Annotated in this window: 49 protein-coding genes (1 of these 49 running past the window's edge); 26 read left to right on the top strand and 23 right to left on the bottom strand. The window is 57.4% G+C overall.

The features are described from left to right. A protein-coding gene (locus ABIE61_RS14435) for a glutaredoxin family protein (protein ID WP_354410693.1) crosses the window boundary here: on the top strand, window positions 1–15 show its final stretch. 357 nt of this gene lie to the left of the window's left edge; the window shows 15 of its 372 coding nt (coding positions 358–372); its start codon lies off the left edge, out of view; it ends in the stop codon at window positions 13–15. 102 nt (window positions 16–117) lie between these two features. Next, complete coding sequence (gene cysG / locus ABIE61_RS14430) at window positions 118–1,521, top strand: siroheme synthase CysG (RefSeq protein ID WP_354410690.1); 1,404 nt, start codon at window positions 118–120, stop codon at window positions 1,519–1,521. A 21-nt stretch (window positions 1,522–1,542) separates the two neighbouring features. Here cysG and nhaD read toward each other — a convergent pair whose 3' ends face one another. After that, window positions 1,543–2,787, bottom strand: a complete 1,245-nt coding sequence (gene nhaD / locus ABIE61_RS14425) for a sodium:proton antiporter NhaD (protein WP_091827578.1) — start codon at window positions 2,785–2,787, stop codon at window positions 1,543–1,545. Window positions 2,788–2,896: 109 nt separating this feature from the next. Between nhaD and ABIE61_RS14420 the strand changes: the two genes are divergently transcribed. Then, window positions 2,897–3,166, top strand: a complete 270-nt coding sequence (locus tag ABIE61_RS14420; protein ID WP_354410687.1) for a GIY-YIG nuclease family protein — start codon at window positions 2,897–2,899, stop codon at window positions 3,164–3,166. Here the strand turns inward: ABIE61_RS14420 and purT are convergent, their stop codons facing one another. The 3 genes from purT to ABIE61_RS14405 all read right to left on the bottom strand — a co-directional run bounded on the left by purT (window position 3,167) and on the right by ABIE61_RS14405 (window position 7,191). After that, a complete protein-coding gene (purT, locus tag ABIE61_RS14415) occupies window positions 3,167–4,348 on the bottom strand; it encodes a formate-dependent phosphoribosylglycinamide formyltransferase (protein ID WP_206841063.1) in 1,182 nt (393 codons plus the stop codon). 203 nt (window positions 4,349–4,551) lie between these two features. Further along, window positions 4,552–6,300: a DEAD/DEAH box helicase gene (locus ABIE61_RS14410; protein ID WP_206841065.1), complete on the bottom strand. Its 1,749-nt coding sequence runs from the start codon at window positions 6,298–6,300 to the stop codon at window positions 4,552–4,554. Window positions 6,301–6,420: 120 nt separating this feature from the next. Continuing rightward, window positions 6,421–7,191 (bottom strand): hypothetical protein, encoded by a 771-nt coding sequence (locus ABIE61_RS14405; RefSeq protein ID WP_091827581.1) that lies wholly within the window; start codon window positions 7,189–7,191, stop codon window positions 6,421–6,423. A 138-nt stretch (window positions 7,192–7,329) separates the two neighbouring features. On the opposite strand from ABIE61_RS14405, the gene smrA reads away from it, so the two are divergent. From smrA to ABIE61_RS14390, 3 genes are all read left to right on the top strand, one after another. Further along, window positions 7,330–7,914, top strand: coding sequence for a DNA endonuclease SmrA (gene smrA, locus ABIE61_RS14400; protein ID WP_206841069.1), 585 nt, complete (start codon window positions 7,330–7,332; stop codon window positions 7,912–7,914). A 78-nt stretch (window positions 7,915–7,992) separates the two neighbouring features. Beyond that, window positions 7,993–8,706 (top strand): hypothetical protein, encoded by a 714-nt coding sequence (locus tag ABIE61_RS14395; RefSeq protein ID WP_091827583.1) that lies wholly within the window; start codon window positions 7,993–7,995, stop codon window positions 8,704–8,706. Further along, on the top strand, window positions 8,703–10,796 hold the full coding sequence (locus tag ABIE61_RS14390; protein WP_354410683.1) for a tRNA(Met) cytidine acetyltransferase TmcA: 2,094 nt from the start codon (window positions 8,703–8,705) through the stop codon (window positions 10,794–10,796). Before ABIE61_RS14395 ends, ABIE61_RS14390 begins: the two co-directional genes overlap by 4 nt. Here ABIE61_RS14390 and ABIE61_RS14385 read toward each other — a convergent pair. After that, window positions 10,766–12,184 (bottom strand): methyltransferase, encoded by a 1,419-nt coding sequence (locus ABIE61_RS14385; protein ID WP_354410680.1) that lies wholly within the window; start codon window positions 12,182–12,184, stop codon window positions 10,766–10,768. The genes ABIE61_RS14390 and ABIE61_RS14385 overlap by 31 nt on opposite strands. A gap of 102 nt (window positions 12,185–12,286) precedes the next feature. Here ABIE61_RS14385 and ABIE61_RS14380 point away from each other — a divergent pair, with 102 nt between their 5' ends. Continuing rightward, the gene (locus ABIE61_RS14380) at window positions 12,287–12,823 is read left to right on the top strand and encodes a hypothetical protein (RefSeq protein ID WP_354410678.1); all 537 of its coding nucleotides are present in this window, start codon (window positions 12,287–12,289) and stop codon (window positions 12,821–12,823) included. A 73-nt stretch (window positions 12,824–12,896) separates the two neighbouring features. On the opposite strand, the gene ABIE61_RS14375 is transcribed toward ABIE61_RS14380, so the two are convergent. The 4 genes from ABIE61_RS14375 to ABIE61_RS14360 all read right to left on the bottom strand — a co-directional run bounded on the left by ABIE61_RS14375 (window position 12,897) and on the right by ABIE61_RS14360 (window position 16,582). Next, window positions 12,897–14,297, bottom strand: coding sequence for a sigma 54-interacting transcriptional regulator (locus tag ABIE61_RS14375; protein WP_091827587.1), 1,401 nt, complete (start codon window positions 14,295–14,297; stop codon window positions 12,897–12,899). A gap of 3 nt (window positions 14,298–14,300) precedes the next feature. After that, window positions 14,301–14,801, bottom strand: a complete 501-nt coding sequence (locus ABIE61_RS14370) for a hypothetical protein (protein ID WP_354410675.1) — start codon at window positions 14,799–14,801, stop codon at window positions 14,301–14,303. A gap of 3 nt (window positions 14,802–14,804) precedes the next feature. Beyond that, window positions 14,805–16,211, bottom strand: coding sequence for a HAMP domain-containing sensor histidine kinase (locus ABIE61_RS14365; protein ID WP_354410673.1), 1,407 nt, complete (start codon window positions 16,209–16,211; stop codon window positions 14,805–14,807). Window positions 16,212–16,375: 164 nt separating this feature from the next. Further along, window positions 16,376–16,582 (bottom strand): dodecin, encoded by a 207-nt coding sequence (locus ABIE61_RS14360; protein ID WP_354410670.1) that lies wholly within the window; start codon window positions 16,580–16,582, stop codon window positions 16,376–16,378. 146 nt (window positions 16,583–16,728) lie between these two features. On the opposite strand from ABIE61_RS14360, the gene ABIE61_RS14355 reads away from it, so the two are divergent. After that, on the top strand, window positions 16,729–17,724 hold the full coding sequence (locus tag ABIE61_RS14355) for a hypothetical protein (protein ID WP_354410667.1): 996 nt from the start codon (window positions 16,729–16,731) through the stop codon (window positions 17,722–17,724). On the opposite strand, the gene ABIE61_RS14350 is transcribed toward ABIE61_RS14355, so the two are convergent. Both ABIE61_RS14350 and olsF read right to left on the bottom strand, forming a co-directional pair. Continuing rightward, window positions 17,725–18,201, bottom strand: a complete 477-nt coding sequence (locus tag ABIE61_RS14350; protein WP_091827592.1) for a J domain-containing protein — start codon at window positions 18,199–18,201, stop codon at window positions 17,725–17,727. 59 nt (window positions 18,202–18,260) lie between these two features. Then, window positions 18,261–19,991: a bifunctional ornithine lipid synthase OlsF gene (gene olsF, locus ABIE61_RS14345; protein WP_206841081.1), complete on the bottom strand. Its 1,731-nt coding sequence runs from the start codon at window positions 19,989–19,991 to the stop codon at window positions 18,261–18,263. A gap of 91 nt (window positions 19,992–20,082) precedes the next feature. On the opposite strand from olsF, the gene dinB reads away from it, so the two are divergent. Then, on the top strand, window positions 20,083–21,162 hold the full coding sequence (gene dinB / locus ABIE61_RS14340) for a DNA polymerase IV (protein WP_354410663.1): 1,080 nt from the start codon (window positions 20,083–20,085) through the stop codon (window positions 21,160–21,162). On the opposite strand, the gene ABIE61_RS14335 is transcribed toward dinB, so the two are convergent. Both ABIE61_RS14335 and ABIE61_RS14330 read right to left on the bottom strand, forming a co-directional pair. After that, window positions 21,163–21,504: a HopJ type III effector protein gene (locus ABIE61_RS14335; protein ID WP_206841084.1), complete on the bottom strand. Its 342-nt coding sequence runs from the start codon at window positions 21,502–21,504 to the stop codon at window positions 21,163–21,165. A gap of 36 nt (window positions 21,505–21,540) precedes the next feature. Next, complete coding sequence (locus tag ABIE61_RS14330; protein WP_354410660.1) at window positions 21,541–22,497, bottom strand: ketopantoate reductase family protein; 957 nt, start codon at window positions 22,495–22,497, stop codon at window positions 21,541–21,543. Window positions 22,498–22,603: 106 nt separating this feature from the next. Here ABIE61_RS14330 and ABIE61_RS14325 point away from each other — a divergent pair, with 106 nt between their 5' ends. Further along, complete coding sequence (locus ABIE61_RS14325) at window positions 22,604–22,921, top strand: DUF6482 family protein (protein ID WP_354410657.1); 318 nt, start codon at window positions 22,604–22,606, stop codon at window positions 22,919–22,921. Window positions 22,922–23,155: 234 nt separating this feature from the next. Here the strand turns inward: ABIE61_RS14325 and metG are convergent, their stop codons facing one another. Next, on the bottom strand, window positions 23,156–25,198 hold the full coding sequence (metG, locus tag ABIE61_RS14320) for a methionine--tRNA ligase (protein ID WP_354410654.1): 2,043 nt from the start codon (window positions 25,196–25,198) through the stop codon (window positions 23,156–23,158). Between the two features lie 132 nt (window positions 25,199–25,330). Between metG and trmA the strand changes: the two genes are divergently transcribed. From trmA to ABIE61_RS14305, 3 genes are all read left to right on the top strand, one after another. Further along, window positions 25,331–26,416 (top strand): tRNA (uridine(54)-C5)-methyltransferase TrmA, encoded by a 1,086-nt coding sequence (trmA, locus tag ABIE61_RS14315; RefSeq protein ID WP_354410651.1) that lies wholly within the window; start codon window positions 25,331–25,333, stop codon window positions 26,414–26,416. Window positions 26,417–26,441: 25 nt separating this feature from the next. After that, window positions 26,442–26,885 carry a DMT family transporter gene (locus tag ABIE61_RS14310; protein ID WP_354410648.1) on the top strand — a complete coding sequence of 148 codons (444 nt, stop codon included), beginning with the start codon at window positions 26,442–26,444 and terminating at the stop codon, window positions 26,883–26,885. A gap of 122 nt (window positions 26,886–27,007) precedes the next feature. Beyond that, window positions 27,008–28,249 carry an OmpP1/FadL family transporter gene (locus tag ABIE61_RS14305; RefSeq protein WP_354410646.1) on the top strand — a complete coding sequence of 414 codons (1,242 nt, stop codon included), beginning with the start codon at window positions 27,008–27,010 and terminating at the stop codon, window positions 28,247–28,249. Here the strand turns inward: ABIE61_RS14305 and ABIE61_RS14300 are convergent. The 3 genes from ABIE61_RS14300 to rlmE all read right to left on the bottom strand — a co-directional run bounded on the left by ABIE61_RS14300 (window position 28,237) and on the right by rlmE (window position 31,872). Then, on the bottom strand, window positions 28,237–29,751 hold the full coding sequence (locus ABIE61_RS14300; RefSeq protein ID WP_354410645.1) for an ABC transporter substrate-binding protein: 1,515 nt from the start codon (window positions 29,749–29,751) through the stop codon (window positions 28,237–28,239). The two genes, ABIE61_RS14305 and ABIE61_RS14300, sit on opposite strands and share 13 nt — an antisense overlap. Beyond that, the gene (locus ABIE61_RS14295; protein ID WP_354410642.1) at window positions 29,735–31,156 is read right to left on the bottom strand and encodes a GGDEF domain-containing protein; all 1,422 of its coding nucleotides are present in this window, start codon (window positions 31,154–31,156) and stop codon (window positions 29,735–29,737) included. Before ABIE61_RS14295 ends, ABIE61_RS14300 begins: the two co-directional genes overlap by 17 nt. 95 nt (window positions 31,157–31,251) lie before the next feature. Further along, window positions 31,252–31,872, bottom strand: coding sequence for a 23S rRNA (uridine(2552)-2'-O)-methyltransferase RlmE (gene rlmE / locus ABIE61_RS14290; protein ID WP_354410640.1), 621 nt, complete (start codon window positions 31,870–31,872; stop codon window positions 31,252–31,254). Window positions 31,873–32,029: 157 nt separating this feature from the next. Here rlmE and ABIE61_RS14285 point away from each other — a divergent pair, with 157 nt between their 5' ends. Together ABIE61_RS14285 and ABIE61_RS14280 are read left to right on the top strand one after the other, a co-directional pair. After that, on the top strand, window positions 32,030–33,658 hold the full coding sequence (locus ABIE61_RS14285; protein ID WP_354410637.1) for an NAD(P)/FAD-dependent oxidoreductase: 1,629 nt from the start codon (window positions 32,030–32,032) through the stop codon (window positions 33,656–33,658). After that, the gene (locus ABIE61_RS14280) at window positions 33,655–34,377 is read left to right on the top strand and encodes a TrmH family RNA methyltransferase (protein WP_354410635.1); all 723 of its coding nucleotides are present in this window, start codon (window positions 33,655–33,657) and stop codon (window positions 34,375–34,377) included. Before ABIE61_RS14285 ends, ABIE61_RS14280 begins: the two co-directional genes overlap by 4 nt. Window positions 34,378–34,408: 31 nt before the next feature. Here the strand turns inward: ABIE61_RS14280 and msrB are convergent, their stop codons facing one another. Next, window positions 34,409–35,554 (bottom strand): peptide-methionine (R)-S-oxide reductase MsrB, encoded by a 1,146-nt coding sequence (gene msrB / locus ABIE61_RS14275; protein ID WP_354410633.1) that lies wholly within the window; start codon window positions 35,552–35,554, stop codon window positions 34,409–34,411. A gap of 228 nt (window positions 35,555–35,782) precedes the next feature. On the opposite strand from msrB, the gene ABIE61_RS14270 reads away from it, so the two are divergent. Both ABIE61_RS14270 and ABIE61_RS14265 read left to right on the top strand, forming a co-directional pair. Continuing rightward, window positions 35,783–36,958 carry an efflux RND transporter periplasmic adaptor subunit gene (locus ABIE61_RS14270; protein WP_354410631.1) on the top strand — a complete coding sequence of 392 codons (1,176 nt, stop codon included), beginning with the start codon at window positions 35,783–35,785 and terminating at the stop codon, window positions 36,956–36,958. Beyond that, window positions 36,955–40,116 carry an efflux RND transporter permease subunit gene (locus ABIE61_RS14265; protein ID WP_354410628.1) on the top strand — a complete coding sequence of 1,054 codons (3,162 nt, stop codon included), beginning with the start codon at window positions 36,955–36,957 and terminating at the stop codon, window positions 40,114–40,116. Before ABIE61_RS14270 ends, ABIE61_RS14265 begins: the two co-directional genes overlap by 4 nt. Before the next feature lie 90 nt (window positions 40,117–40,206). Here the strand turns inward: ABIE61_RS14265 and ABIE61_RS14260 are convergent, their stop codons facing one another. Further along, on the bottom strand, window positions 40,207–40,815 hold the full coding sequence (locus tag ABIE61_RS14260) for a TetR family transcriptional regulator (RefSeq protein WP_354410626.1): 609 nt from the start codon (window positions 40,813–40,815) through the stop codon (window positions 40,207–40,209). Window positions 40,816–41,033: 218 nt separating this feature from the next. Here ABIE61_RS14260 and ABIE61_RS14255 point away from each other — a divergent pair, with 218 nt between their 5' ends. The 7 genes from ABIE61_RS14255 (at window position 41,034) to ABIE61_RS14225 (ending at window position 50,481) form a co-directional block, all read left to right on the top strand. Next, entirely contained in the window at window positions 41,034–43,196 is a 2,163-nt protein-coding gene (locus ABIE61_RS14255) for a PepSY domain-containing protein (protein WP_354410623.1), read from the top strand. 86 nt (window positions 43,197–43,282) lie between these two features. After that, complete coding sequence (locus ABIE61_RS14250; protein ID WP_354410621.1) at window positions 43,283–43,993, top strand: lytic transglycosylase domain-containing protein; 711 nt, start codon at window positions 43,283–43,285, stop codon at window positions 43,991–43,993. Between the two features lie 125 nt (window positions 43,994–44,118). Then, window positions 44,119–44,538 carry a secondary thiamine-phosphate synthase enzyme YjbQ gene (locus tag ABIE61_RS14245; RefSeq protein ID WP_354410618.1) on the top strand — a complete coding sequence of 140 codons (420 nt, stop codon included), beginning with the start codon at window positions 44,119–44,121 and terminating at the stop codon, window positions 44,536–44,538. A 2-nt stretch (window positions 44,539–44,540) separates the two neighbouring features. Further along, window positions 44,541–45,896, top strand: coding sequence for an exonuclease SbcCD subunit D C-terminal domain-containing protein (locus ABIE61_RS14240; protein WP_354410615.1), 1,356 nt, complete (start codon window positions 44,541–44,543; stop codon window positions 45,894–45,896). Between the two features lie 24 nt (window positions 45,897–45,920). Further along, a complete protein-coding gene (locus tag ABIE61_RS14235; protein WP_354410612.1) occupies window positions 45,921–48,989 on the top strand; it encodes an AAA family ATPase in 3,069 nt (1,022 codons plus the stop codon). Between the two features lie 60 nt (window positions 48,990–49,049). Then, on the top strand, window positions 49,050–50,153 hold the full coding sequence (locus ABIE61_RS14230; protein WP_354410609.1) for a DUF294 nucleotidyltransferase-like domain-containing protein: 1,104 nt from the start codon (window positions 49,050–49,052) through the stop codon (window positions 50,151–50,153). Between the two features lie 97 nt (window positions 50,154–50,250). Then, window positions 50,251–50,481 (top strand): (2Fe-2S)-binding protein, encoded by a 231-nt coding sequence (locus tag ABIE61_RS14225; protein ID WP_206841123.1) that lies wholly within the window; start codon window positions 50,251–50,253, stop codon window positions 50,479–50,481. Here ABIE61_RS14225 and ABIE61_RS14220 read toward each other — a convergent pair. The 4 genes from ABIE61_RS14220 to ABIE61_RS14205 are packed head-to-tail and all read right to left on the bottom strand — an operon-like array spanning window position 50,464 to window position 55,837. Next, entirely contained in the window at window positions 50,464–53,226 is a 2,763-nt protein-coding gene (locus ABIE61_RS14220; RefSeq protein WP_354410606.1) for an ATP-binding protein, read from the bottom strand. The genes ABIE61_RS14225 and ABIE61_RS14220 overlap by 18 nt on opposite strands. After that, on the bottom strand, window positions 53,216–53,410 hold the full coding sequence (locus tag ABIE61_RS14215) for a hypothetical protein (protein WP_354410603.1): 195 nt from the start codon (window positions 53,408–53,410) through the stop codon (window positions 53,216–53,218). Before ABIE61_RS14215 ends, ABIE61_RS14220 begins: the two co-directional genes overlap by 11 nt. Then, window positions 53,407–55,458, bottom strand: coding sequence for a 3'-5' exonuclease (locus ABIE61_RS14210; protein WP_354410601.1), 2,052 nt, complete (start codon window positions 55,456–55,458; stop codon window positions 53,407–53,409). The genes ABIE61_RS14215 and ABIE61_RS14210 overlap by 4 nt, the downstream gene beginning before the upstream one ends. A 1-nt stretch (window position 55,459) precedes the next feature. Further along, complete coding sequence (locus ABIE61_RS14205) at window positions 55,460–55,837, bottom strand: response regulator transcription factor (RefSeq protein ID WP_354410599.1); 378 nt, start codon at window positions 55,835–55,837, stop codon at window positions 55,460–55,462. Between the two features lie 140 nt (window positions 55,838–55,977). Between ABIE61_RS14205 and ABIE61_RS14200 the strand changes: the two genes are divergently transcribed. Together ABIE61_RS14200 and ABIE61_RS14195 are read left to right on the top strand one after the other, a co-directional pair. Continuing rightward, window positions 55,978–56,721: a spermidine synthase gene (locus ABIE61_RS14200; protein WP_354410597.1), complete on the top strand. Its 744-nt coding sequence runs from the start codon at window positions 55,978–55,980 to the stop codon at window positions 56,719–56,721. A 25-nt stretch (window positions 56,722–56,746) separates the two neighbouring features. Next, window positions 56,747–57,166, top strand: coding sequence for a GNAT family N-acetyltransferase (locus ABIE61_RS14195; RefSeq protein ID WP_354410594.1), 420 nt, complete (start codon window positions 56,747–56,749; stop codon window positions 57,164–57,166). The last annotated feature ends 505 nt before the right edge of the window (window positions 57,167–57,671 follow it).

The following is a 57,671-nucleotide window of genomic DNA, read 5'->3' as shown; positions in this document are numbered from 1 at the left end:
CCGCTGGAGCCCTGAATTCTCAGGGCTTTTCAATAAAGTTATAAAAAACTTATTTTTTATTCCATCGATTCTGGCTATAGTTGTGGGCAGAGATTGGCCTGATTGAGGAGCCCCGCGATGGATTACCTGCCGCTGTTTTTTGACCTGCGCGAGCGTGACGTGCTGCTGATTGGCGGTGGTGATGTGGCCTTGCGCAAGGCGCGCCTTCTGGTACGCGCCGGAGCCCGCATTACGTTGGTGTCGCACCGTGTCCTGCCAGAGCTGGAATCGTTGCTGGAGCTCAATCGGGGGCTGGTGATTATCGGCGAATACCATCCTGAGCTGCTGGACGGCAAGGTGCTGGTGCTGGCAGCTACCGATGATGATCAGCTTAATGAACGTGTGCATTACGATGCTGTAGCTCAGAACGTGCCGGTCAACGTTGTCGACAGTCCTGCGCTCTGCACCTTCGTGTTTCCGGCCATCGTTGACCGTTCACCCATCGTGATCGGCATCAGCTCCGGTGGTCAATCGCCCGTGCTGGCACGGCTGCTGCGCGCCAAGCTCGAAACCTGGATACCTACCGGCTACAGCCGTCTGGGTCAGCTGGTAGGGCGTTTTCGTGACAAGGTGAAGGCACGCTTTGGCAGTGTAAATGAACGCCGAGTCTTTTGGGAATCGGTGCTGCAGGGACAGGTGGCAGAGCGGGTATTTGCCGGTCAGGATAGCGCTGCCGAAGCATTGCTTGAACAGCAGATCGAGCAGGGGAATGCTCAGCACCAGGTAGGAGAAGTGTATCTGGTGGGGGCCGGCCCCGGCGATCCTGAGTTGCTGACTTTCAAGGCGTTGCGGCTGATGCAGCAGGCGGATGTGGTGCTGTATGACCGTTTGGTCTCGCCTGACGTGCTGGACTTGTGTCGCCGTGATGCCGATCTGGTATTTGTCGGCAAGCAGCGGGACAACCATGCAGTACCTCAGGAAGGAATTAACCAGCTGCTGATTGACCATGCCCGTGCCGGTAAGCGGGTGGTGCGTCTGAAAGGCGGTGATCCGTTCATTTTCGGTCGCGGTGGTGAAGAGCTGGAGCGGTTGAAACAGGAGGGCATTCCCTTTCAGGTAGTGCCCGGCATTACCGCCGCCAGCGCTTGTTCAACCTATGCCGGTATTCCGCTGACCCATCGTGACTATGCTCAGTCGGTCAAGTTCGTCACCGGCCAGCTGAAAAATCGCACCTCTGAGCTGGATTTTGCCGAACTGGTGCATCCCAATCAAACCATCGTGTTCTATATGGGGCTGCATACGCTTGATAAGCTGTGCGATGGCCTGGTCCGCCATGGCAAGTCTGTTGATACACCGGTTGCGATTGTGTCCAGAGGCACAGCGCAGGACCAGCGTGTTCTTACCGGAACGCTGAACACCATTGTGTCACAGCAGGCTGCGGCGCAGCTGCCGGCACCCTCGTTGGTGATAGTTGGCGAAGTGGTGGCATTACAGCCGCAGCTGTCCTGGTTTGGTGCGGCGGAAGCCGAGAACCGCATTTGAGCGGTTCTCGCCGGACTGACATCAGCTGTGCAGCATCTGACCGACCAGATAGCTGCCAGCAAATCCCACACTGTATGCGATCAGAATCAACCCCGAATAACGCATGAAGCTGATAAAGGTGATCGCTTCCACCTTGCTCATGGCCACGATTCCAGCTGCCGAGCCGATTACCAGCAATGAGCCGCCCACGCCCACCGCGTAGGTCAGCGTCAGCCAGCTGGCAGTACTCATGGCGATTTCAGACTTAAGCAATGCGGCGGTCAGCGGCACGTTGTCCACCAGTGAGGACAGTAGTCCCATGACGTAGTTGGCCGCTGTAGTCGGCATCACCTCGTACACCCGCACCAGCGAATCCAGCACACCGATCTCTTTCATCATGCCGACCAACAGCAGAATGCCGAGGAAGAACAGCAGGGTATCGAATTCGATGACACGGATGTAGTCGAGCAGACTCTCACGCTCGTCTTCCTCATAGCAGAGGCGACCCACCAGAAACATGATCGACAGGCCGAACAGGAAGGTCAGCAGCGGTGGTACCCCCGCGATCACGTTGAGGATAATGGTAGAAAAAATGGTGAGCAGAAAGATCATGGCGATCATCTTGCCCACCCGGTCATCACGGCGTGGAGAGGGAATGATTTCGACTTCGCCCTTAAGCTTGAGTGACAGCAACGTGGCCAGCAGCAGTACGCTGGTCAGTGCCGGCAAGCTGAGCCAGAGCAGGTCGTCAATTTCCACCTTGTGCTGCATGAAGATCATCAGTGTGGTGACATCGCCGGTGATCAGGGCAACACCGCCCGAGTTGACCGCAAATACCACCAGTACAGCGAAGCGAACTGTTTTCTTTACCTCCATTCGCAGCGACAGTACCAGTGCAATCGAGATCAATGTGGCGGTGATATTGTCCGACAGGGACGAGAAGAAGAAGGCAAAACCGGCTACCAGAAACATCAGCTTGCGTTCGCTGAGTCGGCGCGGCAACACCTTGTAGATCAGGGTTTCGATCAAGCCTTGATGGTTGAGAAAGGCCACAAAGGTCATGGCGGCCATCAGGAACAGCCAGAGGCTGGCGATTTCAAGAATATTTTCATTCAGCTGCTCCTGCACCATGGCCGCATCGGCACCGTGTTGAGGAAACAGAAACAGTAGTATCCAGGCAAGTGTGCCGAGGAAAAGTGTGGTTTTCGCCTTGTTGATGTGCACCACATCTTCGAGCACGATCAGCAGGAAGGCGATACCTGCCATCGTGATTAATAGTGTTTGCATCGGTCTGACCGAGCCCCCAGAATTGTTAGAAAGCGGAATTCTACGCCTCTGTCCGTTTCGGCAACAGGGGCAATAAGCCGCAGCAGGCGAATTTGGTTCGGAAGTACAGGTGCAAGAGAATCAGGAAAAGGATGGCTGGTGGGTCTATATGCTGCGGTGTGCCGATGGCAGCCTATATACGGGCGTGACCACAGACCCGCAACGGCGGCTGGCACAACATAATGGCGAGCGTGCTGGTGGTGCCCGCTATACCCGTTGTCGGCGCCCGGTGGTACTGGTCTGGCAGGAATCGGGGCACGACCGCAGCAGTGCCCACAGACGGGAGGCGGCACTCAAGCGCCTGCCCCGTAATCGAAAGCTGGCGCTGGTGAATACCTGATCAGAACTCTACACGCACGCTCTGGGCGCAGTTGCGAGCTTTCTCGCGGGCTTCTTCAACGTTTTCACCGCGGGCCAGTGCAACCCCCATGCGGCGGCGGCCATGAATCTCTGGCTTGCCGAAGAGGCGCAGGTCGGTATCCGGTGCAGCCAATGCCGCCTGCAGATGGCCGAAACTGGTCTGAGTGGATTCTCCCTGTGGCAGGATGACGGCTGAAGCCGATGGGCCATGCTGGCGGATCACCGGAATCGGCAAGCCAAGTATGGCGCGGGCATGCAGCGCAAACTCGGACAGGTCCTGCGAAATCAGTGTCACCATGCCGGTATCATGCGGACGCGGCGAAACTTCACTGAACAACACCTCGTCACCGCGGATGAACAGCTCCACCCCGAACAGACCATGTCCACCCAGTGCTCCGGTTACTTGCTCGGCAACCGTCTGTGCGGCTTTCAGTGCAGAATCTGTCATTGCCTGTGGCTGCCAGGATTCGCGATAGTCACCATCCACCTGAATATGGCCAATCGGCTCGCAGAAACTGGTGCCGCCGATATGACGTACCGTCAGCAGAGTGATTTCATAATCGAACTCGACAAAGCCTTCCACAATGACACGACCACCGCCGGCGCGACCGCCTTCCTGGGCGTAGTGCCAGGCGGCCTCGATCTGATCCGTTTCACGCAGGGTGCTCTGGCCCTTGCCGGATGAACTCATGATCGGTTTGACCACGCAGGGCAGACCGATTTCCGTTACCGCCTGGCGGAACTCTTCCAGTGTGCCGGCAAATCGATAGGGAGAAGTGGCAAGGCCAAGTTCTTCTGCAGCAAGGCGGCGAATGCCTTCGCGGTTCATGGTGAGCTGAGTAGCGCGGGCGGTCGGGATGACAGTGAACCCTTCCTGCTCCAGTTCGGCCAGAGTGTCGGTGGCGATGGCCTCGATTTCGGGCACGATCAGGTGAGGCTTTTCCTGCTCGATGACAGCACGGAGAGCAGCGCCGTCCAGCATGGAGATGACATGCGAGCGGTGAGCGACCTGCATCGCGGGCGCGTTGGCATAACGGTCTACCACAATCACTTCAACCCCGAGGCGCTGCAGTTCGATCACGACTTCCTTGCCCAGTTCACCACCACCGCACATCAATACGCGGGTGGCCGTGGCGGAAAGAGGGGTCCCCAGAGTGGTCATGACATACTCCTGAATGAAAAAGTTTCACGCATTATAGAGCCGGGCAGACTTGTTAGGCCACCGGATTGACTATACTGGGAGGAAAGTTGGTTGCTGTGTCTCGTTATCACCATGCCCGCTGGGTATGGCCATCAGCCGGAATCTTTTCCGGCCCTGTGAGGCTGCCTCCGTTGCGGAGGCAGCCTTTCTTTTTCTACAGGCTATCAGTTGGCGCGAGCGGCGCGGCGTGATGGCTTGTTGCTGTTACTGGTGCTGCTGTTACTGCTGCGTGAGCGGCGCGGAGCAGATGCATCGGTCCAGGGGCGCAAGTCCAGTTTCTGGCCACACACGCGTGCACGCTTGAGCTTCTGAATTTGCTCACTGCTCAGGTTGGCCGGCAGGTCGATGCAGCTGAACTCATCAGCGATGTTGATACGACCGATCAGGCGGCTTTCCAGGTTGGCTTCATTGGCAACGGCACCCACAATATTGCCCGGCTTGACGCCGTGCAGGTGACCAACGCCGATCCAGTAGCGCTCCATGCCTTCGGCAACAGGATCGTTACGACCCGGTTTGCCTCGGCCACGTTCAGGGCGTTCGCCACGCTCAGGGCGCTCACGTACTGGCCGGTTGGGATCGGGTTCGTTTTCGTTCATCCACAACGGCTTGTCACTATGCATCAGCGCCAGTGTTGCGGCCAGCATCTGCTCGTGAGTCAGTTCGGAATTCTGCTGCAGGGAATCGATCACCGGCTGGTACTGGCTGAGGTCGGCCGATTCGGCGGCGGCCAGAATCTTCTTCTGCAGACGTTCGGCGCGCAGCGCATTGATCTCCTTGGCGCTCGGCATCTGCAACGTTTCCAGCGGCTGGCGCGTAGTACGCTCCAGCTGCTTGAGCAGACGCTGCTCGCGCGGTGCAACGAACAGAATGGCATCGCCGTTGCGCCCGGCACGACCGGTACGGCCGATACGGTGGATATAGGACTCGTTATCGTACGGAATGTCGTAGTTGATAACGTGGCTGATGCGCTCAACGTCCAGGCCACGGGCAACCACGTCAGTAGCTATCACTACATCCAGCTCGCCTTTTTTCAGCTTGCTGACGATGCGTTCACGCTGAACCTGAGCGATATCGCCGTGCAGTGCAGCCGCCGGGAAACCTGCACGGGTCAGTTCATCCGCCAGGCTTTCGGTTGAGGTTTTGGTGCGTACGAACACCAGAGCGGCTTCATGCTCATGCATTTCAAGTACGCGGGTCAGGGCCTGAGTCTTGCTCATGCCGCGAACCGTCCACACGCGCTGGCGAATGGTGCTGGCCGTTGCCGTCTGTGACTGGATTTTGATTACGGCCGGGTTGTTCAGGTAGTTTTCCGCGATGTTGCGGATCGCTTGCGGCATGGTGGCCGAGAACAACGCGATTTGACGCTGTGCCGGTGTGTGCTGCAGTACCCACTCCACATCGTCGATGAAGCCCATGCGGAGCATTTCGTCAGCTTCGTCGAGAACCAGTGCCTGCAGCTTGTCCAGCTGCAGCGTGCCGCGACGGATATGGTCCATCACGCGCCCCGGGGTGCCGATGATGATCTGGGCGCCACGGCGCAGGCCACGGATCTGGGTGTCGTAACCCTGTCCACCGTAGATCGACAGGGTACGCAGCCCAGGCAGATGGTGGGCGTATTTCTCACAGGCAGTCGCAACCTGCAGAGCCAGCTCACGGGTCGGTGCCAGAATCAGAACCTGAGGGTGAGTGGCGGCTGCGTCAATACGCTGCAGCAGCGGCAATGCAAATGCGGCGGTCTTGCCGGTACCGGTCTGAGCCATGCCAAGCAGGTCCCGTCCCTCCAGCAGCGGCGGGATACTCCTGGCCTGAATCGGCGAAGGGGTTTCGTAGCCAACGTCAGTCAGAGCGTTGAGAATAGGAGCGGACAGTCCCAAATCGCCAAAGCTGGCGGGGCTGGTTTCAGTGTTGGACATGCTGTGAGTATTACCTGGGTCATAGAAGAGGAGGAAAGCCGCGGGAGTGTGTTGCTCAGGTGCCGCCTTCCTGAAATAAGGTCATAATTGTACGCACTTCGGCGGCAGGAGTCCACCGCCTCAGCGTGTGGACTCACTGAAATGGTTATAGATGCTGATCAGTTCGTCTTCGCTGAAACGCACGATCACCAGCTGTTGGCCGGGGTGAATCACATCAGGGTTCTGTCCCAGCAGTCCCTGCTGGTGGTTGTAGACCCAGGTCTGCTCAACCTTGTCGTGCAGCAACCGCCCCAGCCATGAACTGCTGCGGTCTTCCTGCAGCGTGTCCGCATCTTCAGGAATGGCAACACTCAGGACGCGAGAACGGTCATTGACGCGAATGCCGCGGGCAAAGGTTTCGATCAGTCCCTGGCGCATGATTCCCCACAGGCCATGTCGGTCGGCGGGCTGAACAGCGTGGATATAGAACACCTCGTTGGCCGAACGGTCAGGGTCTTGCAGCAGCTCCTGCAGTCTCAGACGGTCAAGTGCCAGTTCAGGTGCAGGCTGGCTGGTGCTGCCTGCAGAACGCGCAGGCATATCCACGGCGAAGCTGCTGGCGTTGCCGTCCTGCTCCAACGTCTCTTGTTCGGCCTTGAGCGCCTCTCTGTGCGGAAGGCTAAGCAGCTGTTCGCCGGTAACAAAATGGCGTGCCTTGTCCATCTCGATCACGTCCGAGGATGCCTGGCGGGTCAGGCTATCAATATGAGCCTGTGCTTCCGAGCGGGTTTGTTCCGACACTTCAGGCGGCTGGTCAGGGCGTGGTGCGGGTGTGGAGGTGTCTGGCTGTAGAAACAGGTACACAGCCGTACTTAATATCACAATGATCAAGGCGATCATGAAGCGCTGCATCGGTCATACTCCTGCTGAGGCTTTATCTAACCATAGATGAGAAGCGGATTCGGTAAAAGCGTTCAATTTTGTTGCGGCTGCTGTCACAATTGGCAGCTGCAGGGCTGAAGTGCCCGGCTGTTGAGAGGAGGGTTCGTCATGCGATCTGATAACCACGATGAATTCATGCAGCAGATGCTGGCTGAGGGTGTCAGTCGACACCATTATGCCGATACCACGCGTGACCATGCTGCCGTTCGCCCCTTGCGTGTTGACCCGAACAAAAGCATTCGACGTCAGCTGGCTGAAGGTGCCCCCGAGGGGCTGACTTTGGCGCCGCTGGAATGGTTGCATCCGGCTGATCCGATCAGCTGGAAGCGTGATGGGGTACAGGAGGGTGTGTTTCGAAATCTGCGCCTTGGCCGTTACAGCACGGATGCCTGTTTGAATCTTCAGCACTGCACACTTGCCCAGGCGCGTGATGAAGTGGCGGGTTTTGTACGCCAGAGTGCTGAGCTGAATATTCGGTGTGTATTGATTCAACAGGGGCGTGCGCGGCGCTCGGATGAGCATGCCAATCAGTTAAAAACCTACCTTAATCAGTGGCTGCCTGAACTGGAGCAGGTCATGGCATTTCACTCGGCTCCGTCGCATCATGGCGGTACCGGCGCGGTGTATTTGATGCTGCGAAAAAGCGAGCAGGCACGGCAGGAAAACCGGGAAAAGCACCAGAAGCGACGTTGATCGGGTGCAGTCGATTGCATCGAGAGTCAAAAGTCGCTTTACTGAGTGACAAATCGAGATGATCAAGGAACTCGGAACATGGACTCGATGTTCGTTCAGCAGCTTAGACGCAGCCGCCATCTTGTGGTGCTGTTGCTGCTGCTCAACATGCTGACACTGGCGCTGCTGGCCGGTGGTGAATACGGGGCAGGAGTGGTTGCACTGCAAATTGTGCTGCTGATTGGTACCGCTGCACTGCTGTTTATGCTGCGCAATCGCAGTATGACGGCTGCGGTAACGTACGCTCAGGAGCCGGTGCTGGCACTTGATCCCAACACCGGTATCGCCACCGAAAACTGGTTCCGGCACATGCTGGCGCTGGAGTGTCGGCGTGCAGTGAGAGAGTTTGCCCCTCTGACCGTGATGCGCATCAGCCTGGGCGAGCACACAAAGCGTAAGCACCTGCTGGAGGTGATTCGGGTGTTGAGCGAAGAGCTGTCTCGACCGGGCGACCTGATCGGCTGGGAAACCAACTCAGACCTGGGGGCCGTGCTGCCCTGTACCAATGAGCATGCCGAGCAACTGACCGAGCGTTGCTACCGCTACATTCGGGAAAATTCGTCCAACCCTGACCTGCCGGTTTGGCTGGTAGCTCAGACCTATCAGCCAAGAGGCGATCTTAATCTCAGCAAGGTCAGCCAACATCTGGAACAGAAAATGCAGGAAGCCAGGCAGGATGCACCGGGGGTGTTCTATGCTGCCGAAGCGGCTACAGACCCCGCAACTCCCAGCATGACCTATACTGACGGATGAACTCACAGCCGCTGCTGGAGCGGCTGCAGCGTCAGCTGAAACAGTCGCGTCAACGATTGCTGGTCTGGGTGCAGGGTGAACAGGCATGGTGTCACCGCCAGCTTGAAACTGCATTGTCGGCCCTGTGCTCTGGTCAGGGTGTGCTGCTGGGACAGCCACTGACTGCGGCTGCTCATGCCATTCCCTCCCTAAAAGCCGCTGAGCTGCACCGTGTTCTGGGTACAACGCTCGACTTTGCCGTTGTTGATGCGTACGCCGGTTTCAATCCCAATGCCTTTGGCCAGCTGTGTGGCACTGTCCGAGGGGGCGGCGTGCTGTTGCTGCTTACACCCGCTGCCGATCAATGGCGCGGCTATGATGACCCTGAATATGCATCTCTGTGTGTGGAACCCCATACCCCTGCTGACATGAAAGGTCACTTTCTGCAGTACCTGTGCAGTATTCTTGAGGGCAGTGATCAGTTGCTGTGCTGGAGTGAAGCCGGAGCCACTTGGCCTCGGTTGCCTCAGACGGCAGATCCTGAGCCTGCAGAGCAGCCCTGTCTGAGTCTGGATCAGGCTGAAGCTGTAAAACGTGTGCTGGCGGTGGCTGAGCAGCGTCGTGCTGCACTGGTACTGATAGCCGACCGGGGTCGGGGCAAGAGTGCGGCTCTGGGAATAGCAGCTGCTCGTCTGTTGCAGCAGGGAAAGCGAGTAATACTGACAGCCCCTTCTCGTGCCGCGACAGGTGCCGTGTTTGAACGGGTGCAGGCGCTTGCGCCTGATTGTATGTCGCAGCTGCTGTTTGCCAGCCCTGACGATTTGTTGCATCAGCCAGTGCAGGCTGACTTGCTGCTGGTTGATGAAGCCGCCGCCATTCCAACCCCCGTATTGGTTGAACTGCTGAATTGTTGTCCGCGGATCGTATTCTCCACCACTCTGCATGGCTATGAGGGCAATGGCCAGGGTTTTGCTCTGCGTTTTCGGCATCACCTTGAGCTGCACCGGCCCAATACAGCAGAGTATCGACTTGAAACACCGATTCGCTGGGCCGGGCCTGACCCTCTGGAGCAGCTGAGTAATCGAATGCTGTTGCTGGATGTGGATACACAGCCCCTTCCATCTCCGGATCAATCACTGCTGCTGGAAACCATTGATCAGGCGCAATTGAGTCAAGACCCGGCACTGCTGCGTGATTTGTTCGCTCTGCTGCTGCTGGCTCACTACCGAACGACGCCGGGAGATCTGCGGATTCTGCTCGACAGCCCCAACCTTCAGATCCATGTCCTGATGCAGCAGGGACAGCCGCTGGCCTGTGTGCTGGTGGCAGAAGAGGGGGAGCTGCCGGATGCGCTGGCACAGACGGTGTGGGAGGGGCGGCGCCGGCCACGAGGCCATCTGTTGCCGCAAACCCTGATCGCGCAGGAGGGCTGGGGTGAGGTGGCCTCCTGGCGAGCCTGGCGTATTATGCGCATTGCTGTGCACCCTTTGTTGCAACAGCAGGGACTGGGGGCTCAGCTGCTGAATGAACTGGAATGTATGGCGGTCGCGGCCGGGGTTGACTATCTGGGTGCAAGTTTCGCGGCTTCAGAATCTTTGTTGGCCTTTTGGCATCACTGTGGCTATCGGCCGGTACGTCTGGGCGAGCAACGTGATCCGGTTGCCGGTACCCATGCACTGCTGGTGGTCCGGCCTGTCAGCGATCAGGTGAGGCAGTGGCTGCCCAGGGCGCAACACTGGTATGGTCAGAGTGTCCTGCGGCGGCTGCCGGGAGCGCTGCAGGATCTTGAACCTGAGCGCCTGACGTTGCTGTTGGACGGCCTCTGGCAACCGGATGCTGCCGACCTGGACACGCTGAAGCGCCTTAGGGGGTTTGCTCAGGATCAGAGAACGCTGGAGAGCAGCCTGCTGCCACTGAGCTGGCTGCTGGAGCAGACGTTGCCTCTATGGGGTCAGGCAGGCATTGGCTGTGATGATCAGCGTTTGTTGTGCGAACGTATTTTGCGCCAGCAGCCGGCAACGGCCGTTGCCGAACCCGCGGGCAAGCGCGCCCAGCTGCAGCGGTTGCGCAATCTGTGTGATCAACTGCTGGCGTTGTTGCCCTCGGCCTGACTCGGGCGCTCAAGCACCACCATTAGACCGGTCAGCTGCCGCTGATGTTCCAGCCGCAGCGGAAAGGTTGCGCAGTACTTCACGTGAAGCCCGGCAACAGCTGCAGCCGCTTCAATATGAGACTGGCTGTGGCGGAAGCGCCCCGATGATTGGAGACTGACCGCCTGATCATCTTCGGCCGCTTCAACGGTAAAGGCAAAGTGGCCACCCGCTCGCAGGGCTCTGGCGGCTGCCTGACAAACGGGGTGCAGGTCGCCGGTGTAGATCAGTACATCGGTGGCGGTAATCAGATCAACCGGGCCTGATTGTGCCAGCGCACTCTGTAGATCGTGGCATTCGAGCTGGTCATAGCACTTTTTGGCGGCAGCCAACTCAAGCATGCTGTGCGACAGGTCACAGCCATATAGCCGATGAATCGGCAGTACCGCTTTCAGGGCCTGTCCACACAGACCTGTGCCACACCCCAAGTCCAGCATCTCAAGATCTGCATTGTCGGGCTCAATCAGTTGTGTCAGCAGCTCGGCCAGCAGTTGGGGGGCGCGATATTCAAGCCGTTTTTGCAAACGATTTTCAAACTCTTCGGCGTGGGTATCGTACAGCGCCTGCACATAACCCTTTGGTGCTTCGGCAGAACAGTACCCGCCCGCTGCATTCAACATATGCTGTGCATGAGCGTTATCAGGTTGCTGCTTAACCACTTCTTCGTATAACTGAACAGCCACCTCAGGGTCGCTTTCTTCGGCAATGTAATCCGCCAGCTCCAACAGCCGTGTCGGTGAGCAATCCTGCTGGCGCAACTGCGCCAACAGCCTGTCACTTTGTTGGCACAGGCAAAGGTTCAAGGCCCATTCAGATTCGGCTTCTATACTGAAGTCAGGTGATACCAACAGGGTTTGCAGCAGATTCAGAGCTTCAGGGCTTTTATGCTGGTGGCGCAGCGCTACTGCAAGGGTCAGCCGGGCATCGGTGTAGTGCATAAGTTGAGGCTGAACTGTGAAAAGCTGCTCAATTGTCTGCCAGCGTCCAAGCTGTTCCAGCAGGGCGAGTCGGTTGAGCTGGAATGCCGATTCATCGGGCAGCAGGGTGATGGCGTGCTCTATTGCCCTGTACGCGTCTTCAGATCGGCCCCTTGCCTGCAATGCGAGTGAGAGATTGCTGAGAGCCTGAGCCTTAAAGCGCGCCTGTACGGGTAACTCGCTTGCACGTTGCAGTTCCCGGCAGGCGGCAATGGCATTGCCGGACTTGAGCTGAATCAGTCCCAGCAGGTGGCGAGCGTTGAAGTCGTCGGGCTTGTGAGCAAGGTGCTGCTGGCAGATGGAACGGGCAGCGGCAAAAGCTTGCTGGTTCATTAATGCCAAGGCTTCATTGAGGCTGGGGAGAGAGGACATTAGAAACTCGTCTACAGGGAATAAAAGGCACAGCGATACTATAAAAATGGGCAATAAAATCCAACACCGGTCCGGAAGGACTTCTGAAGACCAGAGGTAGCCATGAAAAAACTGACCTTGATACTGTCAGCCTGCCTGATATCTATGCCGACTATGGCAGACAAGCCTTCCTGGGCAGGACCTGATGGGAAACCTCAGAAGGAGTGGCCCGAGCGGGTACATCAACCTCAGCAACGTGATGAACGTCGCTCTGATGACCGAGTTGACGGTTTTTTACCCCTGTCCGAGCGTGAGCGGCGCTTGCTGCGCGACCAGGTGCTGGAAGAGCGCTATGGTGTTCGTTCTGAACCGGGCAGGATGAAGTCCTTGCCACCGGGTTTGCAGAAAAAACTTGCCCGCGGGGGCGAGCTGCCGCCGGGGTGGCGTGACAAGGTGCGTCAGGGTGAAGTGCTGGACTCGGATCTCTATCGCAGAGGCGAGCGTCTGCCGCGGCATTATCTTGAGCGGCTCGGATACGATTCTGAAGCGGCCGAGTTGATTCTGTTGGGCGACAGCGTGGTGCGCGTTGTTAAGGGCCGCGGTACGGTACTGGATGTTATTGACTTGACCGACAAGGCGCTGGAGATGCTGGGCCGATAAACGGCGCATTCAAACACAAAAAACCGCGCCTACCAAAAGCAAGCGCGGTTTTTTTGTGCCGAGTTCGGCAGGGTCAGCCGACTTTGCGCTGCTCGGTAGCCTGTTTCAGGGCTTCCTGTTGAGCGGCCAAAGCAGCCTTGGCATCAGCCTTGAACTGAGCCGCTTCCAGCTGGTGCTTGTTCAGCAGCTTGTAGAAGTCGGTCCGGTTGCGTTGGGCAATACGGGCAGCATGGGTGACATTGCCCTCCGTAATCTGCAGCACCTTGATCAGATAGCGTCGCTCAAAGTCAGCGCGCGCTTCATTGAACGAAGGAATGACACGCTCCTGATTGGTCAGTGCCTTGGATATCAACCCTTCGGGAATGATGGGGGAAGGGCTCAGGGCAACCACCTGCTCCATCACGTTTTCCAACTGACGGACGTTGCCTGGCCAAGCCGCTTGGGCAAGCAGATGAAGCGCACCGGGAGAGATGCCACGAACCTTGCGGTTGTGTTTATGAGCTGCCTGGGTAAGGAAATGACGAGCCAGCAGCGGGATGTCTTCGGGCCGCTCGCGCAGTGGCGGCAGTTCCAGGTTGACCACATTGAGACGGTAATAGAGATCCTCACGGAACTCTTGGCTCAGCATCGCGGCTTCGAGATCGCGGTGAGTCGCTGAGATGATACGTACGTCTACCGGCGTGCTCTGGGTCGAGCCAACCGGGCGGATGGTTCGATCCTGCAGTACGCGCAACAGTTTTACCTGCAGTGCTACCGGCATATCACCGATCTCATCCAGAAACAGGGTGCCGCCCTGTGCCGCACGGAACAAGCCTTCGTGTTGGTTAACCGCACCGGTGAACGCACCTTTGGTGTGGCCAAACAGTTCGGACTCCAGCAGTTGCTCGGGCAGAGCGCCACAATTGATGGCAATGAACGGTTGGTCCGCACGAGCGCTGGCCTGATGGATCGCACGGGCAACCAGCTCCTTGCCGCTCCCACTGGGGCCGGTTATCAGTACGCTTACATCAGAAGCCGCTACACGCTGAGCTTGATCCAGCAGCTGCTCCATACGTGCGCTGTGGCTGATGATACCCGCGCGCCAGCTTTGGTCACGGTGACGCTGAGACGTGTTAAGTGCCGCACGAACGGTATCAAGCAAATGGTCCTTGTCGATGGGTTTTGACAGGAAGCCGAATACGCCTTTCTGAGTTGCTTCCACAGCCTCAGGGATGGATCCGTGGGCGGTGATAATGATCACGGGCAAGTCTGGCTGCTCCTGCTGGATGCAGGAGAAGAGCATCAGGCCATCCATGCCATCCATCCGCAGATCGGTAAGAACCAGGTCAAAGCTGTGCTGGCGAATCATCTCCAGGGCTTCTTCGCCGCTTTCGGCACAGCTGATGTCGTAGCCCGACGCCTGCAGGCGCATTTCAAGCAGGCGCAGCAGGGCGGTATCGTCATCGACCAGCAGGATACGGGGGGTTGACGTCATCTGTCAGTGCTCCTCACGCTGTCGCGTTATTTGTCGTTCCAAATCCGTCAGGGCATCGACCTGACGCTTGAGTTTCTGATTGTCCAGCTCCAGTTGTTCAAGCTGTTGCAGGGTATTCAGCTGCTGTTGCAGTTGGCGCAAACGCAGCTGCAGAAACTGATCGGCACCGCAGTCAACCTCGACAGGTTGCAGCTGTAGTGCTGTGAGCATTTCCAGAGCCCGGGCTACATGCTGTGGAGACTGTCCGGGTGTGCTCAGTAACAGAGGGTAGAGAGTTTTTGGCTGTCTTGCTTCTGCGTCGATCAGTAGCTGTTGTTTGTCGTTAAGTGTAGACGAAGTATAACGATGTTCATATTTTAACCAACCAAGCAGCTGATCGTTATCAATATGGCATTTCTGCGCCATGTTTGAACTCGACTCGACGCCCGAGTCGGATGGCAGTGTTGGCAGGCAACCTGTCAGCAACAAAAGTGGAAGCAGCGCAGCTAAGGCTCGCGATAACATGGTTCAGGCATCCTCAGGCGGCAGCGTCAGGGTGAAGGCTACCCGTGCATTTTCATTTTCACTCAACACCAGCTTCGCTCCCAGCGCCCGGCTGGCCTGCTGTGCAATGCTCAGCCCAATACCTGAGCCTTTCAAGGGCCCGCGGCGACGATTTTTGCCCTGATAGAAGGGCTCGAACAGCATTGGAACATCCTCGTTCGGTATCAGAGGGCCGCTATTGGCAACTTTTAGTTCGAGTGCGTTGCCATTGCGACAGGCTGAAATCGATAAAGTGCCCTGTTGGTCTGAATAATGCACGGCATTTGAGATCAGATTGGACAGAACTCGCTGTAACATCTGGGCATCGGTGTGGCAGCTCTCGAACTCGAAACGGGTACTGACCTGCAGCTGCTTTTGCTCGATTTGCAGCTTGAAAGGCCTCATTATACGCTGCACCAGCGGTGGTATCACCACATTCTCCAGCTGGACCTGTCCCGGTTGCTGCAGGCGGTTATAGTCGAGCAGTTGCTCGATGAGTTCCTGTAGCGTCAGGCTGTTCTGTTGCAGCAGTTGGATGATTTCGTGCTGGTCGGCAGTAAGCGGCCCGGCCAGCTCTTCTGCCAACAGATCTGCGCCTTCTCGCAGCGTTGTCAGGGGAGTCTTGAGCTCATGTGACACATGCTGCAGGAATCGTACCTTGTCCTGCTCCAGTGATTCGAGATGTTGCGCCAGCCAGTTCAGCTGGGTGTTTACCTGTGCCAGTTCTTCAGGACCGCTGAGATCAGCCTGCGGTGTGCGTTCACCCTCGCCGATGTTGCGAATATGGCGAATCAGCTGTTGTACCGGGCGGTTGATTCGCCCGCTGAAAAACAGAATCAGGGCCGTGGACGTGGCAATAAGCAGTACGGCAAACCAGCCGGTACGAAGCTGCTCCTGTTGTACGCGCTGCTCCAGCAATTCAAGCCTGTCATTGAAGCCGGCATCACTCGCCCTGATCAGCTGCTGAGTTTCATGCATCAGCTGCTCCAGGCGGCCACTGGCAAAACGGGGTGGTTGTTCGAGTGTGGACAGCCCTCGCAGCTCAGTCAGCAACTGGTGCAGATCGGATCGTGGCAGGGTGGGAGCCGCAGAACTGTCAGCCAGATCCAGCAAGGCGGCATAATCATTCAGATTCTGTTCCAGCCGCTGGCGTACCTCGGCACGGTTGACGATATCGTACTGCCGTGCAGCGCGAATGATATCTTCGGTCAGAGTGCGTAGCTGTTCATTACGCTGGCTGCTTTCCAGCATTTCTCTCGCCAGCAGGCGTGCCTGCGCTGACTGTGTAACCAGCGCATTGCCTGACTGGTATACCAGCACCGCCAATGGTACCGCTGCCAGAAAGAAGGCGAGCAGAACCAGCTGCTTGAGAGAATGGGTATGCCAGGGCAAAGTGGTCATCCTTCCAGGATAGGCTTGTTGCAGATAGGCAACGTTAGAGATTAACGGAGTGCATTATAAAGCAGACAGATATGAACCTTGGGTGAACGAAGGCAGACTCACTCGGACACGGTAGGCGTGGGCAGCCTCCGAGTGAGCCGTGTATGGAAGGTCATTTATTCGAGCCTGAATCCTACCCGAATGACAACCTGGTAGTGGGCTATTTTGCCGTCTGCGATATGCCCGCGCACCTCTTTTACCTCATACCAGTTGAGGTGACCTATGGTCTCGGCTGCTTTGGCAACCGCATTGCGAATGGCATCATCGTGACTTTCGGCGGAGGAGCCTGCAATTTCGATAATCTTGTAGACATGATCCGACATGACGAATCTCCTTGCTGAGGTAGAGTGATGTCAGTGTAGGTCAAAATCCATAGCGGGCCAGATTATGGGATAGATCATATCGCCCCTGGCTAGAAGGTATTATTCTTAAGTTGATGATTTCGTTGTTGAGAACAAGGATGCACGCCGTGAGCGATATACTCAGACGACCCATGTTATTGCTGTTTAGCCTGCTGCTGACCGGCTGTGCAGGTGTGGCCAATCAGTCTGCCGAGCCTCGTACTTTCTTGCGAGGGATGCTGGTTCAGAATGCTGAAGGGTACTGGTTTGAGCCTTGTGGCCTGACAATGCGTCACCCGATTGCCTTGATGGGTGAACCACTGGAACGCGAGTATGCGCGTCAGAGCTTGGGTGATGGCTGGCCCGTATATATCGAGGCATTTGGTCGTGTATCGATTAAGGGTGTAGAGCTGACCCAGCCGTTGCTGGTCGGCGGGTCGCTTAAAGCCTGTGATGTTGATTTGCCTGATATCAAGCTGTGGGCTGTTGCCATGCGTGGCAATACCGTTTTCGAGTTGCGTGAACGGCAGATTCGAGTGCATTACCGTGACAGTTTGCGCCAGCTGGGATTCAAGCGCCCTGAAGGTGAGCGACTCGGGGCCGTGCGGCGCTGGCAGCAGACGATGGCCACTGGTGGTGGTCGCAGCAGCCATCAGCTGCTGATGGAGGTCGAAAAACGCGATTGCGAAGGGCCTCGTGGAGGGTGGTATGCCTTGACCCTTTCAGCCGAGGTGGATGGTCTTTTTTACAATGGCTGTGCGCGTTTGGGTGATTTGCAGCAGTGGCGACTGTTTACCCGCTACCGAACTGCAGACACACTCCTGACGCGCCGGTTGAGCCTGCAACTGGATCCAGACGGTAAGGCGCAGCTGCTTGAGGATTATCTGAATGAGCAGCCGGTGATCGAGTACAGCGGCCGCTGGCAGCAGGCCGACTCTGGAAGGCTGCAGCTGTGGCTGGATTCAGAGGAGGCTGCAGGCAGTGATTCGAAGCTGGTATTTCAGCTCGATCTGGAAGGGCGGCTGAAGCTCACTCACTTCCATCCTGCCTATGGTAGCGAGCTGGAACTGCTGCCCTCAGGAAAGCCCATGATGGAGCATCATGAGCTTGACTGGTGGCACTAGTCATTCCAACAGGCGGTCGCGGGCCTCGTTGATGCGCGCAGCCAGATAGGCACTGCCGTCCCGGTCCGGGTGCAGTTTCTGGATCAGGCGACGGTGGGCCTGAATGACATCATCGCGGTTGGCGTCCGGCTTGAGCCCAAGAATCTCAAGTGCCTCGTCACGGCTCATCTGTTTGTTGGGGCGGTTCGACCGCTGCTGTTTTTTCTGCTGGCGCTTGCGATTCAGAGTACCTGCCAGTGAGGGCAGGAAGCGTAGCAGCAGTGGCAGCAGTTTTTGCAGAAATGGCAGCACCAGTGCAATCAGGGCGCCGAGCCAGTGCATGCGTCCGGTGATCGCCATCGCCAGCAAGCCGATGGTGACGAAAATCAGAATCAGTTTGAGGGTGGCGCTGCCTCGCTTGTCGTCAGGCTGTCGCTGCCACCAGTACCAGCTACCCAGTATGATCAGGGCAAAAAGTACCAGCCCCAGTGGATGCATCCAGTTCTCCCGAAAAGGGTGTGGACTGATACTTTAACAAAACCCTGTCAAAATTACGCTCAGCGGTTGGTGGCGTCAGTTGTGCCGATATAGCGTTCGCGTTTGCGCAGCTTGACCTGTTCGGTATCCACCAGTACCAGCCCATCGATACAGTAGTTGAAGTCGGGGTCGATGCCGAAGTCGAGAAAACTGACCCCGCCGGGCTCACAGAGTTCCGAATACTGCTTATAGAGCGTCGGCACGGTTACGCCAAGGAATTCCAGCTGCTGGCGCAGACGACTGAAATCTTCACGATAGTCGTTGCCACAGAAAATGTCCGCGATGGCATTTTCGGTATCCTTGTCGATCAGGTAGGGGCTGCGTGAGCGTGCCAGCCAGGCATGATCAGGGAAGTAGTGACGGTAGAACCAGACCAGCAGGTCACGCGCCCGTTTCGGATAGCTGTGGCTCAGGCTGACTGGGCCGAACAGGTAGCGAACGTTCGGGTGACGACGCAGGTAGGCACCGATGCCGTACCAGAGATAGTCCAGTGAGCGCTTGCCCCAGTACCGTGGCTGAACGAAGCTGCGTCCCAGCTCGATACCGGCGGCAAAAATCGGTTCCATCTGTTCGCTGTAGTGGAACAGTGATTCGCTGTATAGCGGGTATCCGGACTCGTTGTGGCGCTGATGGCCTTCGCCGATACGGTAGGCACCGGCAATCTCCAGATCGTCTTCGTCCCAAAGGATCAGGTGACGATAATGCTGGTCATAATGGTCAAGATCGCGCTTTTCGCCGGTCCCTTCACCCACGGTGCGAAAGGCAATTTCTCGCAGACGCCCGATCTCCTGCATGACAACCGAATCGGGATGGTAGTCGAACAGGTAGATCTTCTTGCCATCCGCGGTTTCGCCCAGCAGCTCAGCCTGTTTCAGTTCCAGTTTGAGCGCCTGTCGGTTCTGCGGGTGGGCGATGGTCTTTTCGGTCAGGAACAGTGGCGGCTTGTTGCGGGCGATGCGATACAGGTGTTTTTTCAGCAGTTTGGCCTTGTCCCGGTTTGATACCGGCAGTGCATCCAGCTGACTGAAGGCGATCGGCTCGCCCACCCGCACAGGCAGTGTCACCGAGTGCTTGTTGAACATTTCACGCGCCAGCAACAGGGTCGACATGGAACGGTTGATGTATGACAGGCTGTAGAACAACGTCGAATTCTTGCCGCCCAGATAGACAGGCAGAATAGGGGCATTGGCACGACGAGCAAAGTGCAGGAAGCCACTGTTCCAGCGCCCATCCTTGATACCGGTCAGACCCGCACGGGATACTTCGCCGGCAGGAAAGACGATAATGGCCTCATCATTTTGCAGCGCTTCCACAATACGGTTGATGTTGTCTTTGCGGGTGTTGCCACCCAGATTATCGACTGGCAGGAACAGGTTGTGCAGTGCATCGAAGTGCATCAGTACATCGTTGGCGATGATGCGCACATCACGGCGGACCTCTCCTACCAATTTCAGCAGCGCCAGACCGTCGAGTGCCCCCAGTGGATGGTTGGCTACAATCACGACGCGGCCTGAAGAAGGGATGTTCATTCGCTCCTTGTGGCTGATGGCGTAACTGAAATTAAAGTAGTCCAGAACCTGATCCACAAACTCGAAGCCACGCACGCCGCGATGGGTTTCGAGGAAGTGGTTGATCTCCTGTTCACGCACCAGGCGGCGCAGGCAGAACAGGGTGGAGCGGCGTACGGGAGCCGGTTTTTCTGCAAAAGCGGGGTACTTGTTGACCAGTACCTGTTCGACATCGATCTGCATGTTGGGTCACCTCAGTTCACTGCCTGTACACTATGGCGGTGATCTGACACTGAAGTGACAGTCAGATGAATGCTGGATGACAGGTGGGCGAATGTCAGGCAATACACGCAAAATAATACATCTGGATTGCGACTGTTTTTTTGCCGCAGTTGAGATGCTGGATCATCCAGAGTGGTGTGAGGTTCCTCTTGCAGTAGGAGGGGCGGCCGAGAGGCGTGGAGTAATTGCAACCTGCAACTACCCCGCACGGCGCTTTGGTGTGCATTCCGCCATGTCGACTGCCCGGGCGCTGCAGCTTTGCCCCCAATTGCAACTGGTGTCCGGCAACATGGCGCGTTACCGCGAGGTAGCGGAGCGAATCTTTGATATCTATCGTCGTTACAGCGATACGATCGAGCCGGTTTCCATCGACGAAGCCTATCTGGATGTGACGGGCAGCCCTCTGTTCGATGGCAGTGCGACGCGGATTGCGCAGGCCATTCGTCAGCAGGTGAGGGAAGAGACTGGTATTACCGTATCGGCCGGTGTGGCGCAGAACAAGTTTCTGGCCAAGGTGGCCAGTGACTGGAACAAGCCGGATGGTCTCTGTGTGGTCGATCCGATGCGACAGGCCGAATTTGTGGCGCAGCTGCCGGTGAAGAAAATTCCGGGTGTGGGGCCGCGGACGCAGGAGAAGCTATTGGGACTAGGGGTCGAGACTTGTGACCAGTTGCAACAGCTGTCACAGCAGCAACTGACCGAGCTGTTTGGACGCTTTGGTGAACGCTTGTGGCAGCTGGCAAGAGGGCAGGACAACCGGGAGGTACGCCTGAGCCGCGAGCGCAAGTCAGTCAGTACTGAGCATACCTTCAGCCGTGATCTGCCTGATCTGGCAGCCTGTCAGGCCCAGCTGGATGAGTTGTTGGCCGATCTTGAGCGGCGCTATGAAAAGCATCGTGAGCAGCGGCGCATTATCGGCGCGGTTGTCAAACTCAAGTTTAAGGACTTCAGCCAGACTACGGCCGAAACCCGCAGCAGTCGCCCCGACAAGGCGCTGTTCATGGCCCTGATTGAAGAGGCCTGGCAGCGGGGCCAGAAGCCGGTACGGCTGGTTGGGGTGGGGTATCGGCTTGATACGGCTGAAGGCGACGCGGAAGCGGTACAGCTTCCGCTGTTTGACTCTGATGCCTGATCAGCTTTTGCGGCGCAGTGGTTCGCCTTCAAACTGAATGCCGGCCCAGCCGGATTGCATGAAATTGCGAATATTGCCGTGATCAGTGCCGTCAGGGGTGGTAAGGACATCGCGGTAGAAGCGGCCAAAACAGGCCAGTGTTTGAGCTTCATCCAGCTCCATCAGTTTGCCAAAACCGAAGATCTTGCAGGAGCCCTCGTTCTGGCCCGCTTCGTTGAAGATTTCGCCGTTGTTGAAGGCGCAGGGCGCGTAGTCGAAATGCTCGCTGATTACCGCCATGGTGTCTTCAAAATCGATGCTGTCATCGGTGCCCAAACGGGCGGCAAAGGCTTCAGGTGTCATCGGCGTATCCTCAGGTTGACGATTCAAAAGGCGGCATTATGCGGGCTGTGGTCGCCATTGCAAGGGGCGGATTTCAAGGCGCAGCAAACGCTCGGTCATCTCGGTCCATGGGGCGTCTTCGCCCAGCGCCTTGCAGCGGCGGATCACGGCGCCGCTGATCTCGTCCAGCTCCAGCGGCCGTCCCTTTTCGCGATCGACCAGCATGGAGGTCTTGATCGCGTCAAAGTTGCTGATCAACTCAAACATCTCGTCTACGTCGGCAGCGGTCAGTTCAACCTCATCGGCCCGTGCCGCAATGGCGACCTCCTGCATCATCCGGTAGACCGTTTTGCCCAAAACCGGGTCGGCGGTCAGGCTGCGTGTATCCAAGCCAGTCAGGGCGCTGAGCGGATTGACACCGTTGTTGATCAGCAGCTTCTTCCACAATTCGTAACGGATATTGGCCGTGACGCGGGTGGGGATGCCGGCGGCGTTCAGGGTTTCGGCCAGAATATTCAGTCGCGTGTCATCGTCGGTGGTGGCAGGCCAGCAGCCCATTACCACCTGAGCCGGTCCCCTTGCCTCAATATGCCCTGGCGCGATGATATGCCCGCCGATCCGTACCGCCAGCCCGCCAAGGGTGCGTTCAGCACCGATCCGGTCCGCGATCAAAGGCTCATTGTCGACCCCGTTCTGCAGTGACAGCACCGGCGTGTCGGCTTTGCTCAGCCAGGCATGGCTTTGCTCAAGCCAGTCGGCGGTTGCACCGGCCTTCAGTGCCAGCATGATCAGGTCATAGTCGGCACAGGTGCGCTCGGCCAGCAGCTGCTCCATTGAAACAGCATCAACGGGTGCGTGAAATTTCAAGGCTTCATGCTCAACCGTTAGTCCTTGTTGCTGCATCGCCTCAAGGTGCGCACCACGGGCAACAAAGGTCACCTCATGTTTAGCCTCAAGCAGCCTGGCGCCGTAATAACAGCCGATCCCGCCGGCCCCGATAATCAGACACTTCATCCTGTACCTCCATCAAGCAGGAGGGATGTTTTACCTTAAATACGAACACAGTTAAACCGTCTGTAACGGGCCTGCGTAAATGCAGTAATGCAACAGGAGGGTATCAATGAAGATTTCGCTCGAAGAAGTTAAAAAGCAGATCGGCCAGATCGAACAACTGGTCGTGCGCGCATTTGAAAGCAGCATGTACCTGGTTCAGGTCAAACTGAAGAAGGGTGAAGAGCTGCTAAACGTGTGCGATGACAAGGGCACGATAATGCGCTTCAATAGCCAGCTCGATGCCAAGTTTCAGTTCAAGGGGCTGGGGATTACCGACACCGTGCTGGTGCATGAAAGCCCGTACAACGAAATGATCGGTATGCCGGGTGGGAAGATGGATCCGCTGCAGGTGAAACTGGCGAATCCGGATGATGACTATTCATGAGATTGTTACTTTTCTTTGCGTGCCCAAAGAAAAGTAACCAAAAGAAAGGGCACCCCTAAGAGTAGGCCTTCGGCTACTCTGCGCGTCTCGCGTCAACAGGGATGTTTGGAAAACTCGCCACTGCGTGGCTCAGACAATCCAAACATTTTTCCCTGTTGCCGCTGCGATGCTCGACTGCTCACAAGGGGCAATAGAAGCGCCGCGCTGTAGCAAGTCAATTATGCAAGGCCGTTTTTATTTTATTCTCATGCCGGGCTGAGCCCCTTCGTGCGGCTCCAGAATCCACAGATCCTCACCACCCGGTCCTGCAGCCAGTACCATGCCTTCCGACATGCCGAATTTCATCTTGCGCGGGGCCAGGTTGGCGACCATGACGGTCAGCTTGCCTTCCAGGTCTTCCGGCTTGTAGGCGGACTTGATGCCGGCGAAGACGTTGCGGGTTTCGCCGCCCAGGTCCAGCGTCAGGCGCAGCAGCTTGTCGGCACCTTCCACGTGCTCCGCCTTGGCGATTTTGGCGACGCGCAGGTCGATCTTGGCGAAATCCGGGAATTCGATGGTGTCGGCGATCGGTTCCTTGCTCAGCTCGTTTGAAGCAGCCGGTTTGGCGGTCTGTACCTGCGGCTGGGCTTCCAGGCTCTGCTTGGAGTCTTCGATCAGCTGCTCGATCACTTTCTCGTCCACGCGCTGCATCAGCGGCTTGAACTTGTTGATTTTATGGCTCAGCAGCGGCTGCTCTATCGCATCCCAGGCCAGGGTGTCGATGTTGAGGAACGCACAGGCTTCTTTGGCCACTTCCGGCAGTACCGGGGCCAGATAGCTGATGATCACGCGGAACAGGTTGATGCCCAGAGTGCAGCTGGCCTGTACTTCGGCTTCGCGGCCTTCCTGTTTGGCCAGTACCCAGGGTTCGGCGTTGTCGATGTACTGGTTGGCCTTGTCGGCGATGTGCATGATTTCGCGCATGGCACGCGAATATTCGCGCTTCTCGTAGGCCTCGGCGATGCTGTGACCGGCGGCGACCGCTTCATGGTAGAGCGACGCGTAGGTCAGCTCGGAGTCGAGCATGCCGTCGAATTTTTTCTGAATGAAACCGGCACAGCGGCTGGCAATGTTGACCACCTTGTTGACCAGGTCGGCATTAACGCGGAAGCGGAAGTCTTCCAGGCTCAGGTCGATATCGTCGATGCCGGAGCCCAGCTTGGCGGCGAAGTAGTAGCGCAGGTATTCCGGGCGCAGGTGCTTCAGGTAGGTCTCGGCCATGATGAAGGTGCCGCGGGACTTGGACATCTTCTGGCCGTTGACGGTCAGGAAGCCGTGGCAGAACACGCCTGTAGGCGTGCGGAAGCCCGCGCCTTTCAGCTCGGCCGGCCAGAACAGGGTGTGGAAATAGGCGATGTCCTTGCCGATGAAGTGGTACAGCTCGGCATCGGAATCCTGCTTCCAGTATTCGTCGAAGTCGACCTCGTTCTTGTCACACCAGTTCTTGAAGCTGGCCATGTAGCCGATCGGTGCGTCCATCCAGACATAGAAGTACTTGCCCGGTGCGTCGGGGATCTCGAAGCCCCAGTAGGGTGCATCGCGAGAGATATCCCACTCCTGCAGGCCGGACTCGAACCACTCGTTGAGCTTGTGGGTCATCTGGCTCTGAACGTGCTCGTTGACCCAGGTGCGCAGAAATTCTTCAAAGTCACCCAGTTTGAAGAAAAAGTGCTCGGATTCCTTCTCGATCGGGGTCGCACCGGAAACGGCCGAGTAGGCGTTCTTCAGCTCGGTCGGCTGATAAGTAGCGCCACAGGCTTCGCAGGAGTCGCCGTACTGGTCCTTGGCACCGCATTTCGGGCAGTCGCCCTTGATAAAGCGGTCCGGCAGGAACATGTTCTTCACCGGGTCGTAGGCCTGGGTGATGGTGCGGCGGGTGATATGACCGGCATCGCGCAGGCGCTCGTAGATCAGCGCGGAGAAGTGGCGGTTCTCTTCCGAGTGGGTAGAGTAGTAGTTGTCGAAGTTGACCATGAAGCCGGCGAAGTCGCGCTGGTGCTCGGCACTGACCTGGTCGATCAGTTCCTGCGGGCTCTTGCCCAGCTGGTCGGCCTTGAGCATGATCGGCGTACCGTGGGCGTCATCGGCACAGACGTAGGTACACTGATGGCCACGCTGCTTCTGGAAACGAACCCAGATATCAGTCTGGATATACTCCACCAGATGGCCCAGATGGATGGGACCGTTGGCGTAGGGCAGGGCACTGGTGACGAGAATCTTGCGCTTGCTGTCGGACATCGTTGGCTCTGAGTCGGTTGAAGACAAATGAAGCCCTGCATTCTACGCTGGATTGATCTCTGAATGAAGGCTGGGGGTGGCTGTGCTAAAATCCGCCGCCCGTCCCGAGCAACAGAACACAGAGGTTAGCCGATGGCCCTTCCCCGCGTGGAGCCTGATCAGTACGACGCCTTGCTGGCGACCAAGAAAGCCCGTATCGAAGCACAATTTGCCGAATTCGATCTGCCCGCGATCGAGGTGTTTACCTCTGAACCCGAGCATTACCGCCTGCGCGCCGAGTTCCGCACCTGGCATGAGGGCGATGACCTCTATTACGTCATGTTCGACGGTGACAAGCGCACGCCGGTACGGTTGGACAGCTGTCCGATGGTAGCCGAACGCATCCATGACGTGATGTTCGAGCTGATCGAGGTAATTCGCCTCGACCCGGTACTGCGCTTCAAAATGTTTCAGGTCGACTTTCTCAGCACCCTGTCCGGTGAGTTGCTGGTCAGCCTTATCTACCATCGCAAACTGGATGACGAGTGGGTCGAGCGGGTCAAGCCGCTGTGTGAACAGTTCAACATCGGCATTATCGGACGTTCACGCAAGCAGAAGATCGTGCTGGATAACGACTTCGTGGTCGAAACCCTGAACATCAACGGCCGCGCCTACCGTTATCAGCAGACCGAAAACGGCTTTACCCAGCCCAACGGCCATGTCTGCGAAAAGATGATCGAGTGGGCGATTGATGCCAGTGCCCACGCTGGCGGTGATCTGGTGGAATTCTATTGCGGTAACGGAAACTTTACCCTGCCACTGGCGCAGAATTTCCGCCGCGTGGTGGCCACCGAGATCTCCAAGGTATCGGTGCGTTCCGCCGAGTGGAACATTCAGGAAAACGGTATCGATAATATTGACGTACTGCGCATGCCCTCGGAAGATCTGTCACTGATCCTCAAGGGCGAGAAAACCAGTCGTAAGGTGCAGGGGCTGGCGCTGGACGAGTGTGACTTTACCACCGTACTGGTGGACCCGCCGCGTGCCGGTCTGGATGAGCATACGGTGGAGCAGATCTGCGAATATCCGCATATCCTGTATATCTCCTGCAACCCCGAGACGCTGCACGAAAATCTGCAACAGATCAGCAAAACCCACAAACTGGAGCGGTTTGCGATCTTCGACCAGTTTCCCTACACCGACCATCTGGAGTGCGGTGTCTATCTGACCCGCCGTTGAGTGAATGATGAAGAAAGGAGGCTCCATGCTGTTTTTCTGGCTTTCGCTGGCGTTTGTGGCCGGCATGATGATGCCCCTGCAGGCCGGTGTGAACAGCACGTTGGCGCTGCACAGCCAAGGAGCGATATGGGCGTCCTTTATCTCGTTTCTGATTGGTACACTGGCGCTGTTTGTGATCGTCGTAGGGATGCGGTTTGAATGGCCGTTGCTGAGTGATCTCAGGCAGGCGCCCTGGTGGGCTTGGACAGGCGGTTTCATGGGGGCGCTGTTTGTCTCTACCGGTGTCTTTCTGGCGCCGCGTATCGGTGCTGCCACCATGATCGCCCTGTTTGTAGCCGGTCAGCTGATTACCTCGGTGATTCTCGATCATCTCGGCTGGGCGACCTTTCCCCAGTTCGATATCACGTTGGGGCGGGTGCTGGGCGTGGCGTTTCTGCTGGTGGGCGTGGTGCTGATTCGGTTCTATTGAACGGGCAGGCGTTCGCTTATAACCACCTTGCATATATCTTAAGCATCAAAGTTATTTTTCTTATATAACTTTTAATAATATGATGACGTTCTTAATTAGACACTGTTTTAACGGAGAGCGTCGTGAACAAACTGCATCCCCTTGCCGCGGCCATTGCGCTGGCAACCCTGCCGCTGACTGCTGAAGCAACCAACGGTTACTTCACCCACGGTAACAGCATCAAGGCCCAGGGGATGGCCGGTGTCAGCTATGCGATGGCGCACGACAGCATTTCGGCCGCCAGCAATCCGGCTGCGCTTACGGTATTGGGAGATCAGTTTGATCTGGGTGTCACCTGGTTCAAGCCGGAACGCGATGCGCGTATCAGCGGCAACCCGGCATTCAATGGTCAGTATGACGGCAACGGTGACAAAAGCTTCTGGATACCTGAGCTGGGCTTCAGTCGCCAGCACTCGGAGCGCCTGGCCTACGGTGTGGCCATGTATGCCAATGGTGGCATGAATACCTCCTATGCCAACAACCCCTATGCAGGCGCTGGCGCAACTGGCGATGCAGGGGTGGATCTTTCCCAGCTGTTTGTCACCTCATCCGTGGGCTATCGACTGACCGAGCGCTACAGTGTGGGTGTCGGCCTGACCTATGTGTATCAGATGTTTGAAGCCCGAGGCGTCAATGGTCCAGCCTTCGAAAGCATGTCTTCAAATCCTGCCGCCTTGAGTGACAATGGCCACGACAGCTCAGACGGTTTCGGTCTTAAGCTCGGCTGGCAGGGGCAGGTGACCGATACTCTGACACTGGCTGCCAGCTGGTCATCCAAAATCAAGACCGACCGCTTCAGCGATTACCGTGGTCTGTTTGCTGAACAGGGTGGCTTTGATGTACCGGAAACTTATGGTCTCGGCTTTGCCTGGCAGATGAATCCGCAGTGGACCCTGGCGGGTGATTGGCAGCGTATTAACTACAGTGATGTGGCCTCAGTGGGCAACCCGCTGATTCCGATTACACAGTTGGGGCAGGATAACGGCTCGGGTTTTGGCTGGCAGGATATCAATGTCTACAAGCTGGGTGTCAGCTATGACTGGTCAAGCCGCCTGACGTTTAGGGCCGGTTACAGCTATGCGGACCAGCCGGTGCCGAGCAGTGAGACCTTTTTCAATATTCTGGCACCAGGTGTGGTACAGGAACATGTCAGTCTGGGTGCCAGCTGGCGGCCGTCTCCAGCGCAGGAACTGACATTCGCCTATACACGAGCACTTGAAGAGTCTGTCGAAGGTAACGGTTCTCTTGCCGCATTTGGTGGCGGTGAGGCGGACCTGAGCATGAGTCAGGATATTCTGGGGTTGGCCTGGTCCTACCGCTTCTGATCTTTCCAGCGGATATCTTCCAGCACGAAGGAGGGGATGGGGCTCTTTTCCCACATCCCTTCTAGGTCCCGGTGCATCAGGTTCTGTTCCGGGCGCATGAACAGATACACATTCACTGCATCTTCAGTGATGCGGCGCTGGGCCTCACCAAGCAGTCGGTGTAGTTCATCTTCAGTACGTGCATTCAGTACCCGCTCCCAAATCGTTTTGAACGCGGCGTTGTCATAATTGAAGTAGTAGTCGTCACGAGCATAGATGTTCAGATCCATGGGCTCGACATGCATGATAAGCGTCAGTTCGTAATCCTTCTGCCGGAATACCCGCTCCATCCATGTGGTCCAGTCCACCTGCTCCAGCTTGACTCTGAACCCGACCGCTTCCAGATCATCCGCAATCATCAAGCCACCGTAACGGCCATAATCGGTCGGGGGAATTGTCAGTGTGAGTGTCTGGCCTTCAGGTACTTCGGCCGCACTCAGTAGCTGACGGGCCAGTAACCGGTCGAAGGGGTAGCGGTCTACCAGATCCACATAGGCAGGGTGTGAAGGCGGGAAATGCGTACCAATAAGTTCCGGCTCGAATTGAGCACCGTACAGTTTGCTGACGCGGTTGCGGTCAATGGCGTGTGACAGAGCACGGCGCACGCGCAAATCGTTGAATGGCGGGCGCGCATTGTTGATCGCCAGAATCATCTTGCTCTGCAGTTTGCGTGCGCTCATGCGGTAATCGGGTCGAATCATGAAACGGTTGCCAACTCGGGTAACGCTCAGCAGACCATCGACCAGCCCTTCGGCCAGAATGTTCTCGGTGCCTACTGTGGTCTGCATGAACAGAAACTGTGCCTGGTGCAGGTAAGGTGGCTTGCCCCAGTAATCCATATTGCGCTTCAGGGTGACGGAATGCCCTTTCTCCCAGCGACCGAAGCGGAAGGGACCGGTGCCGATTGGGTGTTCACTGTTGTTTGCAACGGTGTCCGGGTGAACCATGACGGCTGCAGGCAGTGACAGGGCGAAGGGCAGCACGGCGTCGGGTCGTTTGAGCGTGATGATGAGGTGCTCGTCACTCTGAGCGGTGACACTATCGACCTGCTCAAACCATTGTTGCTGGGGGTTGCCGCTGTTTTCATCCAGCAGTCGATTGAGGGAAAAGGCGGCAACATGGGCATCGAAGCGGCTGCCGTCGTGAAAAGTCACGCCCTTGTGCAGCTCGAAGGTATAGGTCAGTCCATCTTCGGACAGGTGCCATTTGCGTGCCAGTCGTGGCCTCAAAAGGCCTTCGCCATCGACCAGCGTGAGGCCTTCGAAGAGATTGCACCAGGTAATCTCGCCAGCCGAGGCAGCGGCAGTAACGGTAGGGTCGAGAGTGGGCGGTTCCAGCTGAATACCAAGCCGAATGTGCTCACTGGCCTGCAGAGGCAGGCTGCACAGCAGCAGAAACGGCAGCATCAACCTGCCAATGACGCTGAAACAGGCACAATGAAACAGATCAGATAGCCTGCGCATAAACGGTCTTTGGAGCTAAGGCGACCATATTCCGGCCTTGTCGCTTGGCATCATAGAGAGCCTTGTCAGCCGCGTGCAGCGCCGCATCCAGCAGGCTTTCGGTCAGTTGGTCATCTGTCTCGCTCTGAAGAACTGTTGCATCAACCAGGGCAACTCCAAAACTCATGCTCAGGTGAATTTCGTGCTTCTGACTGGATAAAAACGGCTTCTCAGCAATCAGGCTTCGCAGCTTGTCGAGTACCTGATAACCAGCTTCCAGGGAGCCTGTCGTCAGAATAATGGCAAACTCCTCACCGCCGAATCGAGCCAGAATATCGCTTTCCCTCAGCCCTTCGGATAATTGCCGTGAAACTTCAATCAAGACCTGATCTCCGGTGGCATGACCGAACCGGTCATTGACCTTCTTGAAGTGATCAATATCACCAATAGCCACACATAATGGTTGGTAGCTCTGACGCAGCAGACGTCGGGCGGCCGCCTGAAAATGACGACGGTTAGCAAGCCCGGTCAAGACATCGTGCTCAGCCAGAAAGGTCAGCTCCTGATGTGCTTCGCGCATGCGAGCTTCCTGATACTGTATGCGCTGGACGTAACTGCGCACGGTTTTGGCCAGACTGGAAATTTCATCGCCACCATGAGTATCAAAGGCATCAACATCAACAACCGGGGCGCTCACATTGCGCTGCATCTGCAGGATGCGCCTCACCACCACGACCTCGAAATAAACCCCGGCCAACAAGGCAAAGACCAGCAGCAACAGGGCAAGTGCGATCAGATTGCGTTGCTGGACATTGATCTCGGCGGCAAGCTGCTCGCTTTGCATCACCATCTGTTGGCGCATGGTGGCGGAAAAGTAGCCCATCAGTATAGCCAGTTGCCCGGCCAGTTCACGGTTGTTGTGTGACAGGGCTCTGATTTGGCGCTCAAGCCCCGCTTGGCGCCCGGTATCGATGCGCTGGCTGACCAGCTCATTCAGTTCGGCAATGTTGCTCTGCAGCTGTGCTTGTGTCTCGCGGACCTGATTGATCAGATCAGGGTTGCCACCCTGCTGGGCAAGGCGGTCGGTCAGCTGGTTTACCCAGAGGGTTCGATCGGTCAGATTTATCAGCGCCTGACGTCGCTCGGTGTGGTTGTTGGCAACAGACAGGCCAAAGCCAAGGCTGTTCAGCGACTCGGCCTGTTGCACCAGTCGCACTGAGGTCATCAGGTTTTCCATTTCGGTACTGGTGAGCGTGTCTACCTGATCGTGCAAACGCTCGAAGGCACGGCTCATGATGGCCGTAACGCCGATAATCAGGGCGAGGATCAGGAGGGTCATGCCCAGCGTCTTGGCGGTCAGACCAAGACCGACCCGCCGGTGGATCATTTCGCTGCCGGCAGCTGGCCGGAGAGCTTTGGCAGGCAATCGCTATCTTGTGTATTCATTTAGATACGCTTTTTGTTGTTTGGATACAGGTGTAGCTGATAACGACGGTTACTTCAATTTATTGGTGAAAATTTTCAACCACGGAAGCCCTTGCCTACCACGTAGACTTCACGTGAGCGTGAACGTGATGCTTCCGGTTTGCGAATAACCACTGTGTCAAAGTGGTTGCGAACTTCCTTCACGAACGCTTCATAGCCCTCACCTTGAAACGCCTTGGCAATAAAGCTGCCTTTGGGCTTCAGGACCTGTTGTGCCATGTCCAGCGCCAGTTCGATCAGGTAAATGGAGGTTGCCTGATCCGCCGTGGCGATACCGCTCAGGTTGGGTGCCATGTCCGAGATCACGACATCAACCGGATTGTCATTGATCGCGTGCAGGATCTGCTCGAATACGCTGTCTTCAGTGAAATCGCCCTGAATAAACTCCACATCGGGCAGACTGTCCATTGGCAAAATGTCGGATGCGATCACTTTGCCACCTGTGCCGACCAGTTTGGAGGCGACCTGTGACCAGCCACCGGGCGCCGAGCCCAGGTCGATCACCAGCATGCCGGGACGAATCAGCTTGTCCTTTTCATTGATCGCCAATAACTTGTAGCTGGCACGGGAACGGTAACCGTCTTTCTGTGCCTGTTTGACGAAGGGGTCGTTGACGTGCTCATCGAGCCAGCGTGCACTGCTTTTGGAACGGGCCATACCGGTTGAAACCATCTGAAAATTAAAACCCGATTGTACGTCTCGCAGCCTGTTGGTGCCATGTTCTCGGGTGTATCAGACTGACTTTACCCTTGTTGGTCGCTATAATTCGCGGTTTGTTGTCTCTTTGCCGGATAAACCGGCCGGAACCCTTGCCATGATCCGTCTCAGCGAACTCTCTCTTCCTCTTGATCATCCTGAAATCGCCCTGCGTCAGGCCATTCTGAAACGGCTTGGGCTGGCGGATGATGCGCTACTCGGTTTCAGTGTTTTCAAGCGCAGCTATGATGCGCGTAAGAAGAACACCGAGATTACCTTCGTCTACATTATCCACCTGGATGTGAAAGATGAGGCTGCCGTGCTGGCACGCTTTGTCGATGACCCGCATGTGACCATGGCGCCGGATACGGAGTATCACCCAGTTGCCGTGGCCCCCGCCGATCTGGCTGAACGACCGCTGGTGATCGGTTTTGGCCCCTGTGGCCTGTTTGCCGCCACGATTCTGGCGCAGATGGGGTTCAAGCCGATCGTGCTGGAGCGCGGCCGGGATGTGCGCAAGCGCACACAGGATACCTGGGCACTTTGGCGTAAGCACAATCTGAGTACTGAATCCAACGTTCAGTTTGGCGAAGGTGGAGCAGGGCTGTTTTCGGACGGCAAGCTGTATTCACAGGTCAAGGACCCCAAATTCTATGGCCGCAAGGTGATGCAGGAGTTTGTTGATCACGGTGCGCCAGACAATATCCTGTATGTCAATAAGCCGCATATCGGCACCTTCCGCTTGACCACGGTGGTATCAAGGATGCGTCAGAGCATCATTGAGATGGGGGGCGAAATTCGGTTTGAATCCAAAGTGACCGACTTGCTGCTGGACAATGGCGAAGTCAAGGGCGTGACCCTGGCTGATGGCAGTCAGTTGCTGAGCCGTCATGTGGTTCTGGCGCTGGGGCACAGTGCGCGTGATACCTTCCGCATGCTGCACCAGCGCGAAGTACATATCGAACCCAAACCCTTCGCCATCGGTTTTCGTATTGAGCACCCGCAGTCGATGATCGACCGGGCGCGTCTTGGCAAGTATGCAGGGCATGAAGAGTTGGGGGCAGCTGATTACAAACTGATCCACCATGCCAAAAATGGCCGCGCCGTTTACAGCTTCTGCATGTGCCCGGGTGGTCAGGTCGTGGCGGCAACCTCGGAAGAGGGGCGTGTGGTGACCAATGGCATGAGTCAGTACTCGCGCAAGGAGCGTAACGCGAACGCTGGCATTGTGGTGGGCATTAACCCGGAGCAGGATTTCCCTGGTGGCCCGTTGGCCGGGATCGAACTGCAGGAAAAGCTGGAATCGATCGCCTATCAGCTGGGTGGTTGTGACTACCGAGCCCCGGCTCAGCTGGTGGGAGACTTTTTGCGGGGTCGTCCTTCCGAAAAGCTGGGCGAGGTTGAACCCTCCTATCAGCCCGGAGTGAAACTCTGTGACCTGGCCGAAGCGCTGCCGGATTACGTGATCGAGGCCATGCGCGAGGCGCTGCCGGCCTTTGGTCGCAAGATCCGCGGCTTTGACCGCGAAGATGCGGTGCTGACCGGGATTGAATCGCGTACCTCATCGCCGATTCGCATCACCCGCGACCCACACACCCTGCAGAGTCTCAATGTGCGCGGCCTTTACCCTGCCGGTGAGGGGGCAGGGTATGCCGGTGGTATTCTGTCGGCCGGTATTGATGGCATCAAGGTGGCGGAAGCGGTGGCACTGGACATTCTGCAGCAGCGGGAAACCGAATCGGCATGAAACTGGACGACATCAAGAAGCTGCAGCAGAAAAAGTACCGCAGCGAGCTGGGCGCCTGTCTGGTTGAGGGCGAGCATCTGGTACTGGAGCTGCAGCAGGCGTTGCAGCTCCGTCCCGAGCTGCAGGCCGCCGAACTGTATCTGACCGAAGAATACCGGGACTGGCCAACGCCGCTGGTCAAGCATGAAATCGGCAGTAAACAGATGCGTGCGCTCAGCGCGACCAAGTCCCCTCAGGGGATACTGGCCGTGTTACCCATCGACGCGATACGGCCATCGCCTGCTGATGGCGATATTGCGATTTATCTGCATGAGGTTCAGGACCCCGGCAATCTGGGGACGATTCTGCGTACTCTGGCCTGGTTCGGCGGCTTTCGTTGCCTGCTCAGCCCAAACAGCGTCGATCCGTTCAACCCCAAAGTGATTCGTGCCAGCATGGGGGCGATTTTCCATGTGCCACTGGAGCTGGATGTACCGCTGGAGAGCCTTGCGGGTCGTTACAACCGGATCGGTTGTCTCGATATGCAGGGTGAGCCGCTCAGTGCGCCTGCATTCAGTGAGTGTGACTGCTATCTGTTCGGCAACGAGGCGCGTGGCGTGCCCCGTGAGCAGCTCGACAGTCTGTCGGCACGCCTGTTCACCATTGCTGGTGCAAGCCAGATCGAATCGCTCAATCTGGCAACGGCTGTCAGCCTGAGCGTCTACGAACGCAGGCGCTGAGACGGTCTGTCCGCAGCGCCCGTCACGGGTCTCAACGAACCGCGTCGATCCAGTCGCCATAGCCCTGTGCTTCCATCTCCTCAAGCGGGATGAAGCGCATGGCTGCCGAGTTCATGCAGTAGCGCAGCCCGGTGGGTGCCGGACCATCATTGAACACATGACCCAAATGTGAATCGGCCAGCGCGCTGCGAATTTCAGTTCGGGTCATAAACCAAGAACGGTCCTCGTGCTCGGTGACCATGCCCTTGCTGATGGGTTGCGTAAAACTGGGCCAGCCGGTGCCCGATTTATACTTGTCGCGTGATGAGAATAGTGGCTCGCCTGAAATGACATCAACGTAAATGCCGGGACGTTTTTCATCCCAATATTCATTTTCAAAGGCGCGTTCAGTACCATCCTCGCGCGTCACCTTGAACTGCTCCGGTGTCAGGCGCTGACGCAGAACCTCATCCGAGGGGCGTTTATAGTCCTTCCCAGGTGGCCCCATCTCTGTACTGCTAGACTCGGCTTTAGTTGGGCGAAACTGGCTGAAGTCGAGTTTTTGATCATCCCCCCAAACTTGCTCGATAAACTGGTAACGCCCCGAGTTGTGAGTATAAAAGCGATATCGCACCGGGTTCTTTTTGTAATAGTCCTGATGGTAGCCTTCCGCCTCGTAGAATGTGTTGAAGGGCGTGATCTCGATCACCACCGGTTTGTCATAGCGCCCGGACGCGGCCAGGGCATCACGGGAGGATTCGGCTACCTGTCGCTGCTGATCATCATGATAGAAAATGGCCGGACGATACTGTTGCCCGCGGTCGACAAATTGGCCCTTGGCATCGGTGGGGTCCATGAAACGCCAGAAGCCTTCTACAAGCCCCTGGTAAGTGATCAGTGTCGGATCATAGTAGACCTGTACAGCTTCAGTATGGCCGGTGCTGCCTGAGGACACCTGTTCATAGGTCGGGTTTGGCTCGGTGCCGCCACTGTAGCCTGAGATGGCTTCAATAACACCGGGAATTTTCTCGAAGCCCTGTTCAACGCACCAGAAACAGCCACCGGCAAAGGTTGCTACTGGATACTGCGACAGGTCAGGAGTAGCTGGGGTGTCAGCTGCGGTCAGCCGTGTTGATGCAAATACAGACAGCGCCAGTGCAAGTATGCCGCCGGCAATGTATCCATTTCGGATAATCATGGGTATCTCCCGTTATGTTCTACTGCTTAGGACCTGCAACCGGGTAAAAGAGTTTCATGCTGCAGCGGGCAACAGGATCACTGATCGCCTAAAAAGTTTGATTTCAACAAGCTTTTACGAGGCCTGTCGTGAAAGTGTTTAGTCAGCATAGTCTGATTTACATCCATACATGGATGAATGTAAAATACCCTATCTTTTCACTCTGCTTTTGGAAACGGGATTAACGTCATGAAAACAGCTTTTCATACCGGTCGGGGAGTTCTGCTGGCCCTGGCGGCATCGCTGCTGGTGGCCTGTGGCAGCGACGAAGCGCCTCAGAGTGCTGCAGCCCCCGGCGGGCGGGCACTTCCGCCGGTGACGACCGAAGTACTAACCGTCAAGCGACAGGATATTCCGCTACAAAAATCATATTCATCATTGCTGCGCAGCGATGACGAAGTCACGTTAGTGGCGCGTGTGACCGGGGTACTGGAAACGCGTCAGTTCGAGCAGGGTGACTGGGTTGAGCAAGGGGATCTGCTCTATACCATCGAGCCAGAGTTGTATCAGGCTCGCGTCAACGAACGGGCTGCAGACCTGAAAAGTGCCCAGGCAGAGCTGGACCGCGCCCGCCGCGATGCGGAGCGTTATCAGCAGCTGCTCAGCCGCAATTCAGTCAGTCGTCAGCAGGTCGATCAGGCAGAAGCTGAACAGAGTGTTGCTCAGGCCCGTGTTGCTCAGGCAGAGGCGGCACTGGCCAGTGCGCGTATTGACTTGAATTACACCCAGGTAAAGGCACCTGTTGCCGGCATGGTTGGACTCAGCCAGATCAATCTGGGCAATCTGGTCAATGCCGGTTCAGAACTGGTGACCATCACCCCGCTGGACCCGCTTGAAGTACGCTTCCAGCTGCCTCAACGGGATGCCTTTGAGCTGCGCAAGCAGCTGGCTGCCGGAGGGACTGATATTCGAGACATTCGGGCCTCGCTTCAGCTGGCTGGCAACAACGGTACCCAGTCCCTGACTCTGCAAGGGCAGATGGACTTTCTGGGATCTCGAGTGGATGAGAGCACAAGTACTGTGCAGGCCTCTGCCCGCTTTGAAAACCCTGATGCACAGGTACTGCCGGGGCAGTTTGTGCGTGTCAGCATCGAAGGGCTGAAGCGTTTCAATGTGATTGCCGTGCCTGAAATTGCCGTTACTCAGGGGCTGATGGGGCCTCAGGTATTTGTAATTGATGAAGAAGGCAAGGCCCGCGCACAGGCGGTTCAGCTGGGTGAGATTGCCGGTGAATGGCAGATCATTCTTGAAGGGCTGGAAGAGGGTGTACAGGTTGTATCCGGTGATCCTTCCGGTATCAAGCCGGGTACGCCGATCCAGGCAGCCGCTGCTGATGAAGCGGCAGAGGAGGCGAACGCCGAATGAATTTCTCCAATTTCTTCATCGGTCGGCCGATCTTTGCCACGGTGCTGGCAATTATCCTGACCCTGGTCGGGGTTGTCAGCATGCGCGTGCTGCCGATCGAGCAGTATCCCAGCGTTGTTCCCCCCACAGTGTCGGTGCAGGCACGCTTCCCCGGTGCCAATGCCGAGACCGTGGCCCAGACCGTGGCAGCCCCACTGGCCGAGGCAATCAACGGGGTCGAGAACATGTTGTACATGACCTCGACCAGTGCCGACAACGGTATCATGAGCCTAAGCGTGGCGTTTGATATCGGCACTGATGGTGATACCAACACCATCAACGTCAATAACCGTGTGCAGGGTGCGCTGTCTCAGCTGCCCGAACAGGTACAGGCGCAGGGGGTGACGGTCAAGTTGCGCTCCAGCTCTATCCTGATGGTAGTGGCGATGATTTCGCCCCAGGGTGACTACGACAACATCTACATGCAGAACTACGCCACTCTGAATGTACTGGATGAGTTGCGTCAGGTGCCGGGTGTGGGTGAAGCGGAGGTGCTCGGTGGTGGCAAGTTCGCCATGCGCATCTGGATGGACCCCGATAAGCTGGCGCAGTATGACCTGACACCAACTGAAGTGGCAGCCGCAATTCGGTCGCAGAATACCGAAGTGCCGGCAGGCAGTCTGGCGGCAACACCCAATGCGAATCCGCGTGCCTATACCTATACTGTGACGGCGGGTGGACGCCTGTCCAGTGCGGATGATTTCCGTAATATTTTCCTGCGCACCAATGCTGACGGTTCGGCGCTATTGTTGAAAGATGTGGCTCGTATCGAGCTGGGTGCCTCATTCTACGGTATCGATGCACGTCTTGATGGGGCCGGTATGACGCCCATTATCATCAACCAGCAGCCGGGCGCCAACGCGCTGGAAACATCACTGGCGGTCAAGGCCAAGATGGAAGAGCTGGCCGGACGCTTTCCGCCGGGTCTGGATTACGTAGTACCGTACGACACCACGCTGTTTATCAGTTCATCCGTTGAAACCGTGGTGACGACCTTCATCGAGGCGTTCCTGATCGTTGGCGTGATTCTGTTCGTGTTCCTGCAGAACTGGCGCTTTACCGTGATCGCCATGTCGGTGGTGCCGGTGTCGGTTATCGCAACCTTTGCCGGCTTCTATCTGTTCGGCTTCTCAATCAACCTGCTGACATTGTTTGCGCTGGTGCTGTCGATCGGGATCGTTGTGGACGATGCCATTCTGGTGGTGGAAAACGTTGAGCGTGTGTTGAGTGAAGATGATGACATCAGCGTGCGTGATGCCACCATCCGAGCAATGAAAGAGGTGGGCGGCCCGGTTATTGCGACTTCGCTTATCATGGCGGCCGTGTTTGTGCCGGTAGCGTTCCTTGGCGGTTTTACCGGCCAGATCTACCAACAGTTTGCGCTGACGGTTGCGATTTCGGTGGGCTTCTCGGCCCTGATGGCACTGACCTTTACACCGGCACTGTCGGCCATTTTCATCAAACATAAGCCGCGTTTCGAAGGTTCGGGTGTGTTGCACGTATTGCATGCGCCACTTCGCCTGTTTGATCGCGTGTTTGCGGCTGTTACAACTGCCTATGTCTGGATCGTTAAGCTGCTGGTACAGCGTTGGGTGCTTGCACTGGCGCTGACCGCTGCGTTCAGTGCCGGTTCCTGGTGGATGTTCAGCACGACGCCGACTTCTTTGGTACCGGAAACGGATCAGGGGATTGCGTTGGTCAGTGTTCAGCTGCCCGATGCCGCTTCACTGGATCGAACCAGTCAGTACATGGGTAAGCTGAGTGAGGAGATCGAACAGATCCCCGGCGTTAATCATGTCGTGTCGGTTGCAGGCTATGACATCCTTTCCAGTGCGGTGAACACCGCTCGGGGTATCATGTTCATTAGTCTGGTGCCCTGGGAAGAGCGTGAACTGACAGTTGACCGGCTGGTGGGCCAGGTGATGCAGTTGGGTGCACAGATTGACGGTGGTAGTGCCATCGCCTTCAACATGCCGCCGATTATGGGACTCTCAACAACAGGCGGTTTTACCGGCTATCTGCAGTCCTTTGGCGGTGCCAGCTCGGAAGAGCTGTACATGGCATCGGTGAAAGTGATGCAGGCCGCCGCCCAGAATCCTGCGCTGCAGCGGGTATTCACCACCTTCAACGTGAATGTGCCCTCGTTCCGCGCCAACATCGACCAGCAGAAAGCCCTGAGCTACGGGGTGCCACTGACCGATCTGAACGCAACCCTGTCGAATACGCTGGGTAACGGTTTTGTGAACTATTTCAGCTATCAAAACCGCAACTTCCAGGTGTATCTGCAGAACGAAGATGAGTACCGTGACGAACCCGAAGATATCAATAATATCTTTGTGCGTGCGGGAAATGGCGAGCGGATTCCTCTGTCCGAGTTCGTAACGCTGGAACGTCAGGTTGGTCCGGCGGTGGTATCCCGTTTCGGCGTCTATCTGGGTGCCCAGTTCCAGGGCGGACCGGCACCGGGGTACAGTTCGGCTCAGGCCATTGAAGCCATGAACGAAATTGTACAGCAGGAGCTGGGTGACAACTGGGGCATGGGCTGGACCGGTACGGCCTATCAGGAAACAACGCTGGGGAATACGGCTTCCATGGCGATCATCTTCGGTATTCTGATGATGTTCCTGATACTGGCGGCCCAGTACGAAAGCTGGTCCCTGCCATTGGCGGTTATGACAGCCACGCCGTTTGCCTTTTTTGGTGCCATCGGCGGTATTGTGCTGCGGGGACTGGAGGTGTCCGTCTATGTCGAGATCGGCCTGCTGGTGGTAGTGGGGCTTGCCGCGAAAAATGCCATCCTGATCGTGGAATTTGCCGAATTGCAGCGCAAGGAGCTGGGCAAATCCATTCATGAAGCGGCTGTTACTGCGGCTGAGTTGCGTTTCCGCCCAATCGTTATGACCTCCTTTGCCTTTATCCTGGGCACCCTGCCGCTGGCATTGGCCAGCGGTGCCAGCGATGTGAGCAGTCATCATATTGGTACGGCGGTGTCGGTTGGTATGGCGTCGGTGGCGATCATCTCCAGCTGCTTCGTGCCGAGCTTCTACGCCATGATTGCACATGTGTCGGATTGGATCAGCCGCAAGCGTGGTGTGGCTGAATCAAATACAGCTCACTGACTTTCAGGTTATATTGAAAAAAGGCGCTTTCCTTCGGGACGGCGCCTTTTTTATTGCACGATTATGGGAGCAGGGGGCAAACCGTATGCTTCAGCGGTGGGTCATCAGCCCAATCAGGTGGGAAATCAGTGTCTCACCACGGCTGAGGATAGAGTACGCGTCAGGTTTGCGCAGCCAATCATGAAACAGGCCGGATAGACAGGTATTCATCAAATCGGCAGCCACCTCTGGTGCAACTGAAAGCTCCTGCTGATCCGCGGCGAGGGCGAAGTAACGCAGTAGAGCCTCATGAATGTCACAGGCGATCTCTTCCTGCATGGCGATAGGGTCGATATCACTGAAAAATTCGCAGCGGTACAACAGAATTGAGTGCACACGCGTATAACGGGGCTGCTCAAGTCGTGCCAGACCCTTGAGGCATGCCAGGCGAATTGCGTTCAGTGGGGATTCGGTCAGTGCAGGATCATCAATCTCCTGCACCAGTTCATCAAACGGCATTCGCACCCGTTCCAGCATGGCCCGGAACAGGTCAGCCTTGTTCTTGAAATGCCAGTAGACGGCACCGCGTGTCATGCCTGCGTGACGGGCAATCTGTTCCAGTGTGGTACGTGCTACACCATGAGCCATGAACATCTCTTCTGCTGCATCAATCAACGCTTCGCGCGTGGCTGCTGCTTCGGCTTTGGTGCGTCTAGCCATAGCTGTAAAGAACCCCAACTCAAATCGTTGAAAAATGAACCATTATTTTATCGTATCGGCGGTATAAAAACATCGATACATTTGTAGATGTATGTATATTCGGCAGTCGCTGGGCAGTTTTACGTATCTTTACGCACCTTAATCTTTGTTTAAGTCAGGCTCGGTTAAAATGGAGGTCAACTGACTGAATCAGTGGCCGCTATGGCTAAGGATGGTGAATGATGAGATCGTACTTGCTGCAAGTGCACCGTTGGCTTGCTCTGCTCCTGACTCCCTTGTTTTTGTTGATTACTTTGACCGGTATGGTACTGGCGCTCAAGCCCGTACTGGCCGATCTTTCGGCACCGCCTTACACCGGGGCTGTTGAGGTTAGCCAAGTGCAGGCTTTACTGGAAAGTGCGTCTGCCGATGGGCCGGTTGTCGCCATCGAACGCAGTGCAACGTCCGGTCAATGGGTTATACCTGCGCTGGGTGAGTACCGCCTGAGCGATGCAGTGCGCGTTGGTCCCAGTGAGACGTCCGGTGGGGCCTTCTTTGACTGGATCAAAGATCTGCACAAGGATCTGCTCGTTGATGCCGGCTGGTTGGTGGAATGGGCGACTTGGGCAATGCTGGCAATAGTGGTGGTCGGTATTTTGTTGGGCTGGCCAAAGTTCAAGCAGTCACTGCTGGGCTGGCACCAATTCCTGGGTGTGTGGCTGTTTCCGTTAGTCCTGCTACTGCCGTTGACCGGTATTCTGATGACCTTGCATGTAGCGCGTCCTGATCTGGGCCTGCAGCGCGGGGCGGAGCCCACCTCGTTGCAACAGGGTCTGGAGCAGGCGGCGGGCGAACATAACCTGTCGGGGTTGATCAGCGCGCGTGCTTTCAAGTCAGGTTCTCTGTTGATCGAAACCGAGGAAGCCATGTTGGTGGTCAGCGGCGATCAGGTGACTCCCATCGATTTGTCCTCCAACTGGCCCAAAATGTTACATGAAGGGCTTTGGGGTGGTTGGGTATCCGGGCTTTTCAACATGCTGGTCGGGATGCTCGTTATGGGGCTGACGCTGACAGGGTTCATCAGCTGGTTGAGGCGTCGACAAGCCGCTCGTATCAGCGATACCCGTTCAGGTGCAGAGGTGCTGATCGTCTTTGCCAGTCAGACCGGCACAGCTCAGGGCTTGGCCGCTGCAACCGCAGCCACTCTGGAGAAGTCAGGGATTATTGCTGACCAGGGATCGATTGCCGCGTTTCCTGCCAGTAAGTGGCATGCTTACCAACAGGTGCTGGTGCTCTGCTCGACTACCGGTGAAGGTGAGCTGCCCGATAATGCCCGTAGCTGGGTGAGCGGAATCAAAGCGAGTCAGCTGGCAGGCGTGTCATTCAGTCTTTTGGCACTGGGTGATCGCCGCTATACCCATTTTTGTGCCGGTGGCCAGCGCTTACGGACTGAGTTGATCAAGGCTGGTGCCCATGAGCGGCTGACTTTGCTCGAGGTGGATGGCGACCCTGCCGCTGGTTGGCAGCAATGGTTGCGACAGCTCGCCGAGTACAACAACTGGAACCTGCAGATCGGTGGTATGGCCGTGCAACGGCAACGGTGTGAGGCGACGCTGATTGAGCGTACCCGTCTGGATACTCCGATGGGTGACGATAGCCCTCACAGTTACAGCCTGACGTTTGCCGTGCCGGAGAGTGCCCGTTTTGCCCCCGGTGACCTGTTCCAGTTTCAGCCCCGACCAGATGCAGAGCCGCGCACCTACTCAATCGGTTCGGATTATGAAACAAGCCCCGGCAAGGTGCGCCTGACGGTAGGGTTGCTGCGATATGAAACTGAACAGGGTAATGAGGTTCTGGGTCTTGGCAGCAGTGAACTCTGTTTGAACTGGCCGCTGAACGAATCACGGAATGTCGAACTGGTGGCTCATCCGGGGTTCAATCCGCCTCAGAACTCAGAGCATCCGATGATCCTGGTAGCGACTGGTTGTGGCATTGCACCTTTTATAGGATTTCTTGAGGCGCACGCTGCCACGGATCGAAAGGGACCGGTTTGGCTGCTGTTTGGTAACCGTCACGAGAAAGGTGACTTCCTGTATGGAGAGCAGATCAAGGCGCTCAAGGAGCAGGGCGTTATCACTAACCTTGATACCGTCTTCTCTCGTGATGGTGGTGATCAGCGCTATATCACCGAGCGGATTGAACACCGGGGTGATCAACTGCTGGAATGGATCAACCGGGGTGCCACCCTGTATATCTGTGGCCGCGCGTCTACGCTGGGGAGTGGGATCGACGGCGTTCTGACGCGGTTACTGCAACGCAAAGGGGCCAGCAAGGCTGAAGCAGAGGCTGAACTGGCGCGCTGGGTCAACGAAGGCATCATGCACCGAGACCTTTTCGACTGAATGATATGCACTCGATCAAGTCTGGCCGATAAAGCTGCCCTACAGGGGCAGCATTTCCCGCACACAGGTTCTAGAATGTTGCATAAATGGATTTGAGACTCGACCCTGCTGCCATGTACCGATACGTTTACCCTCTCATGTTTGCCACACTGTTGCTGCCTAGCTTTCATGCCACCGCAGAGATGCGCAAGATTGTGCATCCCGATGGTCGGGTGGAATACACCAACGTTGCGCCTGAACAAAAGGCAGCTGTGGTCAATACCTACTACAAATACCGCAATGCTGACGGTGTGCTCTCTTTCAGCGATGCAAAACCGAGTGGCGTACAATATGAACTGGTGCGTTTCGATTGCTTTGCCTGCAAGGTTGATTCTACCGTTAATTGGGAAACGACTCCCTTGTTTGCCGACCGTTATCGGGATGAGATCGAACGGATCGCCGCGCTACATGATATGGATGCTGCGCTGGTACGTGCGGTGATTCATGCTGAATCCGCCTTTAACCCGCAAGCGCGTTCCAGAGCCGGTGCACAGGGGCTGATGCAGTTGATGCCGCAAACAGCAGCAGAGCTCGGTGTCGGTAACCCCTTTGATGCTGAGCAGAATATCGACGGTGGCGTGCGCTACCTGGCCGGATTACTCCAGCGCTATGACCAAGACGTACGCTTGGCAACGGCAGCGTATAATGCAGGCCCCGGCGCAGTGCAGCAGTACGGTGGCATACCGCCCTATGCGGAAACCCAAGCCTATGTGAAAAGGATAGAGGTGCTCTATCGGCGCTATCAAATGATCGATTAGCACGCCTGAATGATTGGCACATGCAAAAGGGCAGGCAGCTTTGAACCCGTCTATCCGAGATGTGGTTGAGAACACCGATACACCGCTCTATAGTCGTGCCATTCAGTTATCCATCGGTTCTTCATATGTGGCATCAAACAACCATCAGTCTCAAGGCTCGACCTCGCGGCTTCCACCTTGTGACTGACGAGATCGAACAGGCACTGCCGGAGTTACGTCGAGTCAGTACAGGCCTGCTGCACCTGTTATTGCAACACACCTCGGCAAGCCTGACGCTGAACGAGAATGCCGACCCGACCGTACGCTCCGATTTCGAAGCGTTTTTTAACCGCACGGTGCCGGAAAACGAACCCTACTACCAGCATACCTATGAAGGCTCTGATGACCTGCCTGCTCATTTCAAAAGCAGCATACTTGGCGTCAGTCTGATGTTGCCGATAGCCAATGGGCAGTTGGCGCTGGGCACCTGGCAGGGGATCTACCTGGGTGAACATCGTAATCACGCTGGCCGCCGCACCCTCATCGCGACCCTGCAGGGAGAGTAACCGTGTCCGACCAGCCTTCACTGTTTGATGAAGAGATGCTGCCGCAGCCTTCGGTGCCGGTCAGCTCGGCGCGCACGGAACGTGCCCCGGCAAAGGCCAAAACCGGGGTCGAAGGGAGTCGTCAAACGCTGCGTGTCCTGCACAGCTCCGACTGGCATCTGGGCCGATTACTGTACGGCCAGAAGCGTTACGATGAATTTGCCGCCTTTCTTGACTGGATGTTGTCACAGATCGAGCTTTTGAATGTCGAGGTGCTGCTGATCGCCGGCGACCTGTTTGATACCACTACCCCGAGCAACCGGGCGCAGGCGCTTTATTACCGCTTTCTGCACCAGGTGGCTCGCTCGCGCTGTCGTCATGTGGTGATCATTGGTGGCAATCATGATTCTCCCAGTTTTTTGAATGCGCCGTCCGGTTTACTCAAGGCGCTGGATGTGCATGTAGTCGGTGCTGCCTGTGACAATCCGGCAGATGAAGTGGTATTGCTGAAAGCCGAAAATGGCGCACCTGAAGCAATTATCTGTGCCGTTCCCTACCTGCGTGATCGTGATATTCGCCAGAGTGAAGCGGGCGAAACCCTTGAGGACAAGGACCGCAAACTGGTGCAGGGCATTCGTGAGCATTATGCGCAGGTCTGCGCCGCTGCCGAAGAGCTGCGAGAGTCACTGCAGGTAGATGTGCCGCTGATCGGTATGGGCCATCTGTTTGCTGCTGGTGGCAAAACGCTTGATGGCGATGGGGTGCGTGATCTTTATGTGGGATCTCTGGCGCAGGTGGGTGTGGATGCCTTTCCCGACTGCCTTGATTATGTGGCACTGGGGCACCTGCATGTACCTCAGGCAGTGTCGGGCTGCGAGCAGATCCGTTACAGCGGCTCGCCGCTGGCGATGGGATTTGGGGAAGCGAAACAACAGAAAAGCCTGTGCCTGATCGAGTTTGAAGGGCGTCGCCCGCAGCTTGAGTTGATCGATATCCCGCGTTTTCAAAGGCTGGAGCGGATCAAGGGCGATCAGGCTCAACTGAGTGCCGCACTGGACAAGCTGGCGCAGGAGCAAACCTCTATCTGGCTGGAAGTGCTATACGAAGGTGAACAGGTGGCGGCCGACCTGCGCGACTGGCTGGAACAGCATACCGATGGCACCCAGCTGACCATACTGAGGGTCCGAAACAACCGGGTGGTGGAGCGCATTCTGGCGCGCAGCGGTGAAGAGGAGACGCTGGATGATCTGGAGCCGATGCAGGTGTTCGAGCGTGCGCTTGAACTGCATCAGGTACCCGAGACGCAACAGGATGAACTGAAGCGTCTGTTTGGCAGCGTGCTGCAATCCATGGCCGAGCAGGACCATCGTGCCGAATAGGCGCCTGCGTCAGAGAGACACACAATGCGTATTCTTCAGATCCGTTTCAAAAACCTCAACTCCCTGGCCGGTGAATGGCAGATCGACCTGACCGATCCCGCCTATATCAGCGATGGCATCTTTGCGATTACCGGCCCTACGGGGGCGGGAAAATCGACCCTGCTGGATGCGATCTGTTTGGCACTGTACGGGCGCACGCCGCGCCAAAGCCGGGTCAATGCCAGTCAGAATGAGGTGATGTCACGTCAGACCGGCGAGTGCTTTGCCGAGGTGCTGTTTGAAACCCCACAGGGACGCTGGCGTTGCCACTGGAGCCAGCACCGCAGCCGCAAACAGGCCGATGGCGCGCTGCAACAGCCCAAACACGAGATTGTAGACGCCGATGCCGACAAGGTACTGCATACCAAGCTCAAGGATGTGGCCGACACCATTGAGCGCCTCACCGGTATGGATTTCGACCGTTTCACCCGCTCCATGCTGCTGGCACAGGGCGGCTTTGCGGCCTTTTTGCAGGCCGATGCCGACGAACGTGCCCCCATACTGGAACAGATCACAGGCACCTCGATCTATTCCGACATCTCTGTCGCAGTGCATCGTCGAAGGGGCGAGGAGCGACAGCGACTCGATCAATTGAAAGCCGCCCAGTCCGGCCTGCAGCTGCTGGATGAGGAGGAAGAGGCCACACTGTCACGGCAATTGGCCGAGCTGTCAGAGCAGGTACAGCAGCAGTCAAACGTGATCGGACAGCAGCAAACCCTTCTCAACTGGCGACAGCAGCTGGATCGCGAATCCCGGCAGGCCGAGCAATTGAAACAACAGTGGCATGAACTGGAGCAGGCACAACAGGCGTTTGCGCCGCAACAGCAACAACTGGAGCAGGCGCTGCGAGCGGAAGCACTCAGGCCTGCTTATGCACCGCTGCGTCAACGCCGAGGCGACTTGCAGCGCGCGCAGGAGCAGCTTGACCCGCTTCAGGCAGGACTTCCGGCCCTGCAGGACGCCGCCGATGCGGCGCTAGCCCGGCAACAACAGGCACAGGCGCATCTGCAGCAGGCGGAGGCTGAGCTGGAACGCCAACAACCCCTGCTGCGTCAATTACAGGAGCAGGACTGGAAACTGCGTGAGCAGCAGGCGCAGGTGGCACAGTTAAGCGCCCGCCTGCCGGCCGAGCTGCTTGAAGGGCCCGCACCTGACCCGGCAACGCTGGAGGCTGCCATCAAGCGTGACGAGCAGGCGCTGCAGGCGGCTCTGGCCGACAGCACTCGCGCACAGATACAGCAGCAACAGGATCAGATTCGCAGTCGTGGCGAGCAGTTGGGCGAATTGCGTACCCGAGTGCAACAGGCCGATGAACTGAAACAGGCACAGCAGGAGGCCGCTCATAAGCGCGCGGCGCTTAAGCCGGAACAGGATCGGATACAACAGGCGCTTGAGCAGCAGCAGGCTGAAGAAAGCCGACTGCAGCAGGAGCAACTGGACCTGCAGAAGCTGCAGCGGCTGGCCGATCGGATTGCCGATCTGGAGCAGCAACGCCATGAGCTGGAACCGGGCAAGCCCTGTCCGCTGTGTGGTTCGGAGCAGCATCCTTGGCGCAGCGAGCAGCCACCGCAACTGACTGAAGAGAAAGCCCGTTTGCAGCGTCTGGAACAGCAATTGACATCCGTGCGCAGCGAACTGCAGGCGCTGGCGGTACAGCAGGCGCGACTGGAACAGGACGAGAAGGGGCTGCGCCAGCAGGAGGCTGACAACAGCCAGCGCCTGGAAGCGCTTCAGGCCCCCATTCAATACTGTCTGCAACTGCTGGCTTTGGATACTTGTCCAGCCCAGGATGAGATCGAGCAGGCACATCAGGCCGCCCGTCAGCAGTGGGGCGAGTTGCGCGATAGGCTGGCCGACATCGACCGGCTGGAGCAGTCTCTCAAGCAGCAGCGGGACGAGCAGGAGCGCGTGCAGCAACGGCTGGCACTGGATGCGGCACGGGCTGATTTGACTCAACTGCAACAGCAGCGAGAGGCACTTTCGCCAGAGCCGGATACCGCCGCGTTTGAGCAGCGCCTGCAGCAGGCAATACGTCAGGCGCGTCAGGCGCAGGAACAGGCGCAGGCTGCTGCCATTGAACAGCAGAACAGCCTCAACCGTCGCCAGCAGCAGATCAGTGACCTCAAGCGCCATATGACGGACTTGAACACCGAAATGACTCGGATGCAGCAGGCCTTCGATGCCGCACTGGCGCAAAGCCAGTTTGCCGACGAGCAGACATTACAGGCGGCTCTGTTGCCGGAAGCGTCGCTCAAAACGTTGCAGCAGGCAGCCGATGGATTGAAAGCGGACGCGGCACGGCTGCAGGCGCTGCAGGAGCAGTGCCACAGCAGCCTGCAGCTGCTGCAACAGCAAGCCTTGACCGAGCAGAACAGTACCGAGCTGGAAGCGGCACTTGAGCAGCTCACGTCAGAGCAGGCCATGTTGTTGGAAAAACGCGGCAGCCTGCAGCAGACATTGAACATCAATACCGAGCGCAAGACACAGTTCGGAGCCCAGCAACAGGCGATTGATGCCCAGCAGCGGGAGCTGGATCGCTGGGAGACCCTGCATGCCCTCATCGGCTCGGCAGATGGCAAGAAATTCCGTAACTTCGCTCAGGGGCTGACTTTTGAATTGATGATCGGTCACGCCAACCGCCAGCTGCAGAAAATGTCTGACCGCTATCTGCTGGTACGTGATGCCGAGCAGCCGCTGGAGCTGAACGTGATCGACAACTATCAGGCGGGTGAAATCCGTTCTACCAAAAACCTGTCAGGTGGTGAAAGCTTCCTCATCAGCCTGGCGCTGGCGCTGGGGCTGTCCGGCATGGCCAGCCGCAATGTGCGGGTCGACTCACTGTTTCTCGATGAGGGGTTTGGCACCCTGGACGAAGAGGCGCTGGAAACGGCACTGGATACCCTGTCCGGTCTGCAGCAGGAAGGTAAGCTGATCGGCGTCATCTCCCATGTGCAGGCACTGAAAGACCGCATCGCCACCCGTATCGAGATACAACCGCTCAGCGGTGGCCGCAGCCGTATCAGCGGGCCGGGGTGTGTGGCGCTAAGCGGCTGAATCAACTGGACTTTACGATCCCTGCCTCTATGCTGAAGGAAACAAGAGGAGGGGAGCGGGATGGATTCGGTTTGGCGAGAACTGTTTGGCCAGCAACGTAGCCTGGAACTGCAGCTGCCATCTGCGCTGCTTGAACCGCTGGAACGGCTGCTGGAGCAGGCGTCTGACAGCTGGGATCAGGCACGCGACTGGCAACCCCAGCTGGTACGAGCACTACAGCAGTTGTCATTGCCGGGTTGGCTGATCGCCCAGCTGCTGAGTGACCACAATGACCTGCTGTATCGGGTCGCCATAGATGAAGCGATGGACGAGATGCAGGCCGAAGGCTGGGGCCCGGCGCCTGTACGTTTCTGTGTGCTGGTGATGGGATCGGGCGGGCGTCATGAAAGCCTGCTGCACCCGGATCAAGACAACGCGCTGATTCTGGAAGACTACCCCCTCGAACGCCACAACGAGATCGATGCCTGGTTTCGCACACTGGCCGAGCGCTTCACCGCCCGCCTGGATCAGGCCGGCATTCCCTACTGCAAGGGCGACGTGATGGCCTCACGCCCGCTCTGGCGCAAGCCGATTAGCGAGTGGAAGGAGCAAATGCGGCTCTGGATGGCGACTCGGCGGGTCAAGCTGGTGCAGCTGTGCAACATTTTGTTTGATTTCGCGCCGGTCTACGGTGATGCAACCCTGGCACAGCAGCTGCGCGATGCGATTCAGGCACAGGTGCCAACAGCGGGGTTGTTTCTGCACGAAATGGCCGAGCTGTTTGATGAGTCGCCGGTGGCACTGGATCGCTTCGAACGCCTGCAGGGCGATGGCAAGGATGCCCCGCACCGGAATGCACTGAACCTCAAGCGTCAGGGGTTGTTGCCACTGACCGCAGCACTGCGCCTGCTGGCACTGAAAAAGGGCTGCCCCGAGGTGTCCTGCCGGGCACGTCTTGCTTGGCTCGATCAGGCCGGGGTGTTGCAAGTGGGACAGGCAAGGGTACTGACCCAGGTATTTGAGCGCTTGCTGGACAGGTTACTGCTGGCCCAACTTGAACGGACGGAAGGTGACGGGCTGCCGGACAACTGGATTGATCAGGCTCAGCTGGACGACTTTGAACAGCGCCAACTACAGTGGGATTTGAAACAGATTAGGGTGCTTCAACAGAAAGCTGTGGGATAAGAATAATTTGCATTCATGGGTTGTAATGAGAATGTTTGTTATTTATATTGGATGCATAAATGATATCTATTCTCATGCTTTTAGTGGTGAATGGCTGATGATCGTATGTATTTGTAAAAGAGTCAGTGACCGCCAGATCCGCCAGATGGTGGACGAAGGTGCCAGCTCACTGCGCGATATTCGCAAGGCAACCGGACTGGGTACACAGTGTGGTAAATGTGTCTGCGAAACACGGGACATACTGCGTGAGCTGAACGGTCAGGACAGCAACCCGCTGAGGGATTTGGCCGCGCTGGCATACGAGCTTCCCTCAACCGCAACTGCCTGAAGGATTGTCTTCTTCCGGCGCCTTTGGCAATTCCATTATCAGGCAGGCACCCCCCAGCTGCTGCGGGTCATCTACCCAAAGCCGTCCACCCAGATGGCTGATGATGCCGCGGCTGATCGGCAATCCAAGTCCGGTCCCGCGTGGGCGTGTTCCGGCAGGCTGGCCTTCTTCCTTGCGCGCCTGCTCGATCTGATGAAACTTCTCGAACACTTTTTCCCGCTCCGCTTCGACAATGCCGGGGCCGTTATCTTCCACCCGAATGCGATAGTGCCGTTTGTGCGGCGCCAGGGTCAGCAATACCTGTGAGTCCGCGTCGCTGGCGAACTTGCTGGCATTGTCGAGCAGATTGATCAGTACCTGCTGCAATCGGTCCGGGTCGGCAATAACCATGCAGGAGCTGTCAGGCAGTTTCAAGGCCAGCTCCACTGCACGATCCTCATACAGCCGGGTGACCGCATCCACTGATTGTTGTACCAGCTCGACCAGGTCGCAGCGTTCGGGGTTCAGCGTCATACGACCGGATTCCAGCCGCGCCAGGTCCAAAATCTCTTCAATCAGGCGTGACAGGCGTTCGCTCTCCCGGACGATAATCTCCAGAAAGTGTTGCTGTTTCTCAGCAGGCATGGCCTCTGCATCGTGCAGGATCTCGGCAAAGGCACGGATCGAAGTCAGCGGCGTGCGCAGTTCATGGCTCACCATCGCCACAAACTCATCCTTGAGCCGATCCAGCTCGCGCAGGCGTTCGTTGGCGCTGCGCAGTTCTTCCCCGATCTGGGCCAACTCGGATGACTTCTGCTCCAGCCGTCGGTTGTACTCAAGCGTCTGTGACGTGGTATCCAGAATGCTTAGGATTGAGGGCATATCCAGCGCTTCGCCTCGCACCACCGAATTGATCAATATGCGTGCGGTGGCGCTGCCCAAAGCACCGGTCAGCCCCTGTTCGGCCGCCGCGATCATGGCGGGTGTAGCGGCGCTGTCGTCACCCGGCTCCGGTTGTTGTCCCAGCAGTCTGCGGGTGGCTGGCAGGCCAAGATAGCGGCTGAGCAGCATGAACAGCTCATACCGGCTGGCCTGGCCCTGCCAGATCGGGGCCTGTTCCGCTTCGGGGCGAAGTGCGTTGGTAAACAGCGCGGCCTGAGTTTGCTCCATGTGGCTTTGGCGGCTGAACAGCGAGATGCCTACCAGCAGCCCCACATTCACCAGCATGCTCCAGAACAGGGCGTGGGTATAGATATCCCAGCCTTCCAGCCCAAACAGGGCGTAGGGGCGCAGCAGCTCAATGCCGAAGGGACCATGCTCAATAAAGCTGACATCGAGCCAGCCCGACAGGGCAAAGCCGGGAATCAGCAGGGTCCAGGCCCACACCAGTGTACCGGCGATCATGCCGATTGCGGCGCCATTACGACTGGCACCGCGCCAGTAAAGTCCCAGCAGCAACGCCGGCGCAAACTGTGCAGCGGCCGCAAACGACACCAGCCCGATGGTGACCAGACTGTACGCCTCACCGATCAGGGCATGGTAGAGATAGCCCAGAATCAGAATCAGGATGATGGCCACCCGACGAATGCCCAGCAGCCAGCCGGAAAGGTCAGGGCGGCTGGCCAACTGAAGGCTGCGCCAGCGCAACAGTAGCGGCATGACCAGCTGGTTGCTGACCATGGTCGAGAGGGCGATGGTTTCGACAATCATCATGCTGGTTGCGGCTGAAAGCCCGCCGATAAACACCAGCAACGGCAGTGCCTGCAGCCCTGCCGAGAGCGGCAGTGTCAGCACAAAGTTGTCCGGCTCACCGGTCGCGCTGCCCCCCAGCAGCCCGGCCAGTGCAATCGGAATCACGAACAGGTTGATCAGCAGTAGATACAGCGGAAACAGCCAGCAGGCGCGGCGCAGGTGCTGTTCGTTCACATTTTCGACCACCAGCACCTGAAACTGGCGTGGCAGGGTGATAAAGGCCAGCGTGGCGAGCATCAGCGTACCGAACCAGCCCAGTGCGCCACCGGGAATCTGGTCCAGGCCAAAGCGCTGTCCCAAGTGTGGTAACTCAACGGCAGCACTGGCCATTAGGTCATGAGGGCCGGAGTAGAGCACAAAGGTGGCGAAAAAACCCACGGACAGAAAGGCGAACAGCTTCACCAGTGATTCAAAGGCGATGGCTGTGACCATCCCCTCATGCCGCTCGCTGGCATCCAGATGTCGGGTGCCAAACAGAATGATGAACACCGCCAGCACCAGCGAAACCCAGAACGCCTTGTCACTGAGAAAACCGCTCAAAGACAGAGCGGGCAATGTCTGATCCGGGTACTCGGTCAGAATCGCGTAGCTGACAGTGATCGCCTTCAGCTGCAGGGCGATGTAGGGCATGATCGCGATCACTGCGATCAGGGCTACCAGCGCGCCCAGGCCACCGCTTTTGCCGTAGCGTGCGCTGATGAAGTCGGCAATGGAAGTGATGCGCTGGGCGCGGGCGATGCGGATCATCTTGCGGATCAGCATCCAGCCGCACAGCATCGCCAGCGTGGGGCCAAGATAGATCAGCAGAAAACTCAGGCCCGTGGTGGCGGCGCGGCCCACGCTGCCGTAAAAGGTCCAGGCGGTGCAATACACGGCAATCGACAGCGCATACACGGTGGGCGAATTGACCAGCGAGCGACGCTGTTCGGCGCGGCGGTCGCCCCAGGCGGCAATGACGAACAGCAAGGCCAGATAGCTGAACGCGACGATGAGGACAGTGATATCACTCCTCATGGGGACGCTCCAGAGTCAGGGCTGCCAACAAAATCAGCACCGCCCAGATCAGATAGATGATCAGCGGCAGGGTGGAAAAGCCCCAGCTGCCTTCACGATCGAACAGCAACAGCAGTGGCGGTGAAAACAGCAGCAGGGCCAGTAATGTCAGCGCCAGCAGGCGGTTCTGTTCGTTGCGTTTCATGATGGGCGTCCCTGTTCCACTTCGCGCTGCAACTCAAGCAACTGCTCAAGCGTTTCTATACCGCGTGAACGCAGCCGCGGCAGCAGTGCCAGCAGCAGTTCGGCGGTCACACGTGCATCCCCCAGCGCCGTGTGCCGTGTACCGGGCGGGAAGGTCAGCTCGAACCGCTCGGCCAGTGCATCCAGCCCGTGACCTTCCAGTGTCGGGTCAATGGTGCGGGACAGCAGCAGCGTATCCAGCACCGGCATATCAAATGTGGGCCCGGTCTCGCCATTGGCCAGACGCAGCGCCAGCAGATCAAACACCGCGTTATGGGCAACCAGCACTCCGGGGCCCACATACTGATGAAAGCGTGGCAGTACCACTTCGATGGGCGGGGCATTGGCCACATCGGCATCCGTCAGATGATGGATGGCTGTACTGTCAGGCGGGATCGGTCGTTGCGGGTTAATCAGCTGGTCAAAGCTGTCCTGTGCCAGCAGGCGACCGCGCAGAATGCGACAGGCGGCGAGGCTGATGATCTGATCACCGCCGCGCAGGTCCAGCCCTGTGGTTTCGGTATCGAATACCACCAGCTCAAGCTCCTCCAGCCGGGTATGCGCCAATGCCGCGTCAGGGGCGGGCAGTTCGGCAATGCTGAAATCATGAAACTCGGGCCGTGTCTGGCCTGCGTGCTGTTCCGCCCGAGGCTGTGGGCGGGCCCCGCGGCTTGACGCCGGCAGCGGCAGGCGCAGGCTGGCGGTGTCAGTATCGTTGCGAGGCTGCGACCACAGCTCGGCGCCGTGTTGTGCCAGTACATCCTCAATACGGGGAGAGAGCGGGTCATCAAACAGGTGCAGCGCGTGCCAGAGGCTGAGCTGATGATCGGTCAAGGGTTCACCCTGCCAGATCAGGTCCAGATAGACCCGTTTGTTGCCCAGCAGCACCTCGATATCCAGTGCCTCCACCGGCCGGATCTGTACCAGTTCACGAATCAACCGCTCCAGCATCGCCAACAGGGCCGGGCCGTCGACCCGAATCCAGACCGGAATGCCCACGGGTGTCAGCTCAATCGCTTCTTCGTGCAGGCGCTCGCCGAGCGCACTGAACAGGTCGTTGGACCAGGTCTCTTCCAGCCCCGACTGGCTTAGTTGATGAGACTCAACCAGACGGGTTAGGGCTTCCACTTTCTGCGACAGGGCCTGACTCTCCTGACTGATCGCCTGTTCCAGCCTGTGCTGCAGCTCAGGGTTGTGCTCGACCTGCACCAGCGCATCGGCCGCGCTGCCCAGGCTGCCGGCATGGCCACGCAAGCGGGGCAGTAAGGTCGCAAGCTCACGGCGCCAGCTCTGGTCGCTTTCCAGCTCATGAGTGGTGTCTCGCAGGGTGATCAGAGCGCCACCATGGCGAGCCCCCAGGCGGCGCAGCTCGCAGCGCAGCCAACGCGGCTCGCCGGGCAGCAGCAGCTGGCGGGGTGAGCCATCCTGCGGCAACTGTTTAAGCGCATCGTTCAGGCTGGCGTGGGGCAGCAGCTGACTGATGCGACGGCCCAGCCCCAGCGCCGGCTGGTCATGAAAGAGTGTGCGGGCCGCGGGATTGAACAGCAGCAAACGCTGGTGGTCGTCACAGATCAACAGTGGCAGGTCCAGTACCTGCAGCACGCCCTCCAGCTCCTGCTGAATGCGCAGCGCCTCGGCCGCCCCCTCGTCACGGGCATCACGCAGACGCGCACGATCACCGCGCCAGCCGTCACGAATATGGTCAAGGTCAGGCTGCAGCGGTTTGAGCCATCCATCCAGCGGGAAATCGGAACGTGCATCCGGGCTGGCCACCAGTCGTGCCAGCAGCACCTGAAACTGCCGCAGTGGGCGAAACAGGCGGCGCTCCAGCACCATCCCAAGCATTAGCACCACAACAGCAGGGCTCAGGCCCAACACCCAAAGGGCGACCCGTTCAGGTGTGGCGGGTGTGAGTACGGTATCCAGCCAGAGCAGCAGCCCAATGCCGCCAAACAGCAGTACGCCGCACAGCAGCATCCAGAGTCCCAGCAGGTTCTGACGCGACGGCATGCTAGCCTCCGTTGCCTCTATCCAACAGGGCCTGAACCCTGCTGACCAGTTCGCGGGTCGAGAAGGGCTTGGTAATGTAATCACTGGCTCCCAGTGCCATTCCTTTCTCCTTTTCCACCTCGCGGCCATGGGCCGTGAGCATCACCACCGGCAGGCTGCGGGTGGCCTCATCTGCGCGCAGCTGTTCCAGCAGATCAAAGCCGCTCATGCCCGGCAGACTGATGTCCAGCAGGATCAGATCGGGTACCTGTTGGCTGATCAGTACCTGCGCCTGCTCGGCATCCTCTGCCGTCGTCACCTCGAAGCCCGCCTGCTGCATCAGAAACTCCAGCGACAGCAGAATGTTCGGTTCATCATCGACAACCAGTACGCGGGGCATAATCTCTCCGGCTTTCAGTGGGTTAGTTTCAGTCTAGTGTGCATCAGGCAAAAGGAAAGGGGCAGGGGGCGGTGCCAGACTTTAGTCGTGCGCTCTGTCATAATGCGCCCCGTTCATTCCCTGCAGCCTTTGGAGCCACCATGTCTTTGCCCGGTCACGAAATCTATCGCGGTTATGACGAGTTCGGTGCCGTGCGCGTGCTGGACGATGGCGACAAGCGTTATCTTGCTTTTGGTGATCAGGACGAGCAAAGCTGTTGTCTCAGGAATGAACCGCTCATGCCGGAGCATGAATATGTGCGCGCCATGCTGCTGGCGTTGCTTTTCGCGGAACCCAAACAGGTGATCAGCCTGGGTTTGGGGGCCGGGGCGCTCAACACCTGCCTGCATGGTCGCTTTGCCAGCTGCAAGCAACAGATTGCCGAGCTGCGCCCGGAAGTGGTCGAGGTAGCCTATCGCTTCTTTCAACTGCCGCGTGGCAAGCGGATACAGGTCCACACCCAGGATGCCCTCGGCTTCCTGCGTCATGTGGAAACCCGCAAAGCCGACATCATCTTCAGTGACATTTATGGGGCCGAAGGGTTAAGCGATCAGCAACTGGGTGAAGAATACCTGACCCTCTGCGCCGAGCGCCTGAAGCCGGGCGGCTGGCTGGTGATGAACCTGTGGCGCGAGCATCAGGGGCCCGACACGCTGGAGCTGCTGCTGCAACAGTTCGGCACCATTTACGGCTGCCACACCCAAAGCGGCAACTGGATCGTTTTCGCCGCTGAAGATGATCACGGCCATAGCCAAAGCCAGCTGGAGAAGCGCGCCCGCGTGATCAGCCAGCAGCTTAACTTTTCACTGCTGCCGTTTTTGAAGCGCCTCAAACCCTTTCCCTGAAACGTGTCCGTGCAGGAGAGCCAACATGCCCCGAATCATCCCTGTCGATTTTGAAGGTCCGCACAAAACCGCCATCTGCTCGATTCGTGAAACCGTGTTCGTGCAGGAGCAGGGCGTTCCCGCTGAGCTGGAATACGACGGGCTGGACGCCAGTGCCATGCACGTACTGGCCTGTGTGGATGACCAGCCGGTCGGTACCGGACGCATACTCAGTGACGGTCATATCGGCCGCATCGCTGTGCTGAACATCCATCGCGGACAGGGTATCGGCGCTGAAATCGTGCAGGCACTGACCGAACAGGCCGCGGCTGCCGGGCATCAACGCGTCTATCTCGGGGCGCAGCTACATGCCACCGGCTTTTATGAACGCCTGGGCTTTGCCCCCTACGGCGAAACGTTTATGGATGCCGGTATTGAGCACATCCATATGGAAAAACATCTGTAACCAACCCTGTTGCCAAACGTGCACATCTGGGGCAATCTTGAAGTCTGCCAGCGGGAAGTCGGCAGCCACAATGACAGGGAAAAAAGGATGAGTCGGTGACCGGGACGGTTTGCAGTTTTCATATTTCAGCAGTTGATCATCTTCTTTCTGGCAAGCCTTTGTTCTCTGGCGCTGTGGTCTGTACCCGTTTGAGCCGCAGTCTGGGAGCTGTTGTACCTTTTTCTTCTGAAAGTAGCGTTTCGAATCCAATGAAATCAGTGAGTTATGACTAGCTCGGGAAAATTAAAAGGTATACCCGATAATAATTATTATGAGGTCGCAGACCTCATTAACAGACTGTTGAACATAACCGCTTCGCGGTGGAGTGCGAGATTTTAAAGAGGCATAGGGACATGCCGAATAGAGCGATACAACGGCTATTTCAGTCGTATAAAGCGGCGTTGGATGAATCGCCTCAGCCACGGAAAAACCGGCGGGCGATTACATCTATTACGTATTGTAGAAC

The organism is Marinobacterium sp. MBR-111 (assembly GCF_040547585.1).
GTDB lineage: Bacteria > Pseudomonadota > Gammaproteobacteria > Pseudomonadales > Balneatricaceae > Marinobacterium > Marinobacterium iners.
This window is presented reverse-complemented; position numbering and strand designations above follow the sequence as displayed.

Bases quoted from the DNA above. Each gene is read 5' to 3' on its own strand.
- ABIE61_RS14310 (WP_354410648.1), top strand. From the start codon at position 26,442: ATGCTGTTTTTCTGGCTTTCGCTGGCGTTTGTGGCCGGCATGATGATG.
- ABIE61_RS14255 (WP_354410623.1), top strand. From the start codon at position 41,034: ATGATGAGATCGTACTTGCTGCAAGTGCACCGTTGGCTTGCTCTGCTC.
- ABIE61_RS14350 (WP_091827592.1), bottom strand. From the start codon at position 18,201: ATGCATCCACTGGGGCTGGTACTTTTTGCCCTGATCATACTGGGTAGC.
- ABIE61_RS14270 (WP_354410631.1), top strand. From the start codon at position 35,783: ATGAAAACAGCTTTTCATACCGGTCGGGGAGTTCTGCTGGCCCTGGCG.
- trmA (WP_354410651.1), top strand. From the start codon at position 25,331: ATGGCCCTTCCCCGCGTGGAGCCTGATCAGTACGACGCCTTGCTGGCG.
- ABIE61_RS14375 (WP_091827587.1), bottom strand. From the start codon at position 14,297: ATGACGTCAACCCCCCGTATCCTGCTGGTCGATGACGATACCGCCCTG.
- dinB (WP_354410663.1), top strand. From the start codon at position 20,083: ATGTCAGGCAATACACGCAAAATAATACATCTGGATTGCGACTGTTTT.
- msrB (WP_354410633.1), bottom strand. From the start codon at position 35,554: ATGATTATCCGAAATGGATACATTGCCGGCGGCATACTTGCACTGGCG.
- ABIE61_RS14395 (WP_091827583.1), top strand. From the start codon at position 7,993: ATGGACTCGATGTTCGTTCAGCAGCTTAGACGCAGCCGCCATCTTGTG.
- ABIE61_RS14245 (WP_354410618.1), top strand. From the start codon at position 44,119: ATGTGGCATCAAACAACCATCAGTCTCAAGGCTCGACCTCGCGGCTTC.
- ABIE61_RS14200 (WP_354410597.1), top strand. From the start codon at position 55,978: ATGTCTTTGCCCGGTCACGAAATCTATCGCGGTTATGACGAGTTCGGT.
- ABIE61_RS14380 (WP_354410678.1), top strand. From the start codon at position 12,287: ATGAAAAAACTGACCTTGATACTGTCAGCCTGCCTGATATCTATGCCG.
- ABIE61_RS14410 (WP_206841065.1), bottom strand. From the start codon at position 6,300: ATGTCCAACACTGAAACCAGCCCCGCCAGCTTTGGCGATTTGGGACTG.
- ABIE61_RS14390 (WP_354410683.1), top strand. From the start codon at position 8,703: ATGAACTCACAGCCGCTGCTGGAGCGGCTGCAGCGTCAGCTGAAACAG.
- ABIE61_RS14280 (WP_354410635.1), top strand. From the start codon at position 33,655: ATGAAACTGGACGACATCAAGAAGCTGCAGCAGAAAAAGTACCGCAGC.
- ABIE61_RS14370 (WP_354410675.1), bottom strand. From the start codon at position 14,801: ATGTTATCGCGAGCCTTAGCTGCGCTGCTTCCACTTTTGTTGCTGACA.
- ABIE61_RS14225 (WP_206841123.1), top strand. From the start codon at position 50,251: ATGATCGTATGTATTTGTAAAAGAGTCAGTGACCGCCAGATCCGCCAG.
- nhaD (WP_091827578.1), bottom strand. From the start codon at position 2,787: ATGCAAACACTATTAATCACGATGGCAGGTATCGCCTTCCTGCTGATC.
- ABIE61_RS14250 (WP_354410621.1), top strand. From the start codon at position 43,283: ATGGATTTGAGACTCGACCCTGCTGCCATGTACCGATACGTTTACCCT.
- ABIE61_RS14230 (WP_354410609.1), top strand. From the start codon at position 49,050: ATGGATTCGGTTTGGCGAGAACTGTTTGGCCAGCAACGTAGCCTGGAA.
- rlmE (WP_354410640.1), bottom strand. From the start codon at position 31,872: ATGGCCCGTTCCAAAAGCAGTGCACGCTGGCTCGATGAGCACGTCAAC.
- ABIE61_RS14195 (WP_354410594.1), top strand. From the start codon at position 56,747: ATGCCCCGAATCATCCCTGTCGATTTTGAAGGTCCGCACAAAACCGCC.
- purT (WP_206841063.1), bottom strand. From the start codon at position 4,348: ATGACCACTCTGGGGACCCCTCTTTCCGCCACGGCCACCCGCGTATTG.
- ABIE61_RS14300 (WP_354410645.1), bottom strand. From the start codon at position 29,751: ATGCGCAGGCTATCTGATCTGTTTCATTGTGCCTGTTTCAGCGTCATT.
- ABIE61_RS14265 (WP_354410628.1), top strand. From the start codon at position 36,955: ATGAATTTCTCCAATTTCTTCATCGGTCGGCCGATCTTTGCCACGGTG.
- ABIE61_RS14335 (WP_206841084.1), bottom strand. From the start codon at position 21,504: ATGACACCTGAAGCCTTTGCCGCCCGTTTGGGCACCGATGACAGCATC.
- ABIE61_RS14360 (WP_354410670.1), bottom strand. From the start codon at position 16,582: ATGTCGGATCATGTCTACAAGATTATCGAAATTGCAGGCTCCTCCGCC.
- ABIE61_RS14330 (WP_354410660.1), bottom strand. From the start codon at position 22,497: ATGAAGTGTCTGATTATCGGGGCCGGCGGGATCGGCTGTTATTACGGC.
- ABIE61_RS14285 (WP_354410637.1), top strand. From the start codon at position 32,030: ATGATCCGTCTCAGCGAACTCTCTCTTCCTCTTGATCATCCTGAAATC.
- ABIE61_RS14385 (WP_354410680.1), bottom strand. From the start codon at position 12,184: ATGTCCTCTCTCCCCAGCCTCAATGAAGCCTTGGCATTAATGAACCAG.
- cysG (WP_354410690.1), top strand. From the start codon at position 118: ATGGATTACCTGCCGCTGTTTTTTGACCTGCGCGAGCGTGACGTGCTG.
- ABIE61_RS14260 (WP_354410626.1), bottom strand. From the start codon at position 40,815: ATGGCTAGACGCACCAAAGCCGAAGCAGCAGCCACGCGCGAAGCGTTG.
- ABIE61_RS14210 (WP_354410601.1), bottom strand. From the start codon at position 55,458: ATGCCGTCGCGTCAGAACCTGCTGGGACTCTGGATGCTGCTGTGCGGC.
- ABIE61_RS14215 (WP_354410603.1), bottom strand. From the start codon at position 53,410: ATGAAACGCAACGAACAGAACCGCCTGCTGGCGCTGACATTACTGGCC.
- ABIE61_RS14405 (WP_091827581.1), bottom strand. From the start codon at position 7,191: ATGCAGCGCTTCATGATCGCCTTGATCATTGTGATATTAAGTACGGCT.
- ABIE61_RS14205 (WP_354410599.1), bottom strand. From the start codon at position 55,837: ATGCCCCGCGTACTGGTTGTCGATGATGAACCGAACATTCTGCTGTCG.
- olsF (WP_206841081.1), bottom strand. From the start codon at position 19,991: ATGCAGATCGATGTCGAACAGGTACTGGTCAACAAGTACCCCGCTTTT.
- ABIE61_RS14325 (WP_354410657.1), top strand. From the start codon at position 22,604: ATGAAGATTTCGCTCGAAGAAGTTAAAAAGCAGATCGGCCAGATCGAA.
- smrA (WP_206841069.1), top strand. From the start codon at position 7,330: ATGCGATCTGATAACCACGATGAATTCATGCAGCAGATGCTGGCTGAG.
- ABIE61_RS14235 (WP_354410612.1), top strand. From the start codon at position 45,921: ATGCGTATTCTTCAGATCCGTTTCAAAAACCTCAACTCCCTGGCCGGT.
- ABIE61_RS14220 (WP_354410606.1), bottom strand. From the start codon at position 53,226: ATGAGGAGTGATATCACTGTCCTCATCGTCGCGTTCAGCTATCTGGCC.
- metG (WP_354410654.1), bottom strand. From the start codon at position 25,198: ATGTCCGACAGCAAGCGCAAGATTCTCGTCACCAGTGCCCTGCCCTAC.